Origin of the sequence: Streptomyces africanus, assembly GCF_002150735.1 — a bacterium.
In the GTDB taxonomy this organism is placed as follows: Bacteria; Actinomycetota; Actinomycetes; order Streptomycetales; family Streptomycetaceae; genus Streptomyces; species Streptomyces africanus.
Genome location: NZ_MUKA01000241.1, coordinates 251 through 42,980, shown reverse-complemented (window position 1 = coordinate 42,980; position 42,730 = coordinate 251). Strand labels below are relative to the sequence as shown.

At 70.9% G+C, this 42,730-nt stretch carries 29 protein-coding genes and 1 pseudogene; 13 read left to right on the top strand and 17 right to left on the bottom strand.

Annotation, left to right across the window (positions count from 1 at the left end; all coding sequences use genetic code 11):
• From CCL05_RS28090 to CCL05_RS28045, 11 genes are all read right to left on the bottom strand, one after another.
• The coding region (locus CCL05_RS28090) for a ThuA domain-containing protein (RefSeq protein ID WP_425275949.1) at positions 1-3,235 on the bottom strand (3,235 nt) is incomplete at its 3' end.
• 264 nt (positions 3,236-3,499) lie between these two features.
• Positions 3,500-4,498, bottom strand: coding sequence for a sugar phosphate isomerase/epimerase family protein (locus CCL05_RS28085; protein ID WP_086563336.1), 999 nt, complete (start codon positions 4,496-4,498; stop codon positions 3,500-3,502).
• Between the two features lie 14 nt (positions 4,499-4,512).
• On the bottom strand, positions 4,513-5,724 hold the full coding sequence (locus tag CCL05_RS28080) for a Gfo/Idh/MocA family protein (RefSeq protein ID WP_086563339.1): 1,212 nt from the start codon (positions 5,722-5,724) through the stop codon (positions 4,513-4,515).
• A gap of 59 nt (positions 5,725-5,783) precedes the next feature.
• The gene (locus CCL05_RS28075; RefSeq protein ID WP_086563334.1) at positions 5,784-6,830 is read right to left on the bottom strand and encodes a substrate-binding domain-containing protein; all 1,047 of its coding nucleotides are present in this window, start codon (positions 6,828-6,830) and stop codon (positions 5,784-5,786) included.
• A gap of 17 nt (positions 6,831-6,847) precedes the next feature.
• Entirely contained in the window at positions 6,848-7,867 is a 1,020-nt protein-coding gene (locus CCL05_RS28070; RefSeq protein ID WP_086563333.1) for an ABC transporter permease, read from the bottom strand.
• The gene (locus CCL05_RS28065; protein ID WP_086563332.1) at positions 7,864-9,381 is read right to left on the bottom strand and encodes a sugar ABC transporter ATP-binding protein; all 1,518 of its coding nucleotides are present in this window, start codon (positions 9,379-9,381) and stop codon (positions 7,864-7,866) included. Before CCL05_RS28065 ends, CCL05_RS28070 begins: the two co-directional genes overlap by 4 nt.
• 86 nt (positions 9,382-9,467) lie before the next feature.
• A complete protein-coding gene (locus CCL05_RS28060) occupies positions 9,468-10,649 on the bottom strand; it encodes an ROK family transcriptional regulator (RefSeq protein WP_086563330.1) in 1,182 nt (393 codons plus the stop codon).
• Positions 10,650-10,845: 196 nt separating this feature from the next.
• Positions 10,846-11,523 (bottom strand): GntR family transcriptional regulator, encoded by a 678-nt coding sequence (locus CCL05_RS28055; RefSeq protein WP_086563329.1) that lies wholly within the window; start codon positions 11,521-11,523, stop codon positions 10,846-10,848.
• 148 nt (positions 11,524-11,671) lie between these two features.
• The gene (locus tag CCL05_RS28050; RefSeq protein WP_086563328.1) at positions 11,672-12,610 is read right to left on the bottom strand and encodes a beta-ketoacyl-ACP synthase III; all 939 of its coding nucleotides are present in this window, start codon (positions 12,608-12,610) and stop codon (positions 11,672-11,674) included.
• Positions 12,611-12,772: 162 nt separating this feature from the next.
• Positions 12,773-12,913, bottom strand: a complete 141-nt coding sequence (locus CCL05_RS45325) for an MFS transporter small subunit (protein ID WP_020276538.1) — start codon at positions 12,911-12,913, stop codon at positions 12,773-12,775.
• Entirely contained in the window at positions 12,882-14,213 is a 1,332-nt protein-coding gene (locus CCL05_RS28045; protein WP_086563337.1) for an OFA family MFS transporter, read from the bottom strand. Before CCL05_RS28045 ends, CCL05_RS45325 begins: the two co-directional genes overlap by 32 nt.
• A 228-nt stretch (positions 14,214-14,441) precedes the next feature.
• Between CCL05_RS28045 and CCL05_RS28040 the strand changes: the two genes are divergently transcribed.
• The 5 genes from CCL05_RS28040 to fdhD are packed head-to-tail and all read left to right on the top strand — an operon-like array spanning position 14,442 to position 20,878.
• A complete protein-coding gene (locus CCL05_RS28040) occupies positions 14,442-15,413 on the top strand; it encodes a 2-dehydropantoate 2-reductase (protein WP_086563326.1) in 972 nt (323 codons plus the stop codon).
• Positions 15,410-17,335 (top strand): molybdopterin oxidoreductase family protein, encoded by a 1,926-nt coding sequence (locus CCL05_RS28035; RefSeq protein WP_086563325.1) that lies wholly within the window; start codon positions 15,410-15,412, stop codon positions 17,333-17,335. The genes CCL05_RS28040 and CCL05_RS28035 overlap by 4 nt, the downstream gene beginning before the upstream one ends.
• 6 nt (positions 17,336-17,341) lie before the next feature.
• The gene (locus CCL05_RS28030) at positions 17,342-19,165 is read left to right on the top strand and encodes an NAD(P)H-dependent oxidoreductase subunit E (RefSeq protein WP_086563324.1); all 1,824 of its coding nucleotides are present in this window, start codon (positions 17,342-17,344) and stop codon (positions 19,163-19,165) included.
• Positions 19,162-20,022, top strand: a complete 861-nt coding sequence (locus CCL05_RS28025) for a 2Fe-2S iron-sulfur cluster-binding protein (RefSeq protein WP_086563323.1) — start codon at positions 19,162-19,164, stop codon at positions 20,020-20,022. Before CCL05_RS28030 ends, CCL05_RS28025 begins: the two co-directional genes overlap by 4 nt.
• 7 nt (positions 20,023-20,029) lie before the next feature.
• The gene (fdhD, locus tag CCL05_RS28020; protein ID WP_086563322.1) at positions 20,030-20,878 is read left to right on the top strand and encodes a formate dehydrogenase accessory sulfurtransferase FdhD; all 849 of its coding nucleotides are present in this window, start codon (positions 20,030-20,032) and stop codon (positions 20,876-20,878) included.
• 101 nt (positions 20,879-20,979) lie between these two features.
• On the opposite strand, the gene CCL05_RS28015 is transcribed toward fdhD, so the two are convergent.
• Positions 20,980-21,417, bottom strand: coding sequence for a MarR family winged helix-turn-helix transcriptional regulator (locus CCL05_RS28015; RefSeq protein ID WP_086563321.1), 438 nt, complete (start codon positions 21,415-21,417; stop codon positions 20,980-20,982).
• 104 nt (positions 21,418-21,521) lie between these two features.
• Between CCL05_RS28015 and CCL05_RS28010 the strand changes: the two genes are divergently transcribed.
• From CCL05_RS28010 to CCL05_RS28000, 3 genes are all read left to right on the top strand, one after another.
• A complete protein-coding gene (locus CCL05_RS28010; RefSeq protein ID WP_086563319.1) occupies positions 21,522-22,439 on the top strand; it encodes a quinone oxidoreductase family protein in 918 nt (305 codons plus the stop codon).
• Positions 22,440-22,605: 166 nt separating this feature from the next.
• On the top strand, positions 22,606-24,477 hold the full coding sequence (locus CCL05_RS28005) for a sialidase family protein (protein WP_086563318.1): 1,872 nt from the start codon (positions 22,606-22,608) through the stop codon (positions 24,475-24,477).
• A gap of 11 nt (positions 24,478-24,488) precedes the next feature.
• A complete protein-coding gene (locus CCL05_RS28000; protein WP_086563316.1) occupies positions 24,489-25,727 on the top strand; it encodes a DUF4185 domain-containing protein in 1,239 nt (412 codons plus the stop codon).
• Here the strand turns inward: CCL05_RS28000 and CCL05_RS27995 are convergent.
• Positions 25,663-26,676 (bottom strand): bile acid:sodium symporter family protein, encoded by a 1,014-nt coding sequence (locus CCL05_RS27995; RefSeq protein WP_167409628.1) that lies wholly within the window; start codon positions 26,674-26,676, stop codon positions 25,663-25,665. The genes CCL05_RS28000 and CCL05_RS27995 overlap by 65 nt on opposite strands.
• Before the next feature lie 162 nt (positions 26,677-26,838).
• Here CCL05_RS27995 and CCL05_RS27990 point away from each other — a divergent pair, with 162 nt between their 5' ends.
• The 3 genes from CCL05_RS27990 (at position 26,839) to CCL05_RS27980 (ending at position 30,773) form a co-directional block, all read left to right on the top strand.
• Positions 26,839-27,771, top strand: a complete 933-nt coding sequence (locus tag CCL05_RS27990; protein ID WP_086563314.1) for a LysR substrate-binding domain-containing protein — start codon at positions 26,839-26,841, stop codon at positions 27,769-27,771.
• Between the two features lie 225 nt (positions 27,772-27,996).
• On the top strand, positions 27,997-29,823 hold the full coding sequence (locus CCL05_RS27985) for an AMP-dependent synthetase/ligase (protein ID WP_086563313.1): 1,827 nt from the start codon (positions 27,997-27,999) through the stop codon (positions 29,821-29,823).
• A gap of 158 nt (positions 29,824-29,981) precedes the next feature.
• Positions 29,982-30,773 (top strand): aldo/keto reductase, encoded by a 792-nt coding sequence (locus CCL05_RS27980; RefSeq protein WP_208641637.1) that lies wholly within the window; start codon positions 29,982-29,984, stop codon positions 30,771-30,773.
• A 155-nt stretch (positions 30,774-30,928) separates the two neighbouring features.
• On the opposite strand, the gene CCL05_RS27975 is transcribed toward CCL05_RS27980, so the two are convergent.
• Positions 30,929-31,828: a class I SAM-dependent methyltransferase gene (locus tag CCL05_RS27975; protein WP_086563309.1), complete on the bottom strand. Its 900-nt coding sequence runs from the start codon at positions 31,826-31,828 to the stop codon at positions 30,929-30,931.
• A gap of 134 nt (positions 31,829-31,962) precedes the next feature.
• Positions 31,963-33,684, bottom strand: coding sequence for a glycoside hydrolase family 6 protein (locus CCL05_RS27970; RefSeq protein WP_086563308.1), 1,722 nt, complete (start codon positions 33,682-33,684; stop codon positions 31,963-31,965).
• A 399-nt stretch (positions 33,685-34,083) separates the two neighbouring features.
• Here CCL05_RS27970 and CCL05_RS27965 point away from each other — a divergent pair, with 399 nt between their 5' ends.
• Both CCL05_RS27965 and CCL05_RS27960 read left to right on the top strand, forming a co-directional pair.
• Positions 34,084-37,002 carry a glycoside hydrolase family 48 protein gene (locus tag CCL05_RS27965; protein WP_086563306.1) on the top strand — a complete coding sequence of 973 codons (2,919 nt, stop codon included), beginning with the start codon at positions 34,084-34,086 and terminating at the stop codon, positions 37,000-37,002.
• Between the two features lie 204 nt (positions 37,003-37,206).
• On the top strand, positions 37,207-39,855 hold the full coding sequence (locus CCL05_RS27960; protein ID WP_086563304.1) for a cellulose binding domain-containing protein: 2,649 nt from the start codon (positions 37,207-37,209) through the stop codon (positions 39,853-39,855).
• A gap of 51 nt (positions 39,856-39,906) precedes the next feature.
• Here the strand turns inward: CCL05_RS27960 and CCL05_RS27955 are convergent, their stop codons facing one another.
• Both CCL05_RS27955 and CCL05_RS47170 read right to left on the bottom strand, forming a co-directional pair.
• Positions 39,907-41,781, bottom strand: coding sequence for a rhamnogalacturonan lyase (locus CCL05_RS27955; protein WP_086563302.1), 1,875 nt, complete (start codon positions 41,779-41,781; stop codon positions 39,907-39,909).
• 459 nt (positions 41,782-42,240) lie between these two features.
• A pseudogene (locus tag CCL05_RS47170) lies at positions 42,241-42,708 on the bottom strand (helix-turn-helix transcriptional regulator); the annotation flags it as partial.
• Between the last annotated feature and the right edge of the window lie 22 nt (positions 42,709-42,730).

Below are 42,730 nucleotides of genomic sequence, written 5' to 3'. Positions count from 1 at the left end.
TGAACGTGCCGGGGCCGGCCTGCTTCCAGCCGTCCAGGGTCTGGCCGTTGAAGATCTTCCGGTAGTCCTTGCTCGGCTTGCAGTCCGCCTTCACCTGGCCGGTGGCGTACTGCAGGCCGCCGAGCAGATGGGCGCGGAAGGCCTCGTCGGCGTAGGACTCCTTGGTGTGGCCGCCGCCGGTGTAGAAGGACCGGCCGCCGCCGTAGCTCTGGCACCAGGCGATCGGGTGGTCGCCCTTCATGGTGCCGCCCTGGTAGGTGGTCTCGTCCAGGGTGGCGAGGACCTTGGCCTGCTCGCGCGGGTTGGTGCGGTAGTTGTACCACTCGTCCGTGCGCTCCCAGGCGTCGCCCAGGTGCGCGGTCGACGGGTGGTCGTGGTCCTCGACGCGGACGGTGGCCTTCTGGATGGCCGGGTGCGAGTCGAAGTACGCGCCGACGAGGCCGCCGTAGAACGCCCAGTCGTACTCGGTGTCGGCGGCGGCGTGGATGCCCATGTAGCCGCCGCCGTTCTTCACGTAGTTCTCGAACGCCTGCTGCTGCTCGGCGTTGAGGACGTCACCGGTGGTGGACAGGAAGGCCACCGCGTCGTACTTGGCGAGGTTGGCGGTGGTGAACTGCTTGGCCTCCTCGGTGGCGTCGACCGTGATGCCGGCGGGGCCGCCGAGCTCCTTCAGCGCGGTGATGCCGGCCGGGATGGAGTCGTGGCGGAAGCCGGCGGTCTTGGAGAAGACCAGGACCTTCTTGCCGCCCGTGAACGGCTCCTTGGAGAACTCGAAGTCGTCCAGGTCGAACAGCGCGCCCTCGCCGCCCTTGAACACCAGGTAGATGTCCGTGGTCTTCTTGGGGAGCGACCGCAGCGGCACGTCGATGTTCTGGAAGGTCTCCCAGCCGCCGGTCGGCGGGATGTACGCCGATCCGTGCAGCGGACCGTCGGGCGAGCCGGTGCGCAGTTCGATGAAACCGCCCTCGCCGCCGGAGGAGGCCCGCACGGTCATCTTCTTCTGCCCGTCGAACCGGTAGGGGCTGAAGGAGATCCAGTCGCCGTCGTTGATGTCGCCGACGGTCTTGCCGCCGTTGGCGCCGGTCTTCTCGATCACCGACACGCCGGACTGGGCGGTGAAGTGCTCGCCCTGGCGGTGCAGCGGCTGGAGCACGGTGCGGGCGGTGCCGGTCAGGGCCTCCTGGCCGTTCGCCCCGCCGTCGGTGTAGCTGGCGCCGACGACGCCGTAGATGTCGGCGTTGGGGTCGTGGCCGCCGTCACCGGCGGGCGGCTTCAGGGTGCCCTCGCAGCCCATCTCGCTGGTCAGCTCGTGGGCGTGGGAGTCGTGGCCGAGGCTGTAGACGACCTTGACCTTGGAGCAGTCGATCGTCTCCTCGGGGTCGGTGACGGTCACCTTGAACGGGACGGGCTTGCCGAACTCGGCCAGGGTGCCGTTGCCGGGGACGTCGATTCTCACCTTGGGCTCGGTGTTGCCGACCACGATCCGGACGCTGGCGTTGCCGGTGTTGCCCTCGGGGTCCTTGGCGGTGAAGGTGGCGCTGTAGGTGCCGACCTTCTTGTACTGGTGGGTGGGGTTGAGGCCCTCGCCCTTCGTGCCGTCGCCGAAGTCCCAGCTGTAGGTGAGGTCCGGGGAGTCGGCGTCCTTGGCGGAGCCGGTGAACTTGACCTTCAGGCCGGCCGCCCCGGACGTCTTGTCGGCGGTCGCCTCGGCGATCGGCGAGAACCCGTCCTCGGCGTTCTCTATCCGGTACAGCGCGGAGTCCTTGTCGCCCTGGAACCAGGACAGACCGTAGTCGAGGACGTAGAGCGCGCCGTCGGGGCCGAACTCCATGTCCATGATCTGGGTGCCGGTCCACGGGAAGTCGTTGATCTTCGCCACGGAGCCGTCGTCGTTCTGCTCGATCCGCTTGATCCAGCGGCGGCCGAACTCACCCGCGAAGAAGTCGCCGTCGTACGCCTCGGGGAACTTCACGCTGGAGTCGAGCTGGGGGTCGTAGCGGTAGACCGGGCCCGCCATCGGGGACTCGGAGCCGGAGCCGAACTCGGGCACGGAGCCGTCGTCGTAGGGGATCCAGGCGGCCTGCGCGGGCGGCAGGTCGACCAGGCCCGTGTTGTGCGGCGAGGTGTTCTTCGGGGCGTCGCAGTCGAACTTCTCGCCGGACTCCTTGGTCGCGAAGTCGTAGTCGACGTAGGCGTCGTTGTCACCGGTGCAGAAGGGCCAGCCGAAGTTGGCCGCCTTGGTCACCTTGGCGAACTCGACCTGTCCTGCCGGGCCGCGCTTGGGGTCGGCGGCGCCCGCGTCGGGACCGTAGTCGCCGACGTACACGATGCCGGTCTTGTCGTCGACGCTCATCCGGAACGGGTTGCGGAAGCCCATCGCGTAGATCTCGGGACGGGTCTTCTCCGTGCCCGGGGCGAAGAGGTTGCCCTCCGGGACGGTGTACGAGCCGTCCTCGGCGACCTTGATGCGGAGGATCTTGCCGCGCAGGTCGTTGGTGTTGCCGGCGCTGCGGCGGGCGTCGAAGGCCGGGTTGCGGCCCTCGCGGTCGTCGATCGGCGTGTACCCGTCGGAGGAGAAGGGGTTGGTGTCGTCGCCGGTCGACAGGTAGAGGTTGCCGTCCGCGTCGAAGTCGATGTCGCCGCCGACGTGGCAGCAGGTGCCCCGGGAGGCGGCGACGTCCAGGACTTTCTTCTCGCTGGCCATGTTGAGCGTGCCGTTGGCGTTGAGGACGAAGCGGGAGAGGCGGTTGACGCCGTCGAACTTCTTGAAGTCCTCGGCGGTGCCGGTCTCCGGGGCATCGCCCGCGGGGGTGTCGAGCGGCGGGGCGTAGTAGAGGTAGATCGCCCGGTTGTTCTTGAAGTCCGGGTCGATGCCGACGCCCTGGAGGCCTTCCTCGTCGTGGCTGTAGACGGGGATCCTGCCGGCGATCTTGGTGACGCCGCCCTGGTCGGTGAGGCGCAGCGTGCCGTCGCGCGCGGTGTGCAGGACGCTGCGGTCCGGGAGCACCGCGAGCGACATCGGCTCGCCCGTCTCGTGTTCGCCCTTGGCGAGCGGCACCTGCTGGAACTGGCCCTCTGCGGCGGCGGGTTCGTCCTGTTCCGCTGGGGCGGGCTGGGCGCCGGCGACGGTGGCCGGGGTGCCCACGGCCAGCAGCAGGCCGGTGAACAGGGCGGCGGCGGTGCGAAGCCTGGGGCGCCTGGGGGTGCGGGTGCTTCTTGGTCTGGTTCTGTGCACGAAGTCCCTCCGGGAACGGGATGGGCCGTACGGAACGGGTGCGAAGACGTGCGGTGCGGGCGCCGGGGTGCGCCGTCACCCCGGAGGTACGTGTGTCCTGAACGCTTCAAGGAAGGTAACCGCGTCCGTCCGGGGCGAACACCCCTTGGATCAGGATCGGTTGAGCTTTCTCCGAGCCCAGGACAAAGCGGGATCCGGGCAGGTCGGAGGGGGGACCGGCGGTGGAACCGGTCCCCGTCGCCGACCAGCGCCGAGTGCGGTGGTTCAGCTGTTGAACGCGGCGTCGAAGGACGCGCTGGGCGGCTCGAAGTCGTAGGCCTTGAGGCGGGTCAGCGCCTCGGGCGCCCCCTGGAGCCGGTCCATGCCGGCGTCCTCCCACTCGACCGAGACCGGGCCCTGGTAGCCGATGGAGCGCAGCATCCGGAAGACGTCCTCCCAGGGGACGTCGCCGTGCCCGGCGGAGACGAAGTCCCAGCCGCGCCTGGGGTCGCCCCAGGGCAGGTGGGAGCCGAGCCGGCCATTGCGGCCGTCGAGGCGCTTGCGGGCCTCCTTGCAGTCGACGTGGTAGATGCGGTCGCGGAAGTCCCAGAGGAAGCCGACCGGGTCGAGGTCCTGCCACACGAAGTGGCTGGGGTCGAAGTTGAGGCCGAAGGCGGGGCGCCGGTCGACGGCTTCGAGGGCCCGCTGTGTGGTCCAGTAGTCGTAGGCGATCTCGCTGGGGTGGACCTCGTGGGCGAACCGCACGCCCTCCGCGTCGAAGACGTCCAGGATCGGGTTCCAGCGGTCGGCGAAGTCCTGGTAGCCGCGTTCGATCATCGCCTCGGGGGCGGGCGGGAACATGGCGACCAGGTGCCAGATGGCGGATCCGGTGAAGCCGATGACGGTGTCGACGCCGAAGGCGGCCGCGGCGCGCGCGGTGTCCTTCATACGGTCCGCGGCCCGCCGCCGGACCCCTTCCGGGTCGCCGTCGCCCCACACCTCTTCGGGCAGGATCGCCTGGTGGCGTTCGTCGATGATGGCGTCGCAGACGGCCTGGCCGGCCAGGTGGTTGGAGATGGCCCAGCACTTGAGGCCGTACTTGTCGAGCAAGGCCCGGCGGCCGTCGAGATACCCGGGGTCGGAGAGTGCCTTGTCGACTTCGAAGTGATCGCCCCAGCAGGCGAGTTCGAGGCCGTCGTAGCCGAAGTCGCGGGCGAGCCGGCAGACCTCCTCCAGCGGCAGGTCGGCCCACTGGCCGGTGAACAGGGTGAACGTACGCGGCATGCGCGTCAGCCTCCTCAGACCGCGATCGGGGTGTAGACGGAGTTCTTCTCGGCGCTCTCCTCCACGGCCGCGAGCACGCGCTGCACCTGGAGCCCGTCGGCGAAGGAGGGTTCGGGGCGGCGGCCCTCGGCGATGGCGTGGACGAGGTCGCGGGCCTGGTGGACGAAGGTGTGCTCGTAGCCGAGGCCGTGGCCCGGCGGCCACCAGGCGTCCAGGTAGGGGTGGTCGGGTTCGGTGACGAGGATGCGGCGGAAGCCGGCCTCCGCGCCGGGTTCGGTGCCGTCGTGGAAGGACAGCTCGTTGAGCCGCTCGAGGTCGAAGGCGAGCGAGCCGCGCTCCCCGTTGAGTTCGATGCGCAGGGCGTTCTTGCGGCCGGTGGCGTAGCGGGTGGCCTCGAAGGAGGCGAGGGCGCCGGAGGGGAAGCGGGCCGTGAACAGGGCGGCGTCGTCGACGGTGACCTCCCCCGTGCCGGCGGACGAGACGGCGGACAGGCCGCTCGTGGCGCCGGTGGGCAGGGGCCGCTGCCGTACGAAGGTCTCCGTCAGCGCGGAGACGCCGGCCAGCCGCTCCCCCACGAGGTACTGCGCGAGGTCGATGATGTGCGCGCCCAGGTCGCCGAGGGAGCCGGAGCCGGCCTGCTCCTTGCGCAGCCGCCAGGTGAGCGGGAACTGCGGGTCGACCAGCCAGTCCTGGAGGTACGTCACGCGCACGTGCCGCAGCGCGCCCAGGCGCCCCTCGGCGACCATGCGGCGGGCCTGGGCGGTGGCCGGGACCCGGCGGTAGTTGAAGCCGACCATCGCGATCTGTCCGCGCTGGTACGCCTCTTCGGCGGCCCGCACCATCGAGGTGGCTTCCTCGACGGTGTTGGCGAGGGGCTTCTCGCACAGGACGTGCTTGCCGGCCGCGAGGGCGGCGAGGGCGATCTCGGCGTGGCTGTCGCCGGGGGTGCAGATGTCGACGAGGTCGATGTCGTCGCGTGCGACGAGGGCACGCCAGTCGGTCTCGGTGGACGCCCAGCCGTGGCGGTCGGCCGCCGCCCGCACGGCGGTGGCGTCCCGGCCGCAGATCACGGCCTGCACGGGGTTCAGCGGCAGGTCGAAGACACGGCCCGCGGTGCGCCAGCCCTGGGAGTGGGCGGCGCCCATGAAGGCGTAGCCCACCATTCCCACGCGCAGGGGTGGCTTGCCTGCCTCGGTCCCATCTGACTGCGCTTGCGGCTGTCCCATACGGGTGTCCTCCTCGTCCTGGTCGGGGTGGCGCACGTGGGGGGTGCGGGCGGAACCGGTCACCGGAAGCCGGTGGGCATGTACTGGTCGACGTTGGTCTTGTCGACGACGGCCGAGTAGAGCGTGATCGACGACGGGATCTCGAACTCGGCCAGGCCGCCGATGCCCTTGCCCTGGCCGAGGGCGCGGGCGAGGTCGATCGCGGAGGCGGCCATGGTGGGCGGGTAGAGGACGGTCGCCTTCAGCACGCCGTCGTCCTGCTTGATGGCCTGGAAGGCGGACAGGGCGCCCGCGCCGCCGACCATCAGGAAGTCGTCGCGCCCGGCCTGCTCGATGGCGCGCAGCGCGCCCACGCCCTGGTCGTCGTCGTGGTTCCACAGGGCGTCGAACTTGGACTGCGCCTGGAGCAGCTGGGCCATCTTCGCCTGCCCGGACTCGACCGTGAACTCGGCGGCCTGGCGGGCGACCTTCTTGATGTTGGGGTAGTTCTTGAGGGCGTCGTCGAAGCCCTGGGTGCGCTGCTTGGTCAGCTCCAGGTTGTCCAGGCCGGCCAGCTCGATGACGCGGGCGTCGGACTTCCCCTTGAGCTTCTCGCCGATGTAGTGCCCGGCGTTGAGGCCCATGCCGTAGTTGTCGCCGCCGATCCAGCAGCGGTACGCCTGAGGGGTGTTGAAGATCCGGTCGAGGTTGACGACCGGGATGCCCGCGCGCATCGCCTTCAGCCCGACCTGGGTGAGGGCCTTGCCGTCGGCGGGCAGGACGACCAGCACGTCGACCTTCTTGTTGATGAGGGTCTCGATCTGGCCGATCTGCTGGGCGGTGTCGTTGGAGCCCTCGGTGATCTCCAGGGTGACGTCGGAGTACTTCTCGGCCCGCTTCTTGGCGTTGTCGTTGATGGCGTTGAGCCAGCCGTGGTCGGCCTGCGGTCCGGCGAAGCCGATGGTGACCGGCTTGCCGGGCTTGTCGTCGGCGGCGGGCTGGTCGTTCCCGGCCGGCTCGTCCTTGGAGTCGGAGGGCTCGTTGCTCGTGCAGCCCGTGAGGAGGGCACCGGCGGAGACGGCGGCGGCTCCGAAGAGCAGTCCTCTGCGGCTCGTGATCTCGGTCATGGCGGTGAACCCTTTCCTCAGGTCGTGCTCGCGGTACGGCGCTGGACCAGCACGGCGGCGACGATGATCGCGCCCTTGGCGATCTGCTGGACGTCGCTCTGCAGGTTGTTCAGGGCGAAGATGTTGGTGATCGTGGTGAAGATCAGGACGCCGAGCACGGAGCCGGTGATGGTGCCCCGGCCGCCGGTGAGCAGGGTGCCGCCGATGATCGCGGCGGCGATGGCGTCGAGTTCGTAGAGGTTGCCGTTGGTGTTCTGGCCGGAGCCGGACAGGACGATCAGCAGGAAGGCGGCGATGCCGCAGCACAGCCCGGACAGCAGGTAGAGGTAAAGCCGCTGGCGGCGGACGTCGATGCCGGCGAGCCGGGCGGCCTCGGGATTGCCTCCGACGGCGACCGTGCGGCGTCCGAAGGTGGTGCGGTTGAGCACCAGCCAGCCGATGACGGTCACGACGGCGAAGACCAGTACCAGGGGCGGGACGCCGAGGATGTACGCGTCGCGTTCGCCCAGGTCGAGGACGGACGGCACGGTCACGATCTGTGTCTTGCCGTCGGTGATCTGCAGGGCGAGGCCGCGGGCGGAGGCCAGCATGGCCAGGGTGGCGATGAACGGCACCATCGCGCCGTAGGCGATGAGCACCCCGTTGACCAGGCCGCAGCCGACTCCGACGACCACCGCCGTGAACAGGATGCCGGCGAAGCCGTACTCCTGGGTGGCCACCGTGGTCGCCCATACGGAGGCGAGGGCGACGATCGCGCCGACCGACAGGTCGATGCCGCCGGAGACGATGACGAAGGTCATGCCGACGGTGACGACGCCGATCACGGACGCCTGGGTGAGGACGAGTTGCAGGTTGCGGGTGTCGAGGAACTCGTCGGGCTTGGTGATGCCGCCGATGAGGACCAGCACGGCGAGCACGCCGAGCAGGGAGAGGGTGCGCACGTCGGTGCGGGCCAGCAGGCCGCGCCAGGCCGTGGGCCTGTCCTGGGGCACCTTGTCGGTGATGCTGTCCCGCGGCGGGGAGACGGGCTGCGTCATGACGCCGGACTTCCTTCCATGACCAGGTCGAGTACGCGGTGTTCGTCGAGTTCGCGCGCGGGTGCCGTGTGGACGACACGGCCCTCGCGCAGCACCAGGACGCGGTCGGCGAGGCCGAGCACCTCGGGCACCTCGCTGGAGACCAGCAGTACGGCCAGGCCCTCGTCGGCCAGCCGGCGGACGACCGCGTAGAGCTCGGCGCGGGCGCCGACGTCGACGCCGCGGGTGGGTTCGTCGAGCAGCAGCACCTTGCAGCCGCGCAGCAGCCAGCGGGCGAGGACGGCCTTCTGCTGGTTGCCGCCGGACAGGGTGCGCACGGGCACCGACGGGTTGTCGGGCCGGAGCGACAGTTCGCGGGTCGCGGTCCGGGCGGCACCGAGTTCGGCGCCCCGGTCGATCCAGCCGCCGCGCGAGAAGCGGGACATGGAGGAGACCGACACGTTGCGGGTGACGGACTCCAGCATCAGCAGGGCCTGCGCCTTGCGTTCCTCGGGGGCGAGTCCGAGCCCGGCCCGGACGGCGGCCCGGACGCTGCCCGGCTTCAACGGCTTGCCGTCGACCAGGACCTGACCGGTCGTCGGTTTCCTGGCGCCGTAGACGGTCTCCAGGATCTCGGAGCGGCCCGAGCCGACGAGTCCGGCGAGGCCGACGATCTCGCCCGGCCGTACCTCCAGGTCGAGGGGCTCGAACTCGCCTGCGCGGGACAGGCCCCGGACGGTGAGCACCGGTTCGCCGGGCGGCGGGGAGGCGGGCCGGTCGGGAAAGACGTACTCGACGTTGCGGCCCGTCATCAGCGCGACCACCTCACGGGTCGGGGTCGTCTTCGCCGGCAGTCCGTTCGCCACGGCCCGCCCGTCCTTCAGCACGGTCACCCGGTCCCCGATGCGCCGGATCTCCTCCAGGCGGTGCGAGATGTAGACGACGGCGACACCGGCGGCGGTGAGGGCGCCGACGATACGGAAGAGGTTGTCGACCTCGTCCGGGTCGAGGGCGGCGGACGGCTCGTCCATCACGATGAGCCGCACGTCGTGGGAGAGCGCCCGGGCCATGGACACGATCTGCTGCTGCGCCGCCGGCAACTCCCCGACCAGGCGGGCCGGGTCGATCTCCGGATGACCGAGTCGCTTGAGCAGAGCGGTCGTCGACTCCTTCGCGGCCTTTCCCCGGACGACGAACCCGGCGGTGGTCGGCTCGTGGCCCAGGTGCACGTTCTCGGCGACCGACAGGTGTTCCACCAGGTCGAGTTCCTGGTAGATGGTGGCGATGCCGAGGCGCATGGCGGCGATCGGCGAGCGGAGCGTGACCGCCTCGCCGCGCCAGCGGATCTCGCCGGTGTCGGGCTGGTGGGCGCCGGCCAGGACCTTGATGAGGGTCGACTTCCCGGCGCCGTTCTGGCCGAGCAGACAGTGCACCTCACCGGCCTGGACGTCGAGGTCGACGCCGTCGAGGGCCCGGACTCCGGGGAACGACTTGGTGATGCCGGACATGCTGAGCAGCGGTGGTTCTGGTGCCATGAGGTCCCCTTGGCGGGCGTGCGGGCCGGTTTCAGGGCAGGGCGAAGCAGGGCGCTGTGCTGGTACGCCGTACGGAACTGAGTTGCTTACGCGGGTGAGAACAGGTGGTCGCTGATGAGCCGGGCCGCGCCGGTGACTCCGGCGGCGGGTCCCAGCTCGCCCAGGACGATGGGCAGATTGCCGGTCGCGAGGGGCAGGGACTGGCGGTAGACCTGGGTGCGGATCGCGGCGAGCAGGGTGTGGCCGAGGCCGGTGACCCCGCCGCCGATCACCACCAGGCCCGGGTTGAAGAAGCTGACCAGGCCGGCGATGACCTGGCCGGTGCGGTTGCCGCCCTCGCGGATCAGGTCGAGTGCGGTGGCGTCGCCGGCGGCGGCCGCGGCGGCGACGTCGACGGCGGTGAGGCCGCCGTTGGTCTCCAGCCGCGAGGCCAGTTCGGCGGAGAGCCCCTGCTGGGCGGCCTCCGTGGCGTCGCGGGCGAGGGCCGCCCCGCTGAAGTGGGCCTCCAGGCAGCCCCGGTTGCCGCAGGCGCAGGGGCGGCCGTCGGGCACGGCCTGGATGTGCCCGATGTCGCCGGCGCTGCCCGTCGTGCCGCGGTAGACCTCACCGCCGACGACGATGCCGCAGCCGATGCCCGTGCCGATCTTGACGCAGAGGAAGTCGGCGACGGTGCGGGCGACGCCCGCGTGCTGCTCCCCCATCGCCATGAGGTTCACGTCGTTGTCGACCATGACCGGACAGCCGAGTTCCTGGCTGAGCGCCTCCCGCACGGGGAAGCCGTCCCAGCCCGGCATGATCGGCGGGGCCACCGGGACGCCCTCGGGGAAGCGGACCGGGCCCGGGACGCCGATGCCGGCGCCGTCGAACCCCTCCGCGAGCCCCGAGGCCTTGAGCTTGGCGGCCATGGCCAGGACCTGCTCGAAGACCGCGACCGGGCCCTCGCGCACGTCCATGGGGTGGTTGATGTGCCCGAGCGTCTCCAGTTCGGCATTGGTGACGGCGACGTCGACCGAGGTCGCGCCGATGTCGACGCCGAGGAAGCGCAGCCCGGGGTGGAGCCGGATGTTGTGGGAGCGGCGGCCGCCGCGCGAGGCGGCGAGTCCGTCGGCCACGACCAGCCCCGTCTCCAGCAGCCGGTCCACCTCCACGGCGAGCTTGGACCGCGAGAGGTCGACCTGGTCGCCCAGCTGGGCCCGGGAGTTGGGGCCGCCGTCACGCAACAGCTTGAGCAGTCGGGCCTGGTGGGCGTTTCCGGGTCGTGCGGTCATACGTCTCACGAGCCCCTCCCCGCCTCAATCGGCCTGTGCGCGCCGGTTTTCCGCCACGTCGTGGCTTGCTTTCGAAGGGAACGTAGCAGCGGCTGCCGAAGGTGGGAAGAAGTCGCGCAGGAATTACCCCCGACTTTTTCCACTCACAGGACAAAGACGAGTGCAGACTCAGACGGCACCGGCCGTCGGCGGAGGCCTACGAACCTGTTCGCGCGTGGTACGACCGCCTCGTGTGCTCGGTGTGTTCGCGCATCAGGTGGGTGGCCCGCTGTTCGTCGCGGTCGGTGATCGCGGCGATGAGCGCGCGGTGCTCGATCCAGGACTGGTGGCCCCGCTGGCGGGCGACCGGCGTGTAGTACCAGCGGACGCGGCGGTCGACCTGGGCGGCCAGTTCGGCGAGGACGGCGTTGCCGGCGAGCTCCATGATCTTCGCGTGGAACCGGGCGTTCATCGCGACGGCCCCGTCCACGTCGTCGGCCTCGACGGCCTTCTCGCCCTCCGCGCACAGCGCTTCCAGCGCGGCGATGCCGGCCTTGTCCGCGCCCGCCGCGGCGAGCCGGGCGGCCTCGGCCTCCAGGAGCGTACGGACCGTGAGGAGCTGGTCGGCCTCCTCCTCCGTCGGCTCGTGCACGAACGCGCCCTGGGCGGGCCGCAGATCGACCCACCCTTCGGTGTTGAGCCGCTGCAAAGCCTCGCGCACCGGCTGCCGGGAGACCCCCAGATGCCCGGCGAGTTCGCTCTCCACGAGGTGCTGGCCGGGCTGGAGGGCACGGGTGGTGATGAGTTCGAGCAGCGCCTCGTAGACACGGTCGCGCAGCGGACCCGGGCGTTCCAGCTTGGGTACCGCCCCTTGGGGCAGGCCTGTCGACAGCATCGCGGTCCCCCTCCTCGGCAGGGCCGTGCACAGCGCGGCGGACGCCGGTGTCGCCGTAGCGTCAGTATCGATTGTCTTTCGTCTACAGTCTACGGCGCACAAGAGCCAGGACTTCGGCGAGTTGACCGCGTCACACCCCGGCGCGGCCTCAGGGGCAGCGGACGACCTGCCCCGCGTACGACAGGTTCCCGCCGAAGCCGAACAGCAGGACGGGGTCGCCGGTGGTGATCGCGCCCTGTTCGACGAGCTTGGACAGGGCGAGCGGGATGCTCGCGGCCGACGTGTTGCCGGACTCCGTGACGTCGCGCGCGACGACCGCGTTCACGGCGCCGATCTTCTCCGCGAGGGGTTCGATGATGCGCAGATTGGCCTGATGCAGTACGACCGCGGCGAGGTCCGCCGGCGTCAGCCCGGCCCGCTCGCACGCCCGCCGCGCGATGGGCGGCAGCTGCGTCGTGGCCCAGCGGTAGACGCTCTGCCCCTCCTGCGCGAAACGCGGCGGCGTGCCCTCGATCCGCACGGCGTTGCCCATCTCGGGCACCGAACCCCACAGCACCGGTCCGATGGCGGGCTCGTCGGCGGCCTCCACGACCGCGGCCCCGGCCCCGTCACCGACGAGCACGCAGGTCGTGCGGTCGCTCCAGTCGGTCACGTCGGACATCTTGTCGGCCCCGATGACCAGGGCCCGGCTCGCACCCCCCGCGCGGACGGCGTGGTCGGCGGTGGCCAGGGCGTGGGTGAAGCCGGCGCACACCACGTTGAGGTCCATCGTGGCGGCCTGCGGGACGGCCAGCCGGGCCGCGACCCGGGCGGCCGTGTTGGGCGAGCGGTCGACGGCGGTGGAGGTGGCGACCAGCACCAGGTCGATGTCGGCGGGGGTCAGCCCGGCCGCCGCGAGGGCCTTGGCGGCGGCGTGGGCGGCCAGCTCGTCGACGGGTTCGTCGGGGCCGGCGATGTGGCGGGTACGGATGCCCACCCGGCTCCTGATCCACTCGTCACTGGTGTCCACCAGGCCCGCCAGGTCCTCGTTGGTGAGCACCTTGGCGGGCTGGTAGTGGCCGACGGCGGCGATGCGCGAGCCGTTCATGTGGGCGGTCCCCCTCGTTGGAACGTGGGCAGCGGGATCCACCAGTCTGATCAGTGACTCGCGGGTACGACGGCAGGCAAGGCGACAGGAAACAGGTGCCCGCGTTGTCAGCTTCGGTCAGGACCTCGGACGACCGAGCACCTGACGCCTGACGCCTGACGTCTAGCCGGTGAACAGCTGGGTCGCCTTGCGGACCAGCTCGTACAGCCCGTAGGCGAGCGGCAGGCCCACCCACACCCAGGCGAAGGCGATCAGCCACCGCCGGTCCGGGCTAGGCGGACTCTGACTGCTGTCGCTGGACATGCGCGGGCTCCTTCGGTGCCGGGACGTGATGACGCGGGTGGACGGGCCGGACGAGTTCGTTGGCGACGAAGCCGACGACGAGCAGCCCGATCATGATGACGAACGACAGCCCGTACAGGGACGCGCCGTGCCGGCCCGCCTCCTCCTGCCGGTCGGCGATCCAGTTGACGATGAGCGGCCCGAGCACGCCGGCCGTGGACCAGGCGGTGAGCAACCGCCCGTGGATGGCGCCGACCTGGTACGTGCCGAACAGGTCCTTCAGATACGCCGGTACGGTCGCGAAGCCGCCGCCGTAGAAGGACAGGATCACCAGCGCGCACAGGACGAAGAGCGGCTTGGAGGAGTCGCCGAACAAGGCGATGAGCGCGTACATCAGCGCGCCGACGCCCAGATAGACGCGGTAGATGTTCTTGCGGCCGATCAGGTCGGACGTCGACGACCAGCCGATGCGGCCGGCCATGTTCGCCGCCGACAGCAGCGCGACGAAGCCGGCGGCGGCCGTGACCGAGACGGGCGTGGAGGAGTCCGCGAAGAAGTCCGTGATCATCGGCGCGGCCTTCTCCAGGATGCCGATGCCGGCGGTGACGTTCATGCAGAGCACGAGCCACAGGCACCAGAACTGCGGGGTACGGATGGCCTGGTTCGCGGAGACCTGCGGGCCGGCGAGGACACTCGGCCCGCTCTCCACAGGCTTCTCGGTGCGGGGCACCCGGACCAGCAGCACACCCAGGAGCATGAACACGGCGTACGACAGCCCGTGCACCAGGAAGGCGAGCGCGATCCCGGAGCTGTCGCCGCCGAAGGACTCCAGCATCTGCGCGGACCACGGCGAGGCGATCAGCGCGCCGCCGCCGAAGCCCATGATGGCGATGCCGGTGGCCATGCCGGGCCGGTCCGGGAACCACTTGATCAGGGTGGAGACGGGTGAGATGTAGCCGATGCCGAGGCCGATGCCGCCCACGAAGCCGTAACCGAAAACGATCAGCCAGTACTGCTCCAGGGACGCGCCCAGCGCGGAGAGCAGGAAGCCGGACGAGAAGCAGACCAGGGCAACGGTCATCGCCCAGCGCGGGCCCTTGCGCTCGACGAGCGTGCCGCCGAACGCGGCGGACAGGCCCAGCATGACGATGCCCAGCTGGAAGGGCAGCGCGCTCTGCGTGCCGCTGAGGCCGAGCGCGGACTCCAGGGGCGGCTTGAACACGCTCCAGGCATAGGCCTGGCCGATGGAGAGATGTACGGAGAGAGCGGCGGGCGGAACGAGCCAGCGGCTCCAGCCCGGGGGTGCGACGGGGGGACTCATGAACCCGGAACCGTAGGCATTCGCATGGTTGTTGAAAAGGCGGCGCATCGAGGAAGCGGTGAGCGGTATCAAGCATGCGCCGAACGGTCATCGCGCGGACCCTTGCTGACCCTCCGTCCATACTGTAGACAATATTCCGTCGACACAAGCCGGACGGCAGTCACCGGACGGTAGCCACCCGACGGCAGTCACCTCCGCGGTATCCCTCAAACCGAACGGAGTGTTCCCGTGAAAGTCGCAGTTCTCGGCGCCGGTGCCATCGGCGCCTACGTCGGCGCCGCGCTCCACAGCGCGGGCGCCGATGTGCATCTCATCGCCCGTGGACCGCACTTGGCGGCCATGAGGCAGCACGGAGTCCGGGTGCGCAGCCCGCGCGGCGACTTCACCGCGCACCCCCACGCGACCGACGACCCGGCCGAGGTCGGCCCGGTCGACTACGTCTTCCTGGGCCTGAAGGCCAACGCGTACGCGGCGTGCGGACCGCTGATCGCGCCGTTGCTGGGCGACACGACGGCGATCGTGGCCGCCCAGAACGGCATCCCCTGGTGGTACTTCCACCGGCACGGCGGCCCCTACGACGGCCACCGCGTCGAGAGCGTGGACCCGGACGGCGCGGTCAGTGCGGTGCTCGCGCCCGAACGGGCCGTCGGATGCGTCGTCTACGCGGCGACCGAGCTCGAAGGGCCGGGTGTCGTGCGGCACCTGGAGGGCACGCGGTTCTCGATCGGCGAGCCCGACCGCAGCGTGTCCGCGCGGTGCGTGGCGCTCAGCGAGGCCATGCGGGCGGGCGGTCTGAAGTGCCCGGTCGAACCGGAGCTGCGGGGCGACATCTGGCTCAAGCTGCTCGGCAACATCTCCTTCAACCCGATCAGCGCGCTGGCCCGCGCGACCATGCGGCAGATGTGCCTGCACGGCGGCACCCGCAGGGTCATCGAGATCATGATGACCGAGACGCTCGCGGTCGCCAGCGCCCTCGGCTGCGAGGTCGGCGTCTCCATCGAGCGCCGGCTCGCGGGCGCCGAGCGGGTCGGCGACCACCGGACCTCCACGCTCCAGGACCTGGAGCGCGGCAAACCGCTCGAACTCGACGTACTCCTCGCGGCGGTCGTCGAGCTGGCGGACATCACCGGCGTTCAGGTGCCCACCCTGCGCACCGTGCACGCCCTCTCGGACCTGCTCGCGCTGAGGAGCGCCGCATGAGCAAACGCGATCGAACCCCGAAGACCTACACGCGGCTCACCCATCCGCTGGTGCGGGACGCGCGCGACGAGCCCTTCCGCCGGGCGAGCTGGGAGGAGGCCCTGGACCGTGCGGCCCGGGGCCTTGCCCGCAATCGCGGCGCGTTCGGCATGTTCTCCTGTGCCCGGGCCACGAACGAGATGAACTACGTCGCCCAGAAGTTCGCCCGGGTCGTCATGGGCACCAACAACGTCGACTCCTGCAACCGCACCTGTCACGCCCCGAGCGTGGCGGGCCTGTCGGCGGCGTTCGGCTCGGGCGGCGGGACGTCGTCGTACGAGGAGATCGAGCACACCGACGTCATCGTGATGTGGGGCTCCAACGCCCGTTTCGCGCACCCGATCTTCTTCCAGCACGTGCTGAAGGGGATCAGGAACGGCGCCCGGATGTACGCGGTCGATCCGCGCCGGACGTCGACCGCCGAGTGGGCGGAGAGCTGGCTCGGCCTCAACGTCGGCACGGACATTCCGATGGCGCACGCGATCGGCCGCGAGATCATCCACGCCGGTCTCGCCAACGAGGCGTTCATCGAGCGGGCGACCACCGGCTTCGAGGAGTACAAGGCGCTGGTCGAGCCGTGGACGCTGTCGCTCGCCGAGAAGGTGACGGGCGTTCCGGCCGCCGCCATCCGCGAGCTGGCGCACGCCTACGCCCGCGCCGAGCGGGCCCAGTTGTGCTGGACGCTCGGCATCACCGAGCACCACAACGGCACCGACAACGTCCGCGCCCTGATCAACCTGTCCCTGCTCACCGGGCACGTCGGCCGCTACGGCTCCGGCCTGCAGCCCCTGCGCGGGCAGAACAACGTGCAGGGCGGCGGCGACATGGGCGCGATCCCCAACCGCCTGCCCGGCTTCCAGGACATCCTCGACCCGGACATCCGGCTGAAGTTCGAGTCGGCCTGGGACACGGTCATCCAGCCGCACTACGGCCTGAACCTCACCGAGATGTTCGAGGCGATGGAGGACGGCACCCTCAAGGCCGTCTACTGCGTCGGCGAGAACCCCGCCCAGTCGGAGGCCGACAGTGAGCAGGCCGTACGGCGGCTGAAGGCCCTGGACTTCCTGGTCGTGCAGGACATCTTCCTGACGAAGACGGCCGAGCTCGCGGACGTCGTCCTGCCGGCCACGGCCGGCTGGGCGGAGACCGACGGCACGACCACCAACAGCGAGCGGCGCGTGCAGCGCGTCCGCAAGGCCGTCACCCCGCCCGGGGAGGCCCGCGAGGACATCGACATCATCTGCGACCTCGCGGCCCGCCTCGGCCACGACTGGAAGTACGCCGACGCCGAGACCGTGTGGAACGAGCTCCGGTCCGTCTCCCCCGACCACTACGGCATGACGTACGCGCGCCTGGAGGAGCACCAGGGCATCCAGTGGCCGTGCCCGAGCACCGACGGGCTCGAACCGACTTATCTGCACGGCCGGTTGTGGGAGCCCGACCCCGCCGAACGAGGTCCGCTCGCGCCCTTCGGGATCGTGCAGCACGACCCGCCCGTGGACCTCACCGACGAGGAGTACCCGATCCGGCTCACCACCGGGCGGCGCCTGGACTCGTACAACACCGGCGTGCAGAGCGGTGGTTACGCCTCGCCCCTGCGGCGCGGCGAGTACATCGAGCTGAGCCCGGAGGACGCCGAGCGCTACGGGGTGGTGGTCGGCGAGCAGGTGCAGGTCACCTCGCGGCGCGGGTCGGTGACCGCACCCGTGTGGGTGGACCCCGCGCTGCGGTCCGGGCTCGCCTTCATGACCATGCACTTCCCCGACGAGGTGGACACCAACGCGCTGACGATCGAGGCGAACTGCCCGATCGCCGGGACGGCGGAGTTCAAGGCGTCGGCGATCCGGATCGAGAAGCTGCCCATCGCGACCATCGTGGGGTGACGCACTGTGGACCTGCACTTCGGTGACAGCAAACCGACGGACGAGGAACGGGCGGCCGTCGACGCCCTGCTCGGGCCTCCGGAGTCCTCCTGGGAGGGCGCCGACCGTTCCGACGCCGATCTCAGGTGGGCCCGCGGCGGACGTGAGGCCCGGGACCGCCGCGACCTGCTGTTGCCGGGGCTGCACGCGATCAACGACCGGGTCGGCTGGATCAGCGACGGCGCCCTGGACTACCTGTGCCGGCGGCTGACGGTGCCGCCGGCGGAGGCCTACGGGGTCGCCACCTTCTACGCCATGTTCTCCGTCAAGCCGCGTCCGGCGACCGTGCTCCACGTCTGCACGGACCTGGCGTGCGCGGCGGCCGGTGCGCCGGAGCTGTGCGCGGGGATCGAGGAGCGGCTGGGGCTCGGCAGCGGGGTGAGCGTCCAGCGCAGCCCGTGCCTCGGCCTGTGCGAGCGCGCCCCGGCCGCACTCGCGATCAGGGCCGGGGACCCGGTCCGTACGGCGGTGTCGGCGCCGGCGACCGTGCACGACGCCGTCCTCGCCGCGAGCGCCCCCGACTCGGCCCCTCAGGAGCCGCCGGCCGGGCTTGCGGTGCCCCAGGCCGGGCAGGACGGCCTGATGCTGCTGCACCGCGTCGGCGTGGTCGACCCGGCGTCCCTCGACGACTACCGCGCCCACGGCGGCTACACGGCCCTGCGCCGGGCCTTCGAGCTGGGCCCCGCCGGGGTCATCCGCGAGGTCACCGACTCGGGCCTGGTCGGGCGCGGCGGCGCCGCCTTCCCGACCGGCCGCAAGTGGCAGGCTACGGCGTCCCAGCCGGACCGTCCGCACTACCTCGTCTGCAACGCCGACGAGTCCGAGCCGGGCACCTTCAAGGACCGCGTGCTCATGGAGGGCGACCCCTACGCGCTGGTCGAGGCGATGACGATCGCCGGGTACGCGACCGGTGCCCACCGGGGCTACCTCTACCTGCGCGGCGAGTACCCGCGCGCCCTGCACCGGCTCGAGCACGCGATCGCCCAGGCACGCGCGCGGGGACTGCTCGGCGACGACGTCCTCGGCCAGGGCTACGCCTTCGACATCGAGATCCGGCGCGGTGCGGGCGCCTACATCTGCGGTGAGGAGACGGCCCTGTTCAACTCCATCGAGGGCTACCGGGGCGAGCCCCGCTCGAAGCCGCCGTTCCCCGTGGAGAAGGGTCTGTTCGGCAAGCCGACGGTCGAGAACAACGTGGAGACGCTGGTCAACGTCCTGCCGATCCTCACCATCGGCGCCCCGGCGTACGCGGCGATCGGCACCGAGAGGTCCACCGGGCCCAAGCTGTTCTGCGTGTCCGGCACCGTGGAGCGGCCGGGTGTCTACGAGCTGCCGTTCGGCGCGACGCTGGGCGACCTGCTCGCCCTCGCCGGGGTGCGGGACGGGTTGCGGGCGGTGCTGCTCGGCGGGGCGGCGGGCGGTTTCGTCCGGGCCGACGAGCTGGACATCCCGCTCACCTTCGAAGGGACGCGGGAGGCGGGCACGACGCTCGGCTCGGGGGTCGTCATGGCCTTCGACGACAGCGTGCCCCTCCCCCGGCTGCTGCTGCGCATCGCGGAGTTCTTCCGCGACGAGTCGTGCGGCCAGTGCGTGCCGTGCCGGGTCGGGACCGTGCGGCAGGAGGAGGCGCTGCACCGGATCGCGGAGCGCACCGGCGCCGCCGCCGCGGACGACATCGCCCTGCTCAGGGAGGTCGGCCGCGCGATGCGGGACGCCTCGATCTGCGGTCTCGGGCAGACCGCGTGGAACGCCGTGGAATCCGCCATCGACCGTCTGGGGGCGTACGAATGACCGTCACACCGCTGGGGATCCCGCGCCGCATGCTGGAGTTCACGATCGACGGCGAACAGGCCCGGGTCCCCGAGGGCTCGACGATCCTGGACGCCTGCCGGGCCGCGGGCAAGGACATCCCGACCCTGTGCGAGGGCGACACCCTGCGCCCGAAGAACGCCTGCCGGGTCTGTGTCGTCGAGGTCGAGGGGGCCCGCACCCTCGTCCCGGCCTGCTCCCGCAAGGCCGAGCCGGGCATGGAGGTGCGCACCGGCACCGAGCGCGCCCGGCACAGCCGCAAGGTCGTCCTCGAACTGCTCGCGTCCTCCGTCGACCTGTCGACCACGCCCAGGGTCGCCGGGTGGCTCAAGGAGTACGAGGCCAAGCCGGACCGCTTCGGCCCGGATGCGGCCCGCCTCAACGAGGAACCGAAGATCGACAACGACCTGTACGTACGCGACTACGACAAATGCATCCTCTGCTACAAGTGCGTGGACGCCTGCGGCGACCAGTGGCAGAACACCTTCGCGATCTCGGTCGCCGGGCGCGGTTTCGACGCCCGGATCGCCGTGGAGCACGACGCCCCGCTGACCGACTCGGCGTGCGTGTACTGCGGGAACTGCATCGAGGTGTGCCCGACGGGTGCGCTGTCCTTCAAGTCCGAGTTCGACATGCGCGCGGCGGGTACGTGGGACGAGTCGCGGCAGACGGAGACGACCACGGTGTGCGCGTACTGCGGAGTGGGCTGCAACCTGACCCTGCACGTGCAGGACAATGAGATCGTGAAGGTCACGTCACCGCACGACAATCCGGTGACCCACGGCAACCTCTGCATCAAGGGCCGCTTCGGCTACCAGCACGTACAGAACCGGGGCTGATCAGGACATGGGACGAGTCACGGAACGACGCAAGGTGCTCCGCATCCGGGACGGGGCGGTCTCCAGCCGTCCCGACACACTCGTCGCCGAGGAACCGCTGGAGATCCGGCTGAACGGCAAGCCCCTGGCGATCACCATGCGCACCCCGGGCGACGACTTCGCGCTGGCGGCGGGCTTCCTGGTGAGCGAGGGGGTGCTGGGCGGGCAGCGGGACCTCAGGAACATCGTCTACTGCGCCGGGGCCACGGCAGACGGCTCGAACACGTACAACGTGGTCGATGTGCAGACGGCCCCGGGGGTGGTCATACCCGACATCACCCTGGAGCGGAACGTCTACACGACCTCCTCCTGCGGGCTGTGCGGCAAGGCGTCGCTGGACGCCGTACGGACGACGGCCCGCTGGCCCATAGCCGACACTCCCCCGGTCCGGGTCACCCCCGAGCTGCTCGCGAGCCTGCCCGACCGGCTGCGTGCCGCCCAGCGGGTCTTCGACCGGACCGGCGGCCTGCACGCGGCGGCCCTCTTCTCGGAGGACGGCGAGCTGCTGGACGTCCGGGAGGACGTGGGCCGGCACAACGCGGTCGACAAGCTGGTCGGCCGTGCCCTGCAGAACGGGGAGCTGCCGCTGTCGCGGACGGTCCTGCTCGTCTCGGGCCGGGCCTCCTTCGAGCTGGCGCAGAAGGCCGTGATGGCCGGTATCCCGGTCCTGGCGGCGGTGTCGGCGCCGTCCTCGCTGGCGGTGGACCTGGCCGCCGAGACGGGCCTGACACTGGTGGGCTTCCTGCGGGGCGCCTCCATGAACGTGTACGCGGGTGAGGACCGCATCGCCCTGCGGGCCGCGGCCGCCCAGGGCTGAGCTGGTTCTCCCGCGACACGGCGGCGGGGCCCCGACCGGCGGGGAGCGCCCCCTGCGCCGCAGGGGCCCCGTCTCGGCCCGCGCGCAACAACGGGGAGTCCTCAGTCGGCTGTGCCGGATATCCGGAGCAGCATCCCCGTGAACTGCTCGCGTTCGGCCTCCGACAGCGGGGCGAGCAGTTCGTCGTTGGCCGCGCGGGCCGCCTCCTCGCAGCGCGTCAGCAGCCGGGCTCCCGGGGCGGTGAGGGACACCGCGTTCTTCCGCCGGTCCTTCGGGTCCGGCTCGCGCACGACGAGGCCCGCCGCCTGGAGGTCGTTCAGGATCCCGACCAGGTCCTTGGGGTCCAGCCGGACCCCGCGGCCGAGGTCGGCCTGGGCGACGGGGCCGAGGTCGCGGACGGCGGACAGCACCACGTGGTGCCACATCCGCATGTCCTGCTCGGCCAGCGCCGCCGCCACCAGGGCGCGGCCGCGGGCGGCGGCACGGCCGAGCAGCCAGCTGGGCAGGGAGCGGATCGCGGGGAGGGGGGCTTCCGACATGGCCGCAGCCTAACCAAGAAATCGTTGGTTCCTCCTATGATCCTCCTATACCGTTGGGGACCCCAACGAAATCGTGGGGACCATCCACGACATCCGGAGGTGCGATGCGCCGCGTCCGCTACGAATCCCGAGGCGGCCCCCTGTTCATGGAGGAGGCACCGGTGCCCGAGCCGGGCCCCGGAGAGTTGCTGGTGCGCGCGGAGGCGATCGGCGTCACGCTCCCGGTCGTACGCAAGGTCGGCGAGGCGGCGGAGCCGGTCCCGCTCGGCGGCGAGATCGCCGGGGAGGTCACGGCCGTCGGCGAGGGCGTCACCCGCTTCGGCACCGGCGACCGCGTGACGGGGCTCTGCTTCGGCCACGGCTACGCCGACTTCGCGCTCCTGCACGAGGCCATGGCCTCCCCGATCCCGGCAGAGGCCGGCGCCGTCGACGCGGTCGCCCTGGTCCGCAGCGGCCTGGTCGCCCTCGGCGCCCTGGAGGCGGCACGACCCGAGCCGGGCGAGGCGGCCCTGGTCACGGGGGCGGCGAGCGGTGTCGGCCACCTGGCCGTGCAGCTGGCCAGGACGCGGGGCGCCGGGCGGGTCGTGGGGGCCGTCTCCGACCCGGCCAAGGCCGGTTTCGTCCGCGGCCTCGGCGCCGACCACGTCGTCTCCTACGGCGACGACACCTGGGGCACCCCGGTCGACTACGCCCTGGACGCGGTCGGCGGCGAGCTGCTCACCCCGGCCCTCGCGGCACTCGCCCCGGAGGGACGGCTGGTGGCGTACAGCTCGGGCGGCGGCATCATCCAGGCGTACGACCTGCTCGTGGGTGCCAAGTCGGTGATCGGGTTCCAGATGGCCCGCATCGCCCGCGGGAAGCCGGAGGTGTACGAGCAGTGGCGCGAGGAGCTGTGGCGGCTGTTCGCCGCCGGAGAGCTGAGGCCCGTCGTCCACGGGCAGTTCGCCCTGGAGGACGCGGCGAAGGCGCACGGGGAGATCGAGGCCAGGGCCAACCTCGGCAAGGTCGTCCTCATCCCCTGACGCACGCTCCTTGTGGGGGGTCTGTGAGCCAAGTACCGTCTGTGGCCCACACATGGGACGTGGGATGTCCGGTTGGTTCGCATGTAAGCCCGCATATCGGCTCCCCGGATTCCGTTCCCATGCCTCGGTGGTCCAGCCGACAGACGCATGAAGGGCAGGTCGCACCATGCCGTCAAGTCTTCGCGCACGTCTGAGATCCACCCTGACAGCCGTCCTCACCGCCGCGGCGCTGCTCGCGCCCGTCGGCCCGGCCCGCGCCCAACCCGCCGCGGACTTACCGGAGTTCGAGCAACAGGTCCTCTTCAGGGCCTCCCAGGACCCCGGTTACGCGTGCTTCCGGATCCCCGCGATCGTGCGGACCACGGCCGGCACACTGCTCGCGTTCGCCGAGGGCCGCGTCCTCAACTGCGGTGACGCGGCCGACATCGACATCGTCCTCAAACGCTCCACCGACGGCGGCCGCACCTGGGGCCCGCTCCAGGTCGTCAACGAGGGCGCGGGCGACACGCACGGCAACCCGGCGCCCCTCGTGGACCGCAGGACCGGCCGGATCCTGCTGGCCGAGACGTACAACACGGGCCGTACGGACGCCGGCAACTGCACCGTGCCCTGCGACCGCACGCCGCACCTCCAGTACAGCGACGACGACGGCCGGACCTGGTCCGAGCCGCGCGACCTGAGCGACCGGATCCTGCCCGGGCACTGGAACTCCTGGTACGCCACCGGGCCCGTGCACGGCATCCAGCTCACCCGCGGGAAACACGCCGGGCGGCTGGTCTTCGGCGTCAACACCGAGACGTGGGACGGCAGCCGGGTCACCGCGAACCACGCCGCGCTCATCGTCAGCGACGACGGCGGCCACGAGTGGCGGATCGGCGCCACGGACTCCTGGCCGATAGCGCAGGACGGCATGTTCCGGCAGAAGCCCTCGGAGGTGACGCTCGCCGAACGCGCCGACGGGGCCGTCCTCGTCAGCGGCCGGGAGCAGGACGGCACCGACCTCGGCCACCGCTCCCAGACCCTCAGCCTGGACGGCGGCGACAGCTTCGCCGCGCCCTTCCGCGCCCTCCCGGACCTCTACACCCCACAGGTCCAGGGCGCGATCCTGCGCCTGAACCACCGCATGCTGCTGTCCGCCCCGGCGGATCCGGACCGCCGCCGGACGATGACGGTCCGCTCCTCCTACGACGGCGGGCGCACCTGGGACAGCGTGGACCGGGGCACGGTCGTGACCACGGACTGGTCCGGCTACTCCGACATGGCGGCGGTCGGCCCCTCGACGGTGGGCCTGCTGTACGAGGGCGGCGCGGTCGACGCCCGGGACGAGATCCGCTTCGCCCGCTTCACCGAGGACTGGCTGACACCACGCCGGGGCGCCGACCCGACCACCCGCGACGTCGCGTGGGGCGCACGGCCCGCGGCCGTGCTCGGCGGTGCCGGGCGGACGGTCGGTGTCCGCGGCGGTGCGCTGACCTTCGACGGCACCGACGACGCCGTACGCCTGCCGTACCGGTCCGCTCTGACGCTCGGCGAGGGCGACTTCACCGCCTCGCTGTTCTTCCGCTACACGGCCACGACCGGCGAACAGCCCTTCCTGTGGATGGGCGGCATCGGCAACAGCCAGCCGCAGATCTGGCTGCGCGGGGAGCCGGCGAGCGACCGGGTCCGGGCGCTCGTCACCACCCGGTCGGGCGCGACGACCGTCAGGACGGCCTCGGTGTGGACCGACGGCGCCCACAACGACGGCCGCTGGCACCACCTGGTGCTGCGCCGGGGCGGCGGGACACTGACCCTCTTCCTCGACGGCACGCCGGTCAGCACCCCGGACGTGCCGGGCTCGGTCAGCCGTAACTCCCCGTTCGGCGTGCACATCGGCCAGCGCATGGACAGCCGGGCGTTCCTGACGGGGGCGATCGACGACGTCCGGGTCTGGAACCGGGCGCTCAGCGACGGGGAGTTGGCCGTCGGCGCCAGGGCCGCCGCCGGCAGGGGCACGGTGCTGTGGCTCCCCATGGACCGGGTGAGCGGCAGCAACTAACGTCACGGGGCGTGCCCGACGACGCAAGTGCAGCACGAGCACGACAGCGCACGGGAACCGGGATCGGCCTGCTGCTGGTCCTGGTTCTCGGGGCCGCGCTGCTCATCGCCCTCCCCGAGGACGAGAGCCCCGACGAGGGCACCGCCTGCCGGGCGCGCACGGTCCGCTCCTGGCAGCCGGACGACGGCCTCACCGCCGAGTTCGCCCGCTACGGCGACGACGCGAGCCGCACCGACGACTGGACCGGCGGCGACGGCACCCACTCGGTGCGGCTGCCGGACGGCCGGGTGCTGTGGCTGTTCTCGGACACCTATCTGGGCCGGGTGTACGGCCCGCCCAACCCGGCCGGCGAGTCCTACGCCTGGCGGGACACCACCGCGCCGCTGGTGCGCAACTCGGCCGTGCTGATGCGCGACGGCCGGCTGGAGACCACCCTCCCCGCCCCGCTCTTCGCCGACCCGGCGCCGAACCAGTGGCGCTGGCCGGTGGCGGCCCGTGTCGAACCCCGCTCCCCCGGCTCCTCCGAGCAGGTCGTCCGGGTGCTGCTGTGGGTGCGCACGGCCGGCCAGGCCCCGTGGATCTACGGCGTGCCCACCGCGACCGAGGTGGCCACGCTGTCGCTGCCCGGGCTGCGCCTCGAGTCGGTCGTCAACGTGCTCGACCAGCAGCTGGTCCCCGACCCGTCCCGGCGCGTGCTGTTCGGCACGACGCTGGTCGAGGAGGACGGCTGGACGTACGTCTTCGGCGGCGACGACGGCCGGGCCGCCTCCCGCCCGGCCTCGCACGCGTACCTGGCGCGGGTGCCGGAGGGCAGGCTCGGGGACCCGGCGGCCTGGCGGTACTGGACCGGCTCGGCATGGGCGGCCGGCGCCCGCCCCCGGCCGGTGCTCGGGGACGGGCGGCGCAGGGGCGTGGGCAGCGCGTTCTCGGTCGTCCGGGACGGCGGGACGTATGTGCTGTTCACGATGGCCGCGGGCACGAAGGGCCTGACCACCGTCGCCTCGTACTGGGCATGCTCCCCGGCCGGGCCGTGGCACGGGCCCGCGAAGGAGTTCAGCCCGTCGCTGCCGCAGGGCCAGGTGGCCGCCTACAACCCGCAGGCGCACCCGGTGCTGAGCGACGACGGGCGTCTGGTGCTGAGCTACGACGTCAACTGGCTGGAGACGACGGGCGCCGCCGCCCAGCTCAGCCGGAACGTGTCCCTGTACCGACCGCGGTTCGTGGCGCTGCGGCTTGCTCCGGCGCGGTGACCTCCGGGCGCGGGTCGTGCGAGCGGCGCTTGGCGATCACCGCGCAGACCATCAGCTGCATCTGGTGGAAGAGCATCAGCGGCAGCACGGCCAGTGAGGCCTGCGCGCCGAACAGGACGCTCGCCATGGGCAGTCCGGAGGCCAGGGACTTCTTCGAACCGGCGAACTGCAGGGTGATCCGGTCCTCCCGGACAAAGCCCAGCGCCTTGCCGCCGTACCAGGTCAGCAGCAGCATCACGGCGAGGATCACGGCCTCGACGACGAGCAGCCCGCCCAGCCGGAGGGGGCTCACCTGGTGCCAGATGCCCTGGACCATGCCCTGGCTGAACGCGGTGTAGACGACGAGCAGGATCGAGCCGCGGTCCACCAGGGCGAGGACCTTCTTGTGGCGGGTGATGAAGGCACCGATCCACCGGCGCAGCAGCTGCCCGGCGAGGAACGGCACGAGCAGTTGCAGCACGATCTTCAGCAGCGAGTCGGCGGAGAACCCGCCGCCGCTGCCGCCGAGCAGCGAGGCCGCGAGCAGCGGCGTGGCGACGATGCCGACGAGGGAGGAGAAGGAGCCCGCGCAGATCGCGGCGGGCACGTTGCCGCGGGCCATCGAGGTGAAGGCGATCGAGGACTGCACCGTCGACGGGACGAGGGTGAGGAAGAGCAGGCCCTGGTACAGCGGGTGGGTCAGGATCACCGGCACCAGCCCGCGGGCCGCCAGGCCGAGCAGCGGGAAGGCGACGAACGTGCAGGCCAGGACGGTGAGGTGGAGCCGCCAGTGGCGCAGCCCGTCCAGGGCCTCACGGGTGGACAGCCGGGCGCCGTAGAGGAAGAACAGCAGGGCGATCGCCGCCGTGGAGGCACCGGACGCGACATCGGCGGCCGTCCCGCGGGCCGGGAACAGGGCGGCGATCCCCACCGTCGCGAGGAGGAGAAGGATGTACGGGTCGATCGGCATCCGGCGCGGCCGGCGCAGGCGTTTCACGGTGCTCCACTTGCTCGGTACTTACGTGCGGTGCAGGGCCGGTACGGCCCCCTTCCATCCTGCTCCTCGGCCCGGCGATCGGGAATCCCGCATACCGCTCTCACTGTCATCACGTTCCACGATAGCCTGGCGGGCATGTACGACCCCGCCCATCTGCGCACGTTCCTGTCGGTGGCGCAGACGCTGAGCTTCACGCAGGCCGCCCGCCGGCTCGGGCTGCGGCAGTCCACCGTCAGCCAGCACGTGCGGCGGCTGGAGGACGCCACCGGGCGGACGCTGTTCACCCGGGACACGCACTCGGTGGAGCTCACGGAGGACGGCGAGGCCATGCTCGGGTTCGCGCGCCGGATCCTGGAGGTGCACGAGCAGGCGACGGCGTTCTTCACGGGCACCCGGCTGCGCGGGCGGCTGCGCTTCGGCGCGTCGGAGGACTTCGTGCTGACCCGGCTGCCGGAGATCCTGGAGGGCTTCCGGCACGACCACCCGGAGGTCGACCTGGAGCTGACGGTCGAGCTGTCGGGCACGCTGCACGAGCAGCTCGCCGCCGGGAAGCTGGACCTCGTCCTGGCCAAGCGGCGGCCCGAGGATCCGCGCGGCGAGCTGGTCCGGCACGACAGGCTGGTGTGGATCGGCGCGGAGCGCCTCCGGCTCGACCCGGACCGTCCCGTGCCGCTGATCGTCTATCCGCCGCCGGGCATCACCCGCGCGCTCGCCCTGGAGGCGCTGGAGCGGCAGGGCCGCGAGTGGCGTGTGGTGTGCACGAGCGGCTCTCTCAACGGCCTCGTCGCGGCGGCCCGGGCGGGGCTCGGCGTGATGGCCCACTCCCGCGGCCTCATCCCGCCGGGCCTGGTCCGGGTCCCGGACCGGGCGGGGCTGCCGGAACTGGGGCAGGTCGACTTCGTCGTGGTCCACGGCCGGCGGCGCCCCTCGGCCCAGGGAGCGGCGGACGCCCTGGCCGCGGCGATCCTGGCGGGCGGCGACCGACTGAACCGGAGTGACGAAATCCGCCCCAGGGGCGCTGACAGGAGAGGCGGCCGGACACCGCGCACCAGGAGCGTCGGGCCGTGACCCGGTCGTACAGATTCGGTGGAGATTACGGCTCCGAAACTTACTCAACCGTCAGGATTCTGTCCGACCCTTCCCCATGTGAGCGCATTTTCCCTCCCTGACCAGCGCGGACAAAAGCGCTGCTCGCCTTCGACACCCCTCCCGCCTTCTGCCCGGTTGGGGTAGCTTTCACGGCGCTGTGCGGGGCGTCACTCAACCGAAGCGCTGAGGAGCGGGGAGCGGGGTTTGCGCGAGTTCACCAACCCTCCGTTGGAGTTGGCACCTCCGGTGGGCGGTCTGGCCGACGTGGTCTTCCAGCATGCCCAGGAGGACCCGCTGCGCATCGCGCTGGGCCGCAAGGACGAGTCGGGGCAGTGGCGCGACGTCACCAGCGCCGAGTTCCGCGACGAGGTGCTCGCCCTGGCCAAGGGCCTGCTGGCGAGCGGCATCCGGTTCGGCGACCGGGTCGCGATCATGTCCCGTACGCGCTACGAGTGGACGCTGTTCGACTACGCGCTGTGGACGATCGGCGCCCAGGTCGTGCCGGTCTACCCGACCTCCTCGGCCGAGCAGTGCTTCTGGATGCTGTACGACGCCGAGGTGACGGCCGCGGTCGTGGAGCACGAGGACCACGCGATGACGATCGCCACCGTCATCGACCGGCTGCCCCAGCTGCGCCGCCTGTGGCAGCTCGACTCGGGCGCCGTTCAGGAGCTGTACGACGCCGGCGCGCACCTCGACGACGAGGTGGTGCACCGCCACCGGCAGGCCGTCACCCCCGACTCGGTCGCCACGATCATCTACACGTCGGGCACCACCGGCCGCCCCAAGGGCTGTGTCATCTCGCACGGCAACTTCATGTACGAGGCGGACACCGTCATCGAGCGCTGGGAGCCGGTGTTCCACTCCAAGCGGGGCGACGAGGCCGCCACCCTGCTGTTCCTGCCGCTGGCCCACGTCTTCGGGCGCATGGTCCAGGTCGCGGGGATCCGCGGCAAGGTGAAGTTCGGCCATCAGCCGCAGCTCAACGCGGCGGCCCTGCTGCCCGACCTGGCCGCGTTCAAGCCGACGTTCTTCCTGGCCGTGCCGTACATCTTCGAGAAGGTGTTCAACGCGGCCCGCCGCAAGGCCGAGAAGGAGGGGCGCTCCGGCCCGTTCGAGAAGGCCGTCGACATCGCCATCAAGTACGCGGACGCGATGGAGGCGAAGGCCTGGGGAACCGGCCCCGGCCCCTCCGCGGGCCTGCGCATGCAGCACCAGCTGTTCGACAAGCTCGTCTACACCAAGATCCGCGCCGCGATGGGCGGCCGTATCAAGCACGCCATGTCGGGCGGCTCGGCGATGGACCGGCGGCTCGGCCTGTTCTTCGCCGGGGCGGGCGTGCACATCTACGAGGGCTACGGCCTGACCGAGTCCACGGCCGCCGCGACCGCCAACCCGCCCGGCCGCACCCGGTTCGGCACGGTCGGGCAGCCCATCCCCGGCATGACCGTGCACATCGCGGACGACGGCGAGATCTGGCTGCACGGCCAGAACGTCTTCCAGGGGTACCTCAACAACCCCAAGGCGACCGACGAGACCCTGCACGACGGCTGGCTGGCCACCGGCGACCTCGGTGCGCTCGACGAGGACGGCTACCTCACCATCACCGGCCGCAAGAAGGAGATCCTGGTCACATCGGGCGGCAAGAGTGTTTCGCCCGGCGTGCTGGAGGAACGCGTCCGTGACCATCCACTGGTCAACCAGTGCATCCTCGTCGGCAACGACCGCCCGTACATCGCCGCCCTCGTGACCCTCGACCAGGAGGCCGTGGAGCACTGGCTGACGATGCGGGGCAAGCCGCCGATGTCCGCGGCAGAGCTGGTGCGCGACGCGGATCTGGAGACGGAGGTGCGGCGCGCGGTGGTCGCGGCCAACACCCTGGTCTCGCAGGCCGAGTCGATCCGCACCTTCCGTATCCTGGCCCAGCCGTTCACCGAGGAGCACGGGCTGCTGACCCCGTCCCTGAAGCTGAAGCGGAAGGCGATCGAAAAGGCGTACGAGAACGAGGTCGAGGCGCTGTACCGGGCGTGAACAGCCGGGTAACAGGTGAATCGGACGCCGGAATTCTCCCGTCAGGAATGCATCACGGCTCGTGATCGTTGACGATGGGATGTACACCTGACCGCAAACCGAAGGATCGAGAGCTCGTGAGCAAGGTCCCCCCGATCATCCTGAACAACGGCGTCGAGATGCCCCAGCTGGGCTTCGGCGTCTGGCAGGTGCCGGACGACGAGGCCGAGTCGGCCGTCGCGACGGCGCTGGAGGCCGGGTACCGCAGCATCGACACAGCGGCGATCTACGGCAACGAGGAGGGCACCGGCAAGGCCATCGCCGCGTCCGGTCTCCCCCGCGAGGAGCTCTTCGTCACCACGAAGCTCTGGAACGCCGACCAGGGGTACGACTCCACGCTGCGCGCCTTCGACACCTCGCTGGAGAAGCTCGGCTTGGACTTCGTCGACCTGTACCTGATCCACTGGCCGCTGCCGGCCCGGGGTACCTACGTCGACACGTACAAGGCGTTCGAGAAGCTGCACGCCGACGGCCGGATCCGGGCCATCGGTGTCTCCAACTTCCTTCCCGAGCACCTGGAGCGGCTGATCGGCGAGACGTCGGTCATCCCGGCCGTGAACCAGATCGAGCTGCACCCGCACCTCCAGCAGAGCGCCGCCCGCGAGTACCACGCGGAGCAGGGCATCGCCACGGAGGCCTGGTCGCCGCTCGGCCAGGGCAAGGGGCTGCTGGAGGTCCCGGCGATCGTGGCCATCGCCCGCAAGCACAACCGGACTCCGGCCCAGGTCGTCCTGCGCTGGCACATCCAGCTGGGCAATGTGGTCATCCCCAAGTCCGTGACGCCGGCGCGGATCAAGGAGAACATCGAGGTCTTCGACTTCAGCCTGGACACGGAGGACCTGGCGGCCATCAGCGCCCTCAACGAGGACCGCCGCCTGGGCCCGAACCCGGCAACGTTCGACGGCGCCTGAGCGTACCCCCCGACTGCCCGCAGCTTGCTGAGCTGCGGGCAGTCGTGCCGCTAGGGGCGGCACGGGTGGGCGCAGCGGCACCCCGGCACGCCGGGCTGCGCACCGCCCCGCCTCCAGCACCAACGCCGAGCACCTCGTATCAACCGGCAGCCCCACTACCCCGCCCGCACAGCCGTGTGCACCGTATGGGCCTCCAGGACGAACACATCCGACCGCCGCTGCAGACTCGCCTCGTCGTCAGGATCGAGCAGCCGGTCAAGCGTCGCGAGATCCTCCGCATCGAGCCCGTCCGTCAGCCGCTCCCGCATGTGCGACAGGGACGCCACGACATAGGCACGGGCCCGCTCCGAGGCAGGCGCGGGCAGATCGAGCAGGAACGTGTGCGTCCTGGTGTGCTTCAGCCCCGCGGCGGCCAGCAGCCCCGGCCAGTCCTCCGTCTCCGCGACATGCCCCGGCAGCTCCGCGCGCATCCGCGTGAACCACTCCGCCTCCACCGCGTCGATCCGCGCCTGGAGCCCGGGCCGGCCGATGCCGATGTCGCGCGGCAGGAACCGCGGAGGCAGTCCGCCCTCCATGAGCGCGAGCGTGCCCCCGGGCGCCAGCCGCGCGGCGAAGGCGGTGAGCGCGGCCCGCTGGTCACCCAGGTGATGCAGGCTGCGGCTCGCCCAAAGGAGGTCGGCGGGGTAGTCCAACTGGTCGAGCACATCCGGGAGTTCACCGGCGATCGTGCCGAAGCGGTCGGCGACCCCCAGCCGCTCGGCCCGTGCCCGCGCCCGCTCCAGCAGCGGCTCGGAGCCGTCCACCGCGACGATCCGCGCGCCCGGGAACGTCTCGGCGAACAGACACGACACGACGCCCGGCCCGCTGCCCGCGTCGACGATCAGGCCCGGCTCGGTCACCTCCTTCGCCAGCCAGGCCATGGCCCGCTCGTACAGGGACGCGAACAGCTCCGCCTGGGACTCCAGCTTCGGGCCCATCTCGGCCCAGTCGATGTCCGTGGGGCCGTGGTGATGGCCGTGGCCGTGCCCGGACTCGTGGTCGTGGTCGTGCGCCATGCTGGTCAGCCTCTCCCTCGGATGCCGTCAGCCTGCGCCGACGCACCGGGGGAAGGCCACCGCTCTTGCCGCTCCCGCAAAAAAGATCCGCCGGGGCCGGAGCCCCGGCGGATCCGTGGGGACGGGTCAGCGCGTCAGGACAGCGGCGGGTACGCGTTCTGCATCAGCTGCCGGAACTGGGCGGAGAACCACTGCCCGGACAGCGGGGCGTCCGGCAGGGCACCGGACGGGTTGTTGCCGTTGCGCGGGTTGCCCTTGTACGCCGGGTCGCACATCTGGTCGAAGCCCTTGCCCTCGTCGTTCGGGATCTGCTTGCTCGCCCCGTCGGACTCGCCCGGCGGCTTCATCCACACGTAGGCGTCGATCCCGGCGGCCGGGCTGGCCTTCGGGCGCTCACCGAGGCCGGCTCCGGACTGGTTGCACCAGTTGCCGGGGTTGATCCGGCGGTCGTAACGGCCGCCGTCGACGTAGGTGTCGACGGAGGTCTGGGCGCCGGGGCCGGTGGGCCGGGCGGTGCCGCCCCAGCCGTTGCGGGAGGTGTCGATCAGCATGCCGATGCCGGAGTTGAAGCCGACCGAGACCAGCTGGTTGCGGAACGCCTGGGCGAAGGACAGCTCGTCGACGTAGCGGTTCCAGTCGACCCACTTCGACTCGCGGACGGACTTGCCGGCCACGTTGTCGCTGATGGAGAAGTGGTCCTCCTTCAGGGCGCTGTAGTTCGCCGTGTTGGTGATGAAGCCGTGGACGTCGTTGACGGTGGCGCCCTCGGCGGTCGCCGCCTCCTTGAACAGGGTCGCGGAGGGAGCGAAGTTGTCGTCCCAGCCGATCCAGCCGTGGTGGCCGGCGTCGACGTAGTTGTAGACGTTCGGCACGTCGCCGAGCTTGTTCAGCGCGTAGCCGACGCCCTTGATGTAGTTGCCGTTGGCCTTCATCACGTCACACTGCGGGGTGGCCGTGGGGCGGCTGCCGGTGTTGGTGACGAGGTTCGGCAGCGAGTCGATCTCGACGGTGGTGACGATCCGCAGCGAGGAGTACTTCGAGTCGGCGAGGATCGCCTTGATCGGGTCGATGTACTCCGTCTTGTAGCGGTCGATCTCCGTCGGGCCGAGCTCGCCGTTGGAGGCGAGGGCGGCGCAGTCACGGCCGGGCAGGTTGTAGATGACGAGCTGGACGACGAGCTCGCCGGAGCCCTTCTGGCGCAGCGCCTCGTCGAGGTGGGCGCGCAGGCCCATCTTGCCGCCCGCACCGTTGATCGCGGCGATCCGGTCCAGCCAGACGCCGGTCGGCTGGTTGGAGACCCGGCTGCCGCCCGGCTCGGCCGCGGCCTTCGCGGACCACTCCGGGTTCACGTACACCTTGGCGCCGTCGTAGGGGTTGTCCACCCGGTCGGCAGGCCCGCTCGGGTCCGGCGGATCCGTGGGGCCGCCGGGACCGCCGCCGTCGACGTTGCAGGTCACGCCGTCGAGGGTGAAGGTGGCCGGGATCGCGTTGCTGCCGCTGTAGGAGCCCTGGAAGCCGAAGCTGACCGAACCGCCCGTCGCGAGCTGGGCGTTGTAGCTCTCGTTGGCCACGGTGACGTCGGCACCGCTCTGGCTGATCTTGGCGTTCCAGCCGCTGGTGACCTTCTGGTTGCCGGCGTACGACCACTTCAGTGACCACGAGGACTTCGCGGCGCTGTTGTTGGTGACGGTCACGGCGGCGGTGAAGCCGGTGCTCCACTGGTTCTGCACCTTGTAGTCGACGGTGCAGGGGACGGCGGCGGTGCCGGCGCCGCCCGGGTCGACGGCGAACGCCGTGCCGGTGGCTCCGGCCACCAGGGCCATGGCGGCCAGTAACGCTGTTCTCGTACGGCTCATGAGTGCGGGTTTCCCTTTCGGTGGTGGGGGTGTCAGCCGTTCAGGGCGCTCCGACAAGGACATGAGGAACCCGGCACCGGCACTCGCGCAGCCGGGGACGACCGCGAAGGCGGCGGCTCAAAGTACTGAACGCGAGGGGTGTCGCTTGAGCGACTCCTTGCAGGCCGGGCCCGTCGTGACGGACGCGTCGACTGATGGAATCGCTCCCACTGGTGTCAAGGAAGGTAGCGCCAAGTGTCAGCAAAGAACAGGGGAGTCGCTGACTTTCGCTCAACACGAGGTGTCGAATCTTTTCGACTCTTCAAAGACCTTGACCGGTACCACACCCGTCCTCACTATGGGAGCGCTCCCACTGGTTCAAGCCTTGACTTCTCCGAGCCGCAAGGAGGAACCAGCACCATGCATCCCCCACCCCGGAGGCGGAGAGCCGTGCGGCGTCTGTGGACCGCCGCACTCGCAGCTCTCGCGCTTCCGCTGACGATGCTCTCCTCAGGGTCGGCCACCGCGCAGGCGGCCGCACTTCAGTGCAGTGTCGATTACAAGACGAACGACTGGGGCTCCGGCTTCACCGCGGACCTGACCCTCACCAACCGCGGCACGGACGCCATCGACGGCTGGACGCTGACCTACGCCTACTCCGGCAACCAGAAGCTGGGCAGCGGCTGGAACGGCACCTGGTCGCAGTCCGGCCAGAACATCACCGTCAAGAACGCCGCCCACAACGCGCGGGTCGCCGCGGGCGCCGCCGTCTCCACGGGCGCCCAGTTCACCTACAGCGGCAGCAACACCGCGCCCACGTCGTTCACGGTGAACGGCACCCCCTGTACCGGTGCGCACCAGCCGCCGATCGCCGTGCTGACCAGCCCGGCCTCCGGCGCCGTCTACACCCAGGGCCAGGCGGTCCCGCTGGCCGCCACCGCGGCCGCCGCGGACAACGCCACGATCAGCAAGGTGGAGTTCTACGACGACACCAAGCTGCTGGGCACGGACACCAGCGCGCCCTACGCGCTGTCCGTCTCGGATTTGACCGCGGGCAGTCATTCCCTGGTGGCGAAGGCCTACGACAGCATGGGCGCCTCCGCCGATTCCACCCCGGTCGGCATCACGGTCGCCTCCGGCCCCACCGTCGTCGCCTCGCCGCTCCAACTGGGCGTGCAGTCCGGCAAGTCGGGCACGTACGAGGTGAAGCTGTCCAAGCAGCCGGCGTCCAATGTGACGGTGACGTCGGCCCGCGCGAGCGGCAACTCGGGCCTGTCGGTCACGGGCGGTGCCTCGCTCACCTTCACCCCGCAGAACTGGAACACCGCGCAGAAGGTGACCGTCACGGCAGCCAACTCCGGTACGGGTTCCGCCGTGTTCGAGTCGACGGCCGCGGGCCACGCCAAGGCCTCGGTCACCGTCACCCAGCTGGCGGCCACCAAGGCGTACGACGCCCGCTTCCTGGAGCTCTACGGGAAGATCACCAACCCGGCGAACGGCTACTTCTCCCCCGAGGGCATTCCCTACCACTCGGTCGAGACGCTGATCGTCGAGGCGCCGGACCACGGTCACGAGACCACCTCGGAGGCGTACAGCTACCTCCTGTGGCTCCAGGCCATGTACGGCAAGGTGACGGGCGACTGGTCCAAGTTCAACGGGGCGTGGGAGCTCATGGAGAAGTACATGATCCCCACCCACGCCGACCAGCCGACCAACTCCTTCTACAACGCCTCGAAGCCGGCGACCTACGCGCCCGAGCTGGACACCCCGGGTGAGTACCCGGCCAAGCTCGACACCGGCGTCTCGGTCGGCAGGGACCCAATCGCGGCCGAGCTGAAGAGCGCGTACGGCACGGACGACGTCTACGGCATGCACTGGCTGCAGGACGTCGACAACGTCTACGGCTACGGCAACTCGCCCGGCAAGTGCGAGACGGGACCGTCGGACACCGGCCCGTCGTACATCAACACCTTCCAGCGCGGCGCGCAGGAGTCGGTGTGGGAGACGGTGCCGCAGCCGACCTGTGACGCCTTCAAGTACGGCGGCAAGAACGGCTATCTGGACCTGTTCACCGGTGACGCCTCCTACGCCAAGCAGTGGAAGTTCACCAACGCGCCGGACGCCGACGCACGGGCCGTACAGGCCGCGTACTGGGCGGACGTCTGGGCGAAGGAGCAGGGCAAGGGCAGTGCCGTGTCCGCGACCGTCGGCAAGGCCGCCAAGATGGGCGACTACCTGCGCTACTCCATGTTCGACAAGTACTTCAAGAAGATCGGCAACTGCGTCGGTCCGTCGACCTGTGCGGCCGGCACCGGCAAGGACGCCTCGATGTACCTGATGTCCTGGTACTACGCCTGGGGCGGTGCCACCGACACCTCCGCCGGCTGGGCCTGGCGCATCGGCTCCAGCCACGCCCACGGCGGCTACCAGAACCCGCTCGCCGCTTACGCGCTGAGCAACTACGCCCCGCTGAAGCCCAAGTCGGCGACGGGCGCGGCGGACTGGGCCAAGTCCATGGACCGGCAGCTGGAGTTCTACCGCTGGCTGCAGTCGGACGAGGGCGCCATCGCCGGCGGCGCGACCAACAGCTGGGCGGGCCGGTACGCGACCCCGCCTTCGGGCAAGTCGACGTTCTACGGCATGTACTACGACGAGAAGCCGGTGTACCACGACCCGCCGTCCAACCAGTGGTTCGGCTTCCAGGCGTGGTCCATGGAGCGGGTCGCCGAGCTGTACCAGCAGACGGGGAACGCGCAGGCCAAGACGGTCCTCGACAAGTGGGTCGACTGGGCGCTGTCCAAGACCACGTTCAACCCGGACGGCACGTTCCGTATCCCGTCGACGCTCCAGTGGTCGGGCCAGCCCGACACCTGGAACGCGTCCAGCCCCGGCTCCAACAGCGGGCTGCACGTCACGGTCGCCGACTACACCAACGACGTCGGTGTGGCGGCCTCGTACGCCAAGACCCTGACGTACTACGCCGACCGCTCCGGTGACACGGAGGCCGCGGCGGCGGCGAAGAAGCTGCTGGACGGTATGTGGGCGAACAACCAGGACGATCTCGGGATCGCCGTTCCGGAGAACCGCGCGGACTACAACCGGTTCGACGACTCGGTGTCCATTCCGAGTGGCTGGACGGGCACGATGCCGAACGGTGACGCGATCAACTCGTCGTCGACGTTCGACTCGATCCGGTCCTTCTACGAGGACGACCCGGCCTGGTCGAAGATCGAAAGTTATCTCGCGGGCGGTGCGGTGCCGTCGTTCACGTATCACCGGTTCTGGGCTCAGGCGGATATCGCCTTGGCCATGGGCTCGTACGCGGAGCTTCTCGAATAGTCCCCGCCGGGCGCTCCGCGGGTTGGGCGGTTTTCGTCTGCGGGCCGTGTGTGGCTGGTCGCGCAGTTCCCCGCGCCCCCAAAACAGCGTCCGAAGCTCTGCGTACGTGGCCCTGCACCTGACGCGGGGCCACGGCCGGGCGGCTCCACCCGCACTGGGGCCGCCCGGCTCTCGCACGTTCCCCCTCACGGAAGGAACCCCACCGTGCGAAGAACCCGTATTCTCACGGCCGTGCTCGCGCTCGCGGCCGGGTTGTTGTCGGGCGCTCCTACCGCCCTGGCCGCCGATCCGCCGTCGCCGAAAATCACCGCCGACACCTATACCTGGAAGAACGCCCGGATCGACGGGGGCGGCTTCGTCCCCGGGATCGTCTTCAACCGGAGCGAGAAGAACCTCGCCTACGCCCGGACCGACATCGGCGGTGCCTATCGGTGGCAGGAGGCGTCGAAGACCTGGACACCGCTGCTGGACTCGGTCGGCTGGGACGACTGGGGGCACACGGGGGTCGTCAGCATCGCCTCCGACTCCGTCGACCCCGACAAGGTCTACGCGGCGGTCGGTACGTACACCAACAGCTGGGATCCGAAGAACGGCGCCGTCATGCGCTCCTCCAACCGGGGGGCGAGCTGGCAGAAGGCGAATCTGCCGTTCAAGCTGGGCGGCAACATGCCGGGGCGGGGCATGGGCGAGCGGCTGGCCGTCGACCCGAACCGGAACAGCGTGCTGTATCTGGGCGCGCCCAGCGGCAAGGGGCTGTGGCGGTCGACGGACTCGGGTGTGACCTGGTCACAGGTGGCGAACTTCCCCAACGTCGGCAACTACGCGCAGGACCCGAGCGACACGAGCGGCTACGCCTCCGACAACCAGGGCATCGTCTGGGTCACCTTCGACGAGTCCACGGGCACCTCGGGCAGCGCCACCAAGACGATCTACGTGGGGGTCGCCGACAAGGACAACGCGGTGTACCGCTCGACGGACGCCGGCGCGACCTGGCAGCGGCTGGCCGGGCAGCCCACGGGCCAGCTCGCCCACAAGGGCGTCCTGGACGCGAAGAACGGCTATCTGTACCTCGCCTACAGCGACAAGGGCGGCCCGTACGACGGCGGCAAGGGACAGGTGTGGCGGTACGCGACCGGGACCGGGACCTGGAAGGACATCAGCCCGGTGGCGGAGGCCGACACGTTCTACGGCTTCAGCGGTCTGACGGTGGACCGGCAGAAGCCCGGCACGGTGATGGCGACCGCGTACAGCGCCTGGTGGCCGGACACCCAGATCTTCCGCTCCACGGACAGCGGCGCCACCTGGACCAAGGCGTGGGACTACACGTCGTACCCGAACCGCGAGAACCGCTACACGATGGACGTGTCGTCCTCGCCGTGGCTGACCTGGGGCGCGAACCCGCAGCCGCCGGAGCAGACCCCGAAGCTCGGGTGGATGACGGAGTCCCTGGAGATCGACCCGTTCAACTCCAACCGCATGATGTACGGAACGGGCGCGACGATCTACGGCACCGAGAACCTCACGAACTGGGACAGCGGCGGCAAGTTCGCCGTCAAACCGATGGTGCGGGGGCTGGAGGAGACGGCGGTCAACGACCTCGCCTCTCCCCCGTCCGGGGCCCCGCTGTTCAGCGCGCTCGGTGATGTCGGCGGCTTCCGGCACACGGACCTGGCCAAGGTGCCGTCGATGATGTTCACCCAGCCGAACTTCACGACGACCACGAGCCTGGACTTCGCCGAGTCGAACCCGGACACGGTCGTCCGGGTCGGCAACCTCGACTCGGGTCCGCACATCTCGTTCTCGACGGACAACGGCGCCAACTGGTTCGCGGGGACCGACCCCTCGGGCGTGAGCGGCGGCGGCACGGTAGCGGCGGCGGCCGACGGCAGCCGGTTCGTGTGGAGCCCTGAGGGCGCCGGCGTGCACCACACGACGGGCTTCGGCACGTCGTGGCAGGCGTCCGGCGGGATCCCCTCCGGGGCGATCGTCGAGTCGGACCGCGTCGACCCGAAGACCTTCTACGGCTTCAAGTCCGGGAAGTTCTACGTCAGTACGGACGGCGGGGCCACGTTCAAGGAGTCACCGGCGACGGGGCTGCCCGGTGGTGACAGCGTCCGCTTCAAGGCCCTGCCCGGCGGGAAGGGCGACGTCTGGCTGGCGGGCGGCGCGAGCGACGGGGCGTACGGCCTGTGGCACTCGACGGACGGCGGCACGAGCTTCACGAAGCTGTCGAACGTCGAGCAGGCCGACACCATCGGCTTCGGCAAGGCGGCCCCCGGCGCCTCGTACCAGACGCTCTACACCAGCGCGAAGATCGGCGGCGTGCGCGGTATCTTCCGCTCCACGGACAAGGGCGCGACCTGGACCCGCATCAACGACGACGCCCACCAGTGGGGCTGGACGGGCGCGGCCATCACCGGTGACCCGAGGGTGTACGGCCGGGTGTACATGTCGACCAACGGCCGTGGCGTCATCTACGGCGACAGCTCCGACGGCGGCACGACGGGTCCCGGGCCCGACCCCGGGCCTGCCGGTGCCTGCAAGGTGACGTACAAGGTCACGAGCCAGTGGTCGGGCGGCTTCCAGGCGGACGTGCAGCTCACCAACACCGGTGCCGGCGCCTGGAACGGCTGGTCGCTCGGCTGGTCCTTCGCCGACGGCCAGAAGCTCACCCAGGCGTGGAACGCCGAGGTCACGCAGTCGGGTACGGCGGTGACGGCGAAGAACGTCGGCTGGAACGCCGGCGTGGCGGCGGGCTCGTCCGTGAGCTTCGGCTTCACGGCCGGCTCGTCGGGGACGAACACGAAACCGACGGCGTTCAAGCTGGGTGACCAGAGCTGCACGGTGGCCTGACCGCGCCTTTTCGAGGGCGTATGCCGGAGACGGCATACGCCCTCGGCCTTCTCAAGGGGTGTAGACGGTCGGACGGGGAGCCGTCGGCATGGCGTTGCCGATGAAGAAGCTGGGGTGCGGGGGCTGGTTGTAGGCCGTGTTCTGCCAGGCCAGGGCCGTGCGGTACTGCGTGTCGTGGAGCAGGGTCGTGATCTTCGTGCTGGTCTCGTGCGGGGTCGAGTAGATGCGCAGCGCGGTGTTGTCGCTGGTGCGCCAGACGACCTCCTCGCGCCAGTCGCCCAGGATGTCGCCGGACAGGACGGGCGTGGACTTGGTGCCGTTGTTGGAGGAGACGCCGGATCCGGTCAGCAGGCGGGTGTCGCCCGAGGTGCCGTACTTGTCGATGCGGGTGCCGTCGAGGAGTTCACGGACGGGGTCGCCGTCCCACCAGGACAGGAAGTTTATGCTGGACGGCTCCCGGCCGAGGGAGGCGCCGGTGGCCGAGCGCAGGGTGGTGTCGGATGCCGACCAGGCCTCGGCGCCCGGGCTGCCGGCATAGATGTCGGCGGCGACGCCCCGGCCGTTGTCCGAACCGGAGGCCGTCTGCCACAGCACCTGGCCGGTGCGGGCGTCGGCCATCCAGGAGCCGGGCTTGCTGGAGTCCTCGGAGACCTTGAAGTACTCCAGGCCCGCGCGGGAGGGGTTGAGGTCCCCGAGGTGGGCCGCGTCGCCGTGACCCAGCTTGGTCGTCCACAGCCCGTTGCCGTTGTCGTCGACGGTCATGGCGCCGTAGACGATCTCGTCCTTGCCGTCGGCGTCGACGTCCGCGACGGACAGGCTGTGGTTGCCCTGGCCGTCGTAGCCCTTGCCGCTGTTGGTGGAGGAGTTGGTGTCGAAGGTCCAGCGGCGGGTGAACTGGCCGCCTCGCCAGTCCCAGGCGGCGATGACCGTGCGGGTGTAGTAGCCGCGCGCCATGATCAGCGACGGGCGGGAGCCGTCCAGGTAGGCCGTGCCCGCGAGGAAGCGGTCGACGCGGTTGCCGTAGTTGTCGCCCCAGGAGGAGACGGTGCCGCGGGCCGGGACGTAGTCGATGCTCTGCATCGCCTTGCCCGTCTGGCCGTTGAACATGGTCAGGAACTCGGGGCCGGAGAGCACGTAGCCGCTGGAGTTGCGGTGGTCGGCCGAGGAGCTGCCGATGACCGCGCCGGTGCCGTCCTTGGTGCCGTCGGCGGTCTTCATGGCGACCTCGGCCTTGCCGTCGCCGTCGTAGTCGTACACCTGGAACTGCGTGTAGTGCGCCCCGGAGCGGATGTTGCGGCCCAGGTCGATACGCCACAGCCGGGTGCCGTCCAGCTTGATGCCGTCGACGATCGTGTTGCCCGTGTAGCCGGACTGGGAGTTGTCCTTGGCGTTGGTCGGCTGCCACTTCAGGACGATGTCCAGGGCGCCGTCGCCGTCGAGGTCACCCAGGGAGGCGTCGTTGGCCTCGTAGGTGTATGCCGAGTTGCCCGGGGCGGTGCCGCCGGCCGGTGGGGAGACGGGGACGTCCTTGTAGCCGGTGCGGAACTGGATCGCGTGCACCGAGTCGGCCTGCTCCACGCCGTTCACGATCGCGCGGACGGTGTAGTCGGCTTGTGCGGGGGCGCCGGAGTGGAAGTAGTTCGTGGAGCCGGTGATCGGGGTCGCGTTGACCTTCGTGCCGGCCCGGTACACGTTGAACGACACGTCGTTCGGGTCGGTGCCCAGCCAGCGCCAGCTGACCAGGTTGCCGCTGCCGGTGTGGACGCTGACCACGCCCCGGTCCAGCTTCTCGACCTGGCGGGCGGTGGCGGCCGCGGCGGTGTCGCCGGTGGCGAACGTGGTCAGGCCGGCGCCGGTGAGCGCGGCCGTGACGGCGGCGACGGGCAGAAGCAGGCGGCGTCTGCGGTGCCTGTGGGGGTGCTTCACGGGACGGACCTCCTGGAGGGACGGGCGGGTTCCGCCTCTCAGTCGCCGCCGGACGCACGGGAGTTGCCGTACCGCTCGGCCAGTTCGGCCACGGTCCGGGCGATCCTCGACCGCAGTTCGTCCGGGGCCAGCACCTCGATGCCCGTGCCCAGGCGCAGGAACTCGGCGTGGGCGTGGTCGACGGACTCGATGGGGACCGTGGCGCGGGTCCAGCCGTTCGTCGTCCGTACGTCCGTCGCGCCGTACGGCCTCCCCCGCCGGGCCCGTGAGCATCGTCCCCGGGGCCAGTCGCACCACCGCCTCCCCGCGGTGCAGCCGGTCGTGGAAGCCGCGCTGGTACGCCGCCCAGTACACGGCCAGGTCGAAGCCCCCGGGCCGGGTGAACTCCTCGTCGTGGGCGGTGAGTTCGAGGATCTGGTCGACCCGGTAGGTCCGTGGGCCGGGCCCGGCGACGACGTACCAGCGGCCCGCCTTCAGCACCAGCCCGTAGGGCTCCAGGCGGCGCTCCACGTCGGTGGGCTCGCGCCAGCGGCGGTACAGGACGTGCAGCACGCGGCTGCTCCAGACGGCGTCCGCGACGGCCGGGAGGTGAGGGGCCTTGTCGGCGTCCGCGTACCAGCCGGGGGCGTCCAGGTGGAAGCGGCCGCTGATCCGGTCGGCGTGTGCGCGCAGCTCCGCCGGCAGGGCGGCGCGCACCTTGAGCTGGGCGGCGGCGAGCACGGAGCCGAGACCGAGCTGCGCGGCGGGGCCGGGGGCGCCCGCGAGGAAGAGGGCCTCTGCCTCGTCGGCGGTGAGACCCGTCAGGCGGGTGCGGTAGCCGTCGAGCAGACGGTACCCGCCGGCGTGGCCCGCGTCGCCGTACAGCGGGACCCCGGCGGCACCGAGGGCCTCGACGTCCCGGTAGACGGTACGGACCGAGACCTCCAGCTCCTCGGCGAGTTGCGCGGCG

What these genes read in the sequence shown, in the direction of transcription:
- CCL05_RS28085 (WP_086563336.1), bottom strand. Translation starts at nt 4,498, where the DNA reads ATGCCGCGTACGTTCACCCTGTTCACCGGCCAGTGGGCCGACCTGCCG.
- CCL05_RS28080 (WP_086563339.1), bottom strand. Translation starts at nt 5,724, where the DNA reads ATGGGACAGCCGCAAGCGCAGTCAGATGGGACCGAGGCAGGCAAGCCA.
- CCL05_RS28075 (WP_086563334.1), bottom strand. Translation starts at nt 6,830, where the DNA reads ATGACCGAGATCACGAGCCGCAGAGGACTGCTCTTCGGAGCCGCCGCC.
- CCL05_RS28070 (WP_086563333.1), bottom strand. Translation starts at nt 7,867, where the DNA reads ATGACGCAGCCCGTCTCCCCGCCGCGGGACAGCATCACCGACAAGGTG.
- CCL05_RS28065 (WP_086563332.1), bottom strand. Translation starts at nt 9,381, where the DNA reads ATGGCACCAGAACCACCGCTGCTCAGCATGTCCGGCATCACCAAGTCG.
- CCL05_RS28060 (WP_086563330.1), bottom strand. Translation starts at nt 10,649, where the DNA reads ATGACCGCACGACCCGGAAACGCCCACCAGGCCCGACTGCTCAAGCTG.
- CCL05_RS28055 (WP_086563329.1), bottom strand. Translation starts at nt 11,523, where the DNA reads ATGCTGTCGACAGGCCTGCCCCAAGGGGCGGTACCCAAGCTGGAACGC.
- CCL05_RS28050 (WP_086563328.1), bottom strand. Translation starts at nt 12,610, where the DNA reads ATGAACGGCTCGCGCATCGCCGCCGTCGGCCACTACCAGCCCGCCAAG.
- CCL05_RS45325 (WP_020276538.1), bottom strand. Translation starts at nt 12,913, where the DNA reads ATGTCCAGCGACAGCAGTCAGAGTCCGCCTAGCCCGGACCGGCGGTGG.
- CCL05_RS28045 (WP_086563337.1), bottom strand. Translation starts at nt 14,213, where the DNA reads ATGAGTCCCCCCGTCGCACCCCCGGGCTGGAGCCGCTGGCTCGTTCCG.
- CCL05_RS28035 (WP_086563325.1), top strand. Translation starts at nt 15,410, where the DNA reads ATGAGCAAACGCGATCGAACCCCGAAGACCTACACGCGGCTCACCCAT.
- CCL05_RS28025 (WP_086563323.1), top strand. Translation starts at nt 19,162, where the DNA reads ATGACCGTCACACCGCTGGGGATCCCGCGCCGCATGCTGGAGTTCACG.
- fdhD (WP_086563322.1), top strand. Translation starts at nt 20,030, where the DNA reads ATGGGACGAGTCACGGAACGACGCAAGGTGCTCCGCATCCGGGACGGG.
- CCL05_RS28015 (WP_086563321.1), bottom strand. Translation starts at nt 21,417, where the DNA reads ATGTCGGAAGCCCCCCTCCCCGCGATCCGCTCCCTGCCCAGCTGGCTG.
- CCL05_RS28010 (WP_086563319.1), top strand. Translation starts at nt 21,522, where the DNA reads ATGCGCCGCGTCCGCTACGAATCCCGAGGCGGCCCCCTGTTCATGGAG.
- CCL05_RS28005 (WP_086563318.1), top strand. Translation starts at nt 22,606, where the DNA reads ATGCCGTCAAGTCTTCGCGCACGTCTGAGATCCACCCTGACAGCCGTC.
- CCL05_RS27995 (WP_167409628.1), bottom strand. Translation starts at nt 26,676, where the DNA reads ATGCCGATCGACCCGTACATCCTTCTCCTCCTCGCGACGGTGGGGATC.
- CCL05_RS27990 (WP_086563314.1), top strand. Translation starts at nt 26,839, where the DNA reads ATGTACGACCCCGCCCATCTGCGCACGTTCCTGTCGGTGGCGCAGACG.
- CCL05_RS27980 (WP_208641637.1), top strand. Translation starts at nt 29,982, where the DNA reads ATGCCCCAGCTGGGCTTCGGCGTCTGGCAGGTGCCGGACGACGAGGCC.
- CCL05_RS27975 (WP_086563309.1), bottom strand. Translation starts at nt 31,828, where the DNA reads ATGGCGCACGACCACGACCACGAGTCCGGGCACGGCCACGGCCATCAC.
- CCL05_RS27970 (WP_086563308.1), bottom strand. Translation starts at nt 33,684, where the DNA reads ATGAGCCGTACGAGAACAGCGTTACTGGCCGCCATGGCCCTGGTGGCC.
- CCL05_RS27965 (WP_086563306.1), top strand. Translation starts at nt 34,084, where the DNA reads ATGCATCCCCCACCCCGGAGGCGGAGAGCCGTGCGGCGTCTGTGGACC.